The sequence below is a fragment of the Stenotrophomonas sp. STEN038 genome, assembly GCF_056759895.1.
This window is the reverse complement of the sequence record NZ_JBRRDW010000011.1, coordinates 1-57,671: the sequence shown is the minus strand read 5'-3', so window position 1 is coordinate 57,671 and position 57,671 is coordinate 1. Positions and strand designations below refer to the sequence as shown.

Here is a 57,671-nt window from a genome sequence, read left to right as displayed (position 1 = left end):
GGCTTCGGCATCAGCCAGCTGAACGAAAAGATAGGCAGCGGTATTGACGATCATGCGCATAGTTTAAACGACCGGCCCCACGGCCGTTGTGGGAGTGGCGTAAGCCGCGAAGCTGATAATGCTCGAAGGCCCCAAAAGCCAACCCCTCCCCAACCCTCCCCTTGCCTTCGGCAAAGGGAGGGGGGTGTAGTGCCGAGCCATGCTCGACAGGGGTGTTCCCGGTCAAGTCTCAGCCGACCATGGGTCGGCACTACAGGTGAAGCTTCCGCCGACACGTGAACGGGATTTGTAGGAGCGGCGTAAGCCGGGAAGCTGGCAATGCCCGAAAGACCCAAAAACCAACCCCTCCCCTGCTCCAACGGAGCAAGGGAGGGAGCTGAGAGCCATCACCCCCGCAGCAGGAAGTACGGCAGCAACACCAAGGCCGAAACAACCACCATGCCCAACAGCACCGCCACCACGAACAACGGCCGGCTCCGCAACATCGAACCGAACGTTTCAGCACTACCGTCCCGCAACGCCGCCTCGCGCTCTTCACGCACCCGTTGCCCGCGTTCAGCCTGATAGCGCGCCATCAAGTCTTTCGCGCGCGGCAGATCATCGTTCTCGCGCAGCCAGATGCCGCCATTGGAAATACCCCAGGGACTGGGCTCGGTGCGGTACCAGGCGATGCCGTTGCGGTCGAGCAGTTCGCCGACCTCGGTGCTTTCGTCGTCGCCGACATTACGTAGATTGAGCAGCAGTTTGGCCATGCCGCCATGATACCCGGCGGCGATGCGCTACCCTGCACGCCCCTTTCCAACGGAGCGCGCCATGCGCCGTCTGTTCATCCCGCTGCTGCTGTCCCTGTTGGCCGCCGGCTGCACCCCGCCAGGCCCTCCGCCGGGCGGTACGATCGCCAAGTTCGAGCAGATCGACACCGTGCCCGGCACCGGCGCTGAAGCAGTTGCAGGCAGCAAGGTCAGTGTGCATTACACCGGCTGGATCTACGACGAGCGTAAGCCCGACAAGCATGGCGAGAAGTTCGACAGCTCGGTGGATCGCGGCGAATCGTTCAGCTTCAACCTTGGCGACAAGCAGGTCATCCGCGGCTGGGATGAAGGCGTCGCAGGCATGAAGGTCGGCGGCAAGCGCACCCTGATGATTCCGGCCGAGTACGGCTATGGCAACCGCGGCGTTGGCCCGATCCCGGCCGGCTCCTCATTGGTCTTCGATGTAGAACTGCTTGATGTCAAACCTCGCTGATAAAACCGTTGCCGTGATCGGCGGAGGCCCGGCCGGCCTGTTTGCCGCCGAGCGCCTGCGCGCGGCCGGCCTGGCGATCAACCTGTACGAAGCCAAGGGCTCGCCCGGGCGCAAATTCCTGATCGCCGGCAAGGGTGGGCTAAACCTCACCCATTCCGACCTGCGCCCACTGTTCGACAGCCGTTACCGCGAACGCCAGGCCGAAGTAGCAACCTGGCTGGACGGCTTCGATGCCGATGCCCTGCGCCGTTGGGCGCAGGGTTTTGGCGTGGAAACCTATGTCGGCAGTTCCGGCCGCGTGTTCCCGGTGGACCGCAAGGCAGCACCGCTGCTGCGCGGCTGGGTACGCCGACTGAAGGAACAAGGCGTGCGCTTCCACGTGCAACATCGCTGGCTGGGCTGGAACCCGGACGGCAGCCTGCGTATGGCAACCGCTGAAGGCGAAGTCAGCGTCAAGGCCGATGCCACCGTGCTGGCACTGGGCGGCGGCAGCTGGCCGGAGCTGGGTTCCGATGGCAGCTGGATGCCGGTCTTGCAGGAGCGCGGCGTTGATACGGCGCCCCTGCAATCGGCCAACTGCGGCTTCGATATCGATTGGACTGCCCACTTCCGCGGCCGTCATGCCGGCGCGCCGATCAAACCGGTGATCGCGCATTGGACTGACTTGCAGGGACACGCACAGTCGCTGCAGGGCGAGTGCGTGGTCAGCGAATACGGCATTGAAGGCAGCCTGATCTATGCACTCGCCGCCGACCTGCGCGAAACCCTCAATCGCAATGGCGCGGTGACGCTGGAGTTGGACCTGGTACCCGGCCGCGATGAAACGCGCCTGCTCGCCGACCTGGGCCGCTCACGCAAGGGCCGCAGCTTCGGTGAACACCTGCGTCGCGCAGCTGGTCTGGATGCCGCCAAGGCAGGACTGCTGTTCGAAGTACTGGGCAAGGATGCAGGCAACGACCTGGACGCCGTCGTACGCACGCTCAAACGCCTGCCGTTGCAGCTGCTGCGGCCGCGCCCGATGGCCGAAACCATCAGCACCGCTGGCGGTGTAAAGCTGGAAGCGATGGATGACGGGCTGATGCTCACCGCGCAACCGGGCGTGTTCTGCGCTGGCGAGATGCTGGACTGGGAAGCCCCAACCGGCGGTTACCTGCTGACCGCCTGCTATGCCAGCGGCAAGCGCGCCGCAGAAGGCGTGATCCGCTGGTTGTAGTGCGGACCCAGGGTCGGCAGGGGCTTTACCGGAAACACCGCCCCGTAGTGCCGACCCATGGTCGGCAGGGGGCCTTGCCAATATCGCAGCAACTTGAAGGAACGGCGTAAGCCGCGAAGCTGAAAATCAATCCGAGCACAAAAAAGCCCGCAGTTCCATCGCTGCGGGCTTCGCGGCTCACACCGCTGCTACAAGCTGTCAATGATCAGCGCATCTTGCTGGTACGCAAGGCCGCAATGCGGGCCGGCGGGGTGAACGAATCACTGCGCGCCTCCGCCCAATACTCGCGGAACACCGTGTGCTCGGGCACCTTGTTCAACAATTCGCCCGGTCCAAGATAGCGATACAAGCTGGCCAGCGAGCGGATCTCCACCGGCGATACGCGGCGCAGGATGTGCTCCGGGCCCAACTCGGACGTATCGTGCAGGCCAGCAGCGCCGAGCAGGTCACGCAGCGCGCGCATGGTGTTCTGGTGGTAATTGAACACGCGCTGGCCCTTGTCAACCGGCTCAAGATGACGCCAGCGGCTCGGGTCCTGGGTGGCAATGCCGGTTGGGCATTTGTCGTTGTGGCAGCTCAACGATTGGATGCAGCCCAGCGCGAACATGTAACCGCGCCCGGCATTGCACCAGTCAGCGCCCAAGGCGATGGTGCGGGCAATATCGAAGGCCGTGGTCACCTTGCCGGCCGCACCCAATCGAATGCGATCACGCAGGCCAAGCCCCACCAAGGTGTTGTGCACCAGGATCAGCGCTTCGTTCATCGGCACGCCAACGTGATCGATGAATTCGGCCGGCGCCGCGCCAGTACCGCCTTCGGCGCCGTCGACCACGATGTAGTCCGGCAGCATCCCGGTTTCCAACATCGCCTTGGCGATGCCGAACCATTCCCACGGATGGCCGATGGCCAACTTGAAACCAACCGGCTTGCCGCCTGAAAGTTCACGCAGGCGCGCAACAAACTGCAGCAGTTCGATTGGTGTGGAGAATGCCGAATGCTTGGACGGCGATACGCAATCCACACCCATCGGCACGCCACGCGTCGCGGAAATTTCGGCACTGACCTTGGCCGCCGGCAACACACCGCCATGGCCCGGCTTGGCACCTTGCGACAGCTTGATCTCGATCATCTTGACCTGATCGGAGCTCGCGTTCTCGACAAAGCGCGCTTCACTGAAGCGGCCGTTTTCATCGCGGCAACCGAAGTAGCCCGAGCCGATTTCCCAAACCAGATCACCGCCGTTCTCACGGTGATACGGCGAGATCGAACCTTCACCGGTGTCGTGGCAGAAGCCACCAAGTTTGGCCCCCTTGTTCAACGCGCGGATCGCATTGGCCGACAAGGAACCAAAGCTCATCGCCGAGATGTTGAACACACTGGCGGAATAAGGTTTGGCGCAATCGGGCCCGATCAGCACACGAAAATCGTGGTGCGCAATGCTGGTGGGCGACAGCGAATGGTTGATCCATTCGTAGTCCACTGCATAGGCACTGCGCAGCGTGCCGAACGGCACCACATCCATTTCATTGCGTGAACGCTGGTAGATCAGCTGACGTTGCTGGCGTGAGAACGGCACGTCCTCCAGATCGCTCTGCACGAAATACTGGCGGATTTCCGGACCGATGGATTCGAAGCCATAGCGAAAATGCGCCAACACCGGGTAGTTGCGACGCAGCACGCTGCGTCGCTGCAATACATCCCAGGTGCCGAGCACCGCCATCAGGCCAAACAGGCCAACGCCCCAGTACCAAGCCGGCCAGTGGCTGGCCAGTGCCAGAGATACTGGCAGCAGGATCAGCGCCAGCACATAAACCAGATAACGATGCATTACCGTCCTCAACCTACACGGATGGCGGATTCTACAACCGGTCGTCCACTACTTGCCTCGGCCAGGCCGATTTCACATCGTAGACCACCATGTCCGGCACACCCAGGGCACGGATCTGCGCCTCGTCGAAGGCACGGAACTGCTGGTGTGCCACGGCAAGGACCACGGCATCGTATGCGCCTTGCTGCGGCGCTTTCACAAGCTCTACACCGCCCATGTCGTGCGCGTTGCGTGGATCGGCCCATGGATCAAAAGCATCGACCTTTGCGCCTGCTGCCGCGAGCATCTGCACCAGGTCCAGGGCACGGCTGTTGCGCAGGTCCGGGCAATCTTCCTTGAAGGTCACACCCAGCACCAGCACGCGCGCGCTCTGCAACGGCTTGTTCCGGTCTTCCAGCAAGCCGCGCACGCGGGTGACTACATGCGCAACCACACGGTTGTTGACCTGCCGTGCGGTGTGGATCAGGTCCGGGTGATAACCAACGCTCTCGGACTTGTGCAGCAGGTAGTAAGGATCAATGCCTATGCAGTGGCCGCCGACCATGCCCGGCCGGAACGGCAGGAAGTTCCACTTGGTGCCTGCCGCTTCCAATACATCCAGAGTGTCGATACCGAGCTTGTCAAAGATCAACGCCAACTCGTTGACCAGGGCGATGTTCACATCACGCTGGATGTTCTCCACCACCTTGGCCGCCTCGGCCACGCGCAGCGAAGACGCCGGCCAGGTGCCGGCACTGATGATGCGCCGGTATAGGGCATCCACCACCTCGGCAGCCTCGGGCGTGGAGCCTGAGGTGATCTTCTTGATATCCGGCAAACGCCGCTGGCGATCACCTGGATTGATCCGCTCCGGGCTATAACCGCAGTAGAAGTCCTGGTTGAAACGCAGCCCCGAGCCCTGCTCCAGCAACGGCACGCAGACCTCTTCGGTAGTGCCCGGATACACGGTGGACTCGTAGATCACCAGATCGCCGCGTTTGAGCACCGCAGCGATCAACGTGCTCGCACTGCGCAGGGGGCCAAGATCCGGTTGCTCATACGCATCGATCGGCGTCGGCACGGTGACGATGAAAACATTGCGCGCGGCCAGATCGGCCTTGTCGGCGGTGTAGCGTGCCAGCCCGCCAGCGGCGAGCTCGGCGTCATACAGTTCCAGCGTATGGTCGTGCCCTGCCTGCAACTCGGCAACGCGGGCAGTATCGATGTCATACCCCAGAGTATCGAGCGTCTTACCGAACTCAACGGCCAATGGCAGGCCAACATAGCCCAAGCCGATGATGGCGATCTGCGGCGCTACCGCGGCGGTGATCTCGGCGCTCATGCCATCCCCTGAGGTTGCAAACTGGTGCCCGGAGCCGGAATCGAACCGGCATGGCCTTGCGGCCGGCGGATTTTAAGTCCGATGCGTCTACCAGTTTCGCCATCCGGGCATCGCAATAGCCTGCCTGATTGCGGCCCAATTGTGAATCGCGAATATTGGCGGCGGCGCTGAATCCGCCGCCTATGTGGCCTCAACCGATGGCGCGCGAATAGCGTGCAGGCTGCTGTGCGGCCTTCAGGTAGCGGTCAAAGCACATTGCGATCAAGCGCAGCAGGGGCCGCCCCTGCTCGGTGGCAGCAACCACGCCATCGCTGTAGCTGACCAAGCCGTCATCCTGCAGATGCTGCAGGGCAATCAGCTCTTCGGCGAAATAGATATCGAAATCCACGTCATGCTGGCGCGCCAGCGCGCGGCCATCCACGCTGCCATGGCACATCAGCTGCTGGATCAGTTCCGCACGCAGCAGGTCGTCGCCATCCAACTCCAGCCCGCGCCAGACCGGCAAACCGCCCTCGGCAATCCTGGCCTCCCAGTCCTTGAGATCACGCGGATTCTGGCTGTAGCTGTTGTCGATATGGCTGATCGCACTGACGCCAAGCCCCAGCAGGTCGCTGTCGGCATGGGTGGTATAGCCCATGAAATTGCGATGCAGGCTGCCGGCACGCTGCGCGCGCGACAGGTCTTCCTCGGGCAAGGCGAAATGATCCATGCCGATGTACTGATAACCGGCAGCCGACAGCCGTTCGACAGCCAGCCCCAGCAGCGCCAGCTTCTGCTCGGGATCTGGCAGATCGCGATCCTGGATCTGCCGCTGCGCCTTGAACATATGCGGCAGGTGCGCGTAGCCGTAGATCGCCAGACGATCCGGACGCGCACTGATCACCGTGTCCAAGGTCTTGCCGAAACCAGCAAGGGTCTGCAGCGGCAGGCCGTAGATCAGGTCCACGTTGACCGAACGCATGCCGTTGTTGCGGCAGGCCTGGATGATAGCCATCGTCTCATCCACGTCCTGCACGCGATTGATCGCCTGCTGCACTTTCGGGTCGAAATCCTGGATGCCGAGGCTTGCGCGATTGAAGCCCAACTCCGCCAGCACGGCGATGTCGTCCACACTGACCGAGCGCGGGTCCAGCTCAATCGAAAAATCACGCGCACTGCTCTGGCTGAAATTGAACAGCTTCTGCAGCCCGGCAATCAGCCGACGCAGCTGCGCGGGCTCGAGGAAATTCGGCGTACCACCGCCCAGGTGCAACTGCACCACTTCGCGTTCGCGCGCGAACAACGGCGCCAGCCAATCCGCTTCCACCAGCAACTGGTCGACGTAATGCTCACCCTTGCTACGGTCGCGACTAATGACGCGGTTACAGCCACAGTAGAAACAGGGGCTGCTGCAATACGGAACATGCACGTACAACGACATCGGCCTGCCCGCCGCATTGCTGCGCGCTACCGCCGCACAGAACTGGGCCTGCCCGTAACCGTCGTGGAAATGCGGCGCGGTTGGGTAGGACGTGTAGCGCGGGCCAGGCCGATCGTGCCGGCGTAGCAGGTCCGCATCGAAAGTCCAGCCCAGGGCATTTGAGGTCGTCAGCAGCGGCGTGTTCATGCGCGCAGCTTGCCTGCGCCACGGCCAGCTCGCCTTGAGTTAGATCAATTGGCCCCATTCATGAATGGGGCCAACTAGCGAAGCATTCAGAGTATCGGGAACGATGGCGCGTGGTAACGACGCCAGATGGAGCCGGCAACCCGCCCGGCCGCCTCGTCGGCCAACGCCTGCATCGCGGGGTTGTCCAGCTCGGCGGTGGTCTGCGCGAACAGCGCCAGCCAGCGCTCGAACATCGGCGATTCCAGCCCGGGAATAGCCAGGTGCTTGGGCATCGGTGCGCCACTGAAACGCGAGGTGCCGCGCAGCAAGGCGGACCAGAAATCCACCAGTTGCAGCAGATGCGCCTCCCAGTCGTGCACCCGCGCCTCGAATATCGGCCCCAGCACCTCGTCCTCGCGCACCCGCGCGTAGAAGCGCCGCACCAACTGCGCCACCTCTTCTTCACTGCATACATCCGGCCCTGCCCGCACAACACACCTCCTGTCGTCTGACCAGAACCTACTACGCCCAGCCGTGGCCTGCTTGATCAGGATCAAAGACGGCCGTCTGCACAACCCCTAGCCTCGCACACTGGGTCATCAGCTACTGCCAGAACGCAGCGCTGCAGAACCCGATTCCATTCCTTCGCAACGAGGTCCCCGGGAACCCTCAATGACCGCTCCAGCCGACTCCAGCAGCAGCCGCTCGCTACCGATGATCCAACGCCTGGGCGCGGTGGTGTGGCCCAGTTTCTTTGCCGCCGCAGTGATGTCTGCGGCTTTCTTCGCGTTCATCGACCCGCTGGAGCTGCAGCAGATCAGCTTCCCGCAGCATGCCATCAGCCGTGAGCTGGGCTATTCGCTGGGGTTCTTCATGTTCTGGGCCGGCACCTTGTGCGCCTGCACGGTAACCGCATTGCTGATGCGCCCTGCACGCGAGCAGGAGGAATCCTTCGAATGAGGCCTGTGCGCAGCATCGGCGAAGCCAGCGTTGGCACCGTCCGCAAGCGCGATACGCTGCGCCAGCTCACCACCACGGCAATGCAGGCCGCGTTCTACGGCCTGCCGTGGCTGCACTGGGGCGGTGCACCATGGTTGTTGTTTGACATCGATGCCCGCCAATTCCAGATCGCCGGCATCTCAATGCAACCGGAGCAGTCGCTGCCACTGCTATGGCTTGCCATCGCGGCGCTGGCCCTGCTCTGCCTGGTCACCAGCCTGCATGGGCGCCTGTGGTGCACCTATACCTGCCCACAGACGGTATTGACCCGCCTGTTCCGCAGGTTGACCCGCCTCACCGATTTCCGCGGCCCGGCAAAACCGCTGGGAGCGCCGCTACGGCATGCGCTCTGGGCGCTGATCGCGCTGTGGACCGGCATCAGCTTTGTTGGCTACTTCAGCCCTATCGGCGAGCTCGTGCACGGGGCACTCACGTTCTCGCTCAGCGGCTGGGAATGCTTCTGGATCAGCTTCTACGGGCTGGCGACCTGGGCAAACGTGGTCTACCTGCACGAACAGGTCTGCAGCTATCTCTGCCCCTATAGCCGCGTGCAGGGCCTGATCGCCGATGCGCGCACGCCCTGCATCCAATACAACGCTCCCCGCGGCGAGCCGCGCGGTCCCCGTGATCGCGACAACGCCAGCGTGCTGCACCGTTCACGCGGCCTGCTCGACGCAACCACGGCCGCCGACTACGTATTCCGCGCTGCTCACCCAGCGATCGCCGGGGCCATGCCCAACTTCAGTCCGGTCCATCTGGGTGACTGCATCGACTGTGGCGCCTGCGCAGCGGCCTGCCCGATCGGGCTGGATATCCGCAATGGCAGCGCGATCAGTTGCATTGCATGCGGCAACTGCATGGACGCCTGCGACGATGCCATGGCCACCAGCCATTACCCGCTGGACCTGATCCATCGCGCCCGCCCGGCCAGTGATGGCGATGGCGCCCCATCTGGATTGCGCATCAAGCCGCTGGCGTTCGCCTGCATTACGCTGCTGTGCTTGGTCCTGGCGGCATTTACCGCTGCAAGCATTTAACAAGACGCGCGCTGTGGGAGCTGTGGGAGCGGCATAAGCCGCGAAGCTGACATTGCTTGAGCCATGGGCGTCCATGCCATCTGATGATCTACCGGCTTCGCGGCTCACGCCGCTCCTACAAGAGCCTGTGCTGATGACCTGCCGGCTTCGCGGCTTACGCCGCTCCTACAAAAGCCTTGTGTGCGGGCGGTGCCAGTACACTCGCACGGCATGCATACCCTTGAAGATCTCAAAAACGGCGCCCTCAACGGCGCCCAGACTGTTCGCCTGGTCAATCTGGGCCTGACCGAATTCCCGCAGGCGCTGTTCGCCCTGGCCGAAACACTGGAAGTGCTGGATCTGTCCGGCAACCAACTCAACTCGCTACCGGATGACCTGCGTCGGCTGCACAAGCTGCGCATCCTGTTCTGCTCCAACAACCCTTTTACGCAATTGCCAGCTGCGCTTGGCGACTGCGAGCAGCTGGAGATGATCGGCTTCAAGGCTTGCGCGATTACGCGTGTACCCGAGCGCAGCCTGCCAGCCCGGCTGCGCTGGTTGATCCTCACTGACAACCAGCTTCGCGAACTGCCGTCAGCGCTTGGCCAGCGGCCGCGACTGCAGAAGTTGATGCTTTCCTGCAACCAACTCACTGCCCTGCCCGATCTGAGCACCTGCAAGGCACTGGAACTGCTGCGGGTTGCCAGCAATCAGTTCGAGGAGGTTCCGGCAACATTACTCGCACTGCCGAACCTGGCGTGGCCGGCGCTGGCCGGCAATCCGCTGACCGCAGCAGCCGAACATGCTGCGCTGGCAGATGCGCATCACCATGCCATCCGCTACGACGAGCTCGATATGGGCGAGCTGCTGGGAGAAGGCGCCAGCGGCCATATCCATCGCGCAGCATTCAAGAACAGCGGCGAAACGATTGCCGTCAAAGTGTTCAAGGCGGCATTTACCAGCGATGGCACACCGCAGTCGGAGCTCGCTGCAGGTCTGGCCGCCAGCGGCCACCCGAACCTGCTTGTACCGCTGGCGGTGGTTGAAGGCCACCCCGAAGGTCGCTTGGCAGTAGCGATGCCCTTGCTCCCACCGGTTTACGTCAACCTGGCCAGCCCACCCAGCCTTGCCAGTTGCACACGCGATGTCTATGCAGCGGACGCGCGCTTAACGCCTGCCATTGCCGAACGCCTGCTTGGCTGCATCCACTCAGCACTCACCCACCTGCATGCGCAGGGCGTGCTGCATGGCGACCTGTATGCCCACAACATCCTGTGGAACCCGGCCAGTGGCGAAGCGGTATTGAGCGACTTCGGCGCAGCAATGTTGAGCAGCAACCTGCCACCAGCAGATCGCGCGCATCTGCAGGCAGTCGAGTGGCGTGCGTTCGCGCACCTTGAAGATGAGATCAGAGTACGTACTGACAACTGACTGCAGACCTTTACTACTACTTGCGCGCATCCGCAACGCGCGTCTGGGCCCGCGCACACGCACTCAGTGCGTGCTGACGCCAGTTGGCCACTCGCAAACGCGTGTCAACCGCGCCTTTTGCACTCGCCAGTCTGGGATCGCGCAGATCAAAGAGAAATCGCAGAAAACAAAAAAGCCCTGATTTCTCAGGGCTTTTTGCTTACTACTTGGAGGCCTGGGTCGGAATCGAACCGGCGTACGCGGATTTGCAATCCGCTGCATAACCACTCTGCTACCAGGCCAAACTATTGCACCGCCGAAGCACTACACCGCCTCGACATGAAAAGACCCCGCTGCGGGGGCCCTTTCCGATTTGGAGCGGGAAACGAGACTCGAACTCGCGACCTCAACCTTGGCAAGGTTGCGCTCTACCAACTGAGCTATTCCCGCGGTGTGGGCGAATCATACAGACTTCGGCAGGGGCGCGCCAGCGCTTTTTAACAATTCCTTTCACATAGGCTGGATGGCTGTCTGCGTCGGCTCTGCAATCCCTGTAGAGCCGAGCCATGCTCGGCTGGGGCTTTACCGGGAAGGCCCCAGCCGAGCATGGCTCGGCACTACAGTTTTAGCCCCTCTCCCGCTTGTGGGAGAGGGGTTGGGGTGAGGGGAGCTTTACGCTGGTAAAGCCCTTGCCGAGCATGGCTCGGCACTACATGTGTGTGCTGCCTGCAGCTTGGGCGGAGCTGGCGTACCATCGCGCCTCCGCCGCATCACCTGCTCCAGCCTGTTCCGATGACCCAGCAATCACACCGCGTGCAAGGCCTCAACAATGATGAAGTGGCCGCCGACTGGCCCGCCATCGAAGTGGCTGAACTTGCATGGCTACGTGATCACTACCCGCAGCTGAATGCCGGCAGTGCCCTGCTTTGGCACAGTCCGCGACCGATGTCGGCCGCCGCGATTGTCACCGGCCCGTACGGCAATGTCTTCATCAAACGGCATCACCAACTGGTGCGTAGTGCTGCCTGTCTGCAGGAGGAGCACCGGTTCATCACCCATCTCGCCAATGCAGGGGTTCCGGTTGTCCAGCTCCTGCGCAACCATCACGGCGAAACCGTCATCGAACATGGCGACTGGACCTACGAGCTGTACGCCGTGGCCGATGGACAGGACCTGTACCGGGATGACCCATCGTGGACGCTGCTGACCGAAGTCGAACGCGCGCGCGCTGCCGGCCGCATGCTGGCCACCCTGCACCACGCCTCCTCCAGCTATGACGCGCCCCAGCGCAGCACCCACCTGCTGGTCGCACGTGATGAGCTGATCCGTGCGGAAGACCCGATCGCGGCCCTCAAAGCCGATCTCTGCAACCGACCCGGTCTGGCCCGCTACTTGTCGCGCATTCCTTGGGAGCAACAACTGCAGCGCAGCGTCATGCCTTGGCACATCGGCCTGGCAGCACGCCTACAGGCCGAACCTCGGCTCTGGGCACACAACGACTGGCATGTCTCCAACCTGCTGTGGGGCCATGGTGAGAATGCGATGGAAGTCAGCAGCGTGCTCGACTTCGGCCTGGCCTCCCCTACCAGCGCGCTGTTCGATCTGGCGACGGCCATCGAACGCAACGCCATCGCATGGCTGGAACTGGAGCGCGGCGCCGAGGCGGTACGCATCGATATCGCATTGGCCGTGCTCGACGGCTACCGCGAAGTACTGCCGCTGTCGGCCGAACGGGTACACCTGCTGGCCGACCTGTTGCCCATGGTGCATTTCGACTTTGCACTGTCCGAAGTCGATTATTTCGAAGGTGTCACCGGCTCTACCGCCAATGCCGATGTCGCCTGGCAGCCATTCATGCTTGGCCACCCCGAGTGGTTCGCCAGCCAGCAAGGCCAGACCTTGTTGCAGGCCCTGCACGCCGCCGCCTGAAGCGGCTCGACTCGCAAATCATTCGCATTTGTAGTGAAATGGCGCCCTGAAGCGGGGGTGCCTGGATTTGCCAGGCTGAGAGAGTCCCTTGGAACCTGATCCGGTTTGCACCGGCGTAGGGAGCTTTGAGCAGCAGCCGTCGCGCCGTCATTGGCGCTGCGCATGCGCGCCTTCGCTTCGTCTCCCTTGTTGCCTGAAGACGAATCGAATGAACCGCTGCCTGCGCCCCACGCTGTTGTCTCTCGCCCTGAGCACCGCCCTGCCGCTGTACGCCAGCGACACCGGCCTCGATGCGGCTGCCGAACACTCCCCCACCGAACTGGCCGCCGTACGTGTGCAGGCCCGCCAGCCGGACGCGGACAACTCCCGCGCCAACAGCTTTGGCAGCGGCGACTGGAAAAGCACGCCGGCATCGATGAACGTGCTGGACCGCGACTTCCTCGACCACCAGCAGGTGCGCTCGCTGTCCGAACTGGCCAGCAATGACGCCTCGCTGGGCGATGCCTATGCTCCGGTCGGCTACTACCAGAACGTCGCCATCCGTGGCTTCGCGCTGGATACGGCCACCGGTTATCGCTTCAACGGCATGTCGATTGCCGGCGAACAGCGCCTGGCACTGGAGAACCTGCAGTCAGTGGAAGTCCTCAAGGGCGAAGCCGGCCTGGCCGCTGGCGTCATGGCACCCGGCGGCATCATCAACTACGTCGGCAAGCGGCCGGCGGAAGTACGCACCGTCACCCTCGGCACCGACAACGAAGGCTCGCGCTATGCCGCCATCGACGTCGGCCATTGGCTGACCCCGCGCATCGGCCTGCGCTTCAACGCAGCGTGGGACGACAGCGCGTCCTATATCGAACATGCCGATGGCCGCCGCAACTTCTACTCGCTTGCAACCGACTGGCTGATCGGCGAGCGCGGCAAGCTCGAAGTGGATGCCAACTACCAGACCAGCGCGCAGCGCTCGGCTTCCGGCTACCAGCTGCTGGGCGGAAGCGAACTGCCGACCGGCGTGGACCGCGAGCAGTTGCTCGGCTACCAGCCGTGGCAGAAGCCGGTAGGCATCGCCAGCACCAATATCACCGCATTGCATACCTACGACTTCAATGCGAACTGGCAGTCGCGGGTGGCCGTCAGCCACAGCCGCACGGTGATCGACGACAACGTCGCCTTCGCCTATGGCTGCTACTACGCCGCCGAGTGTGCCGATGGCAGCGTGCCCGGCAATTACTTCGCCCCCAACGGCGACTACGACATCTATGACTACCGCAGCCCGGACGACACCCGTCGCAACCAGGAACTGCGCGCCGAGCTGCGCGGCAGCTTCGACACCGGCAGCATCGGCCATCAACTGACCATCGGTGCCGACCAGTTCCGCCGCACCGTGGACAAGCGCCGTAACGTCAACGAATACGTCGGCACCGTCAACATCCACGACAAGCAGCTGCCAGTATTCGATCCCTCGCCGCTGATGCCCGGCGCCTCCGCACGTCGCCTGGACAGCCGCCAGACCGCCGTCTTCGCACTGGACCGCATCCAGCTCAATGACGACTGGCAATGGCTGGCCGGCGGCCGCTACGTGCGCCTGGACGAACGCGCCTACGACAAGCGCGGCAACCCGCAACGTCGCAGTCGCCTGTCGCGCTTTCTGCCGCAGACCGCGCTGATGTGGAAAGCCAGCGACAACATCAATGCCTACGCCAGCTATGTCGAAGGCATCTCGCTCGGCCAGGAAGCACCGTTCTGGACCGCCAACGCCGATACCTTCCTGCCGGCAGTGCAGTCGCGCCAGCTCGAAGTCGGCGTGAAGTACGCCAGCAGTGACCAACTGACCCTGGGCGCGGCACTGTTCCGCACCACCCAGCCCTACCAGTACGCAAAGCCCGACGACAGCGATGTCGGCTACACCTTCGTCGAGGAAGGCAAGCAGGCGCACATCGGCCTGGAGCTGACCGCCAACGGCCAGCTCACCGATGCACTGCAGATCACCGCCAGCGCCAGCGTGTTGCAGGCGCGCGCGCGCGACACCGGCACGCCAAGCTACGAAGGCCATCAGCTGGTCAACGTTCCCAAGCTGCGCACCAGCGTGCACCTGAGCTATGCACTGCCCTTCGTTGAAGGGATGGACCTGACCGGTGGCTGGCGTTACGCCTCGGCCAACACCGCACGCGCTGATGGTGCGGTACGTGCACCGAGCTACAACGTGTTCGACGCCGGGCTGCGCCTCAAGCACCAGCTGCAAGGTCACGCCGTCAGCTGGAACCTGTCGGTGGACAATGTATTCAACCGCTTCTACTGGCGCGATACCGGCAGCAGCATGGGCGATTACTACCTGTTCCCGGGCGCACCGCGACAGGCTCGCGTGTCGGTGAGCTTCGCGCTGTGAACAGCGCAACGCTCGAATGGTCGGCCGCGCTATGCAGCATTCTCGGCGTCTGGTTGATGGCGCAACGGCGAATGGTTGCATGGCCGGTCGGCCTGTTGTCGGTTGCACTGTATGCATTGGTGTTCGCCGAGGCCAAGTTGTACTCGGACACCTTGCTGCAGCTCGCCTTCGCCGTTTTCCTGGTCTACGGCTGGATCAACTGGCGGCGCCACGCCGCCGACGAAGGCAGCGTGCGCATCGTGCCCTTGTCGCGCAGCAAGATGCTGCGTGACCTGGGTATTGGCTTGCTTGGCGGCATCGCACTCGGCGCCGGCATGCACAACTTCACCGACGCATCACTGCCGTGGCTGGATGCGATGCTGACCGGATTGAGCCTGGTCGCGCAGTGGTGGCAGGCACGCCGTCACACCGCCACCTGGTGGCTGTGGATCGCAGTCGACGTGGTCTACGTGGGCGCGTATCTGTTCAAGTCACTGCATGTGACTGCGGCGCTGTACGTGTTCTTCCTCGGCCTTGCCGTGGTCGGGCTGCGTGCATGGACTGCAGCGGCCCATACTCCGACCGCGGAACCCGCTGCGCACGGCGCGCACTGAGCGCTCCGTCGCATCGCCACTGCTGCCGGCACCGGCAGCGGTGGCTGCAGGCAAAAACACTGGACAATAAAAAAGCCCCGTCAGGGGCTTTTCTTTACCTGCAGATATCACATGGAATCTGCTGGTCATTATCTGGAGCGGGAAACGAGACTCGAACTCGCGACCTCAACCTTGGCAAGGTTGCGCTCTACCAACTGAGCTATTCCCGCGGATTGAATGCAGCACCTGCCGAGCAGAGCACCAACATTCGAGATGTATCGCAAGACTGGAGCGGGAAACGAGACTCGAACTCGCGACCTCAACCTTGGCAAGGTTGCGCTCTACCAACTGAGCTATTCCCGCAGGCTTGCTACATCTATTTACTCATCAAGCCACGAATGAACACGGATCGATGTTTGAAACTGGAGCGGGAAACGAGACTCGAACTCGCGACCTCAACCTTGGCAAGGTTGCGCTCTACCAACTGAGCTATTCCCGCTTGGGAGGCGAAATTCTACATGCATTGGGCGCAGTGTCAACAGCCTGTTCACTTTTTAACTGCGCCATTCCTTGCGGCTTTTTCATCTTCACGCAGGCTCGGCCAAGCCGCACGCAGGTACTGCAAGGCAGACACCAGAGTCAGCAAAGCGGCGATGGCCAACATCCAGTCACCAATATGGAAAACCGGCTCGCCCATCCAGATGGTCTTGTACGAGGTATTGGGCGACACGGAGTACAACAGACACAGCAACGCCACCATCTGCGCGGTGGTCTTGACCTTGCCGATCATCGCCACCCGCACCTTGGCGCGCTGGCCGATCTCGGCCATCCACTCGCGCAATGCCGAAACCGCGATTTCACGGCCCACGATCACCGCCGCCCAGAACGCCATCCACGGCGTCGGGTGCCCCTGCACGATCAGGAACAAGGCCACCGCCACCATCAACTTGTCCGCCACCGGGTCCAGGAACGCGCCGAACGCCGAATGCTGCTCGTACTTGCGCGCCACCCAGCCGTCCAGCCAATCGGTGATCGCCGCCAGGCCGAAAATCGCCGCCGAGGCGAAATTGGTCCAGGCGTAGGGCAGGTAGAACACCAGCACCAGCACCGGGATCATCAGGATCCGCAGCAGCGTCAGCCAGGTGGGGATGGTCAATTTCATTACAACATTACTCCGCTGCCGAATCGGGTACCGACAGACCATGAAGGTTAGCGTAGATACGCGCAGCGAGGGCGGCATTGATGCCTTCCACGCGGGCGATTTCAGCCTCGCCCGCGGCTTTCAGGCCGGCAATGCCGCCGAAATGCTTGAGCAGACTGGCGCGCCGACGCGGGCCGATACCGGGAATATCCTCGAGCTTGCTGGTCATGCGTGTCTTCTGACGACGCCCGCGGTGGCCGGTAATGGCAAAGCGATGGGCCTCGTCACGCACCTGCTGGATGAACTGCAGGGCCGGTGACGCCGCGCCGGGGCGCAGCTCACGACCATCGGGCAGCACCAGTGCTTCATGGCCGGCACGGCGCTCCACGCCCTTGGCCACGCCCACCAGCATCACCCCTTCCACGCCCAGGTCAGCCAGCGCCGCCTGTGCCTGTGCCAACTGTCCAGCGCCACCATCGATCAGCAACACGTCCGGCAACACCCCGCCCTCTTCCACCGCACGGCGGAAGCGCCGGTCGATGGCCTGTCGCATGGCGGCGTAATCGTCGCCCGGCTCGATGCCGCTGATGTTGTAGCGCCGGTACTGCGCACGCACCGGCCCGGCCGCATCAAACACGACGCAGGAGGCCACCGTGGCCTCACCCATTGTGTGACTGATATCGAAACACTCCACGCGCCTGACCGGCTCAGCCAGCCCTAGCATCTCGCGCACCGCTTCACTGCGTGCCTGCTGCGCACCTGCGCTGTCCATCTCGGCGACCAGGGTGATCTGCGCATTGCGACTGGCCAGTTCCACGTAGCCGGCGCGTTCACCACGCACGTTCCACTTCAAGGCCACTTTCCGCTCGGCCGACGCGCTCAGCGCGGCCTCGATCATCTCCGCATCCGGAATCTGCCGATCCAGCAGCACTTCAGCCGGCGGCTCATGTTCGACGTAATACTGCGAGACAAACGCCGCCAACACTTCTTCGGCGCTGTCCTCGCCATTGGTGCGCGGGAAGAACGCACGCGTGCCCAGGTTGCGGCCATCGCGGAATGCGAGCAGCATCACGCAGGCGCTGGCACCCTGGGTTGCACAGGCCAGCACGTCCAGATCGGCGGCGCGTCCATCCACGTATTGGCGGTTCTGCATGCTGCGCAACGAAGCCACCAGATCACGCAACCGCGCAGCTCGCTCGAACTCCAGCGTATCGCTGGCCTGCTGCATCGCCTGCATCAGTTCTTCGGCGAGCTGATCGCTCTTGCCTTCCAGGAACATCGCCGCGCGTCGCACCGATTCATCGTATTCGGCCTGCGGCACCAGCTCCACGCAGGGCGCACTGCAACGACCAATCTGGTACTGCAGGCAGGGCCGTGAGCGGTTGCGGAACACGCTGTCCTCGCAGCTGCGCAGCTTGAACAGCTTGTGCATCAGGTTCAACGTTTCGCGCACCGCGCCAACGCCCGGATACGGACCGTAGTAGCGGCCCGGCACCGCTCGCGGGCCACGATGCAGGGCGATCCGTGGCCATTGCTCGCGGGTCAGCAGCACCTGCGGATAGGTTTTGTCGTCACGCAGCGAAACGTTGTAACGCGGGTTCAGCGACTTGATCAGCTGGTTTTCCAGCAGCAGCGCTTCAGCCTCGGTGCGGGTCACGGTGACATCCATCCGCGCCACCTGCGACAGCATCATCATGATGCGACGGCTCTTCGGCGAGCCATTGAAGTAGCTGCCCACGCGCTTGCGCAGCGCACCGGCCTTGCCCACGTACAGCAAGCTGTCATCGGCGGCGTACATCCGGTACACACCTGGCGCGGTACTCAGTGCCGCAGCGAAGGCCTTGCCATCGAATTCATTGGCAACTACGTCGGTCATCCTTCAATCGGTACTTCACTCAGTTCACCGCTGAGCGGATCAAAACGCAGCACCGCATGCGCATCGGTTTCGGCAATCCAGATGGCGCCCGCAGCTACTGCCAACGCAGCCGGGCCATGCAGACGGCGCGGCAGATTGACCGTGGACAGATCACCTCCGCCCAGGCGGAGGGTACGCAGCGAGCCATTGCCGGCATCGGCAATCCACAGCAGTGGCGAATCCGGCCCCATCGCCAGCGCCAACGGGTACTGCAGGCGCGCACGCAGGCGTGGGCCATCAACATTGCCCGACTCCCATGGCCCCTGCCCAACCAGGGTCTGCACCAGGTCGCCACGCAGCTGCACCGAACGGATCGCCGAACCCAGCGCATCGCACACGTACAGAGTCTGCTGGACCGCAACCAGGCTGCTGGGCTGCGCAAATGCGGCCAGATGACCACTGCCGTCACGCACTTCCATCGCACCGGCACCCGCCCGCCAACGCAGCTCGCGCGTGCCCAGGTCATAACTCCAGATGTGGTTGTCACCGGCCATCGCGATGTGGACCTGGTTGTCCGCCACAGCCACTGCCGCGGGGTGATTGAGCGGGCTGTCCCAGGGCTGGGCCAGCACGCCGGCACGCGGATCACCGGCACGGCCATTCCCGCACAAGGTCCCCACCTGTCCGCTGATCAGGTTGATGCTGCGCAGGGCGTGGTTGCCGGTGTCGGCCACATAAAGGCTCTCGCGCACCAGAGCCAAGCCCTGCGGGCGATTGAAGGCAGCTTCGCCGGTGCCGCCATTGATCAGGTCGGCGCTCCCCAGGCCGAACTGACGCAGAACGCGGCCGTCGTGGTTGCACTCGATAATTCGATGGTGGCCGGTGTCGGCCACGTACAGGCGATCTGCCGTTGCAACCAGTCCGCCCGGGAACAGCAGCGGCAGGCGCGGTTCGGCGTTGATCTCACGGATGCCGTAGGCATCGTCGTCCAGCGGACGCATCACGCCTTCGCCCAAGCCGTTCAAGGCCCGCTCCAAGTCGCCAGTCGCGCCCACCAGCCGCTCCTGCTCCTGCCCGTAAGCATCGAGCATCAGCAAGGTTGGCCAGGACTGCACCTCGAACCGGCGCCAGGCATCCCACTGCGCGTCCAGCACGATGGGGGCGCTGATGCCCTGCCTGCGCAGCAGCTTCAAGGCTTGCTGCGGCTCGCGTTCGAACTCGAAGCGCGGCACCTGCACCACCAGCAACTGTACCTTGCCAGGGTTGCGCGCCTGCCAGCGCACGACCTCGGCCAGCCGCTGCATGCACCACACCGAGGCGCCGTTGACGAACGCCAGCACCAGCGGACGGCCGCGCATGTCCTGCAGGGTCGCCGGCGCTGCGTTCAGCCATATCCCGGACGTGGGCAGTTCCGTTACGCGGTTTTCGTTCATGCAGGGATTATGCCGGAGTCGTCGCGCCGCGACAGGCGGCGCACTGTGGCCTGGGCCGCAGTATCGAGCAGTGCCCAGCTGTGCTCGAAATCTCTCACGCCGCCGTAATAGGGGTCAGGGACCTCATCGGTGCCGTCGATACCCGCCCATGGCAACCACAGTACCGCTCGCGTCTCCAGCCCGGTCGGCGCCAGCGCCTGTGCATCGCGCAGGTTGGCGCGGTCAGCACACAGGATAAGGTCGTATTCGTCGAAATCCTCGGCCCGCAGCTGGCGCGCGCGCTGGGCTGCGATCTCCACCCCGTGCTGGCGCGCACAGGCAACCGCGCGCGGGTCAGGCCCGCGCCCTGCATGCCAATGGCCCGAGGTCCCAGCTGAATCGACCTCGATCCAGCCGTCCAGCCCTGCCCCGGCAATCTTCGCGCGCAGAACACCCTCGCCCATTGGAGAGCGGCAGATATTGCCCAGGCAGACCACCAGCAGTTTCACCGTGAAGCCCTCATCTGCGCTTCGGCGCGATGCAGGTCTTCCCTGGTGTCGATCCCCGGCGGGAACGGCGCCGGTGACAAGCCCACTGCGATACGGAAGCCGGCCTCCAGCACCCGCAGTTGCTCCAGCGATTCGATCTGCTCCAGGTTACCGGGCGGCATGGCCGCGAACTGCTGCAGGAAACCTGCCCGGTAGCCGTAGATGCCGATATGCCGCAGCCACCGCCGCCCGGGCGGCAGCGCATCACGGCTGAGCGCAAAGCCATCGCGATGCCACGGAATCGGTGCCCGGCTGAAGTACAGGGCGTCGCCCTGCGCGTTGCTGACCAGCTTGACCACATTGGGATCAAACAGGGTCGGAGCATCTTCCACCAGCGTCGCCAGCGTCGACATCGGCGCGCCGCTGCCGGCAAGAATCGTCGCCACCGCCTGGATTCCCTCGGCCGGAGCGAACGGCTCATCGCCCTGCAGGTTCACCACGATCACATCATCGGCCCAGCCGGCCTGGCGCGCGCACTCAGCCAGACGATCCGTGCCGGAGGCATGCGCGGGATCGGTCATCGCGACGTGGATGCCGGGCAATCCCGCCACCGCCTCCGCGATACGCGCGTCATCGGTAGCCACCCAGACCTCGCGGGCACCTGCAGCCAGGGCGCGGCGCGCTACGTGCAGCACCATCGGCTCCCCGGCGATCAGCGCCAAGGGCTTGCCGGGCAAGCGGGTGGAGGCATAGCGGGCCGGAATGGCCACCACGAATTCGGGAACGTTACTCATCTCAACTCCTTCCAACACGCGCAACAACGGCATGCATCAACCGCGGGACAGCTTGCCCAGACGGTCGAGCAGGGCCACCCAGAACGCTGCCGGCAATTCGGCCTGCAGCGGCACAGCGTAATGCCACGCAGTGGCGAAACCCTGGCATTTGACTGCGTCTTTCTCGGTCATCAATACCGGCAGCTCGCTGCCGAAGGACAGATCTTGCGCTGTATAGCGATGGTGGTCGGCAAAGGCATGCGGCACCACGCCGATATCGCGGGTACGCAGCATCTGGAAAAACCGCTGCGGATTGGCGATACCGGCCACCGCGTGCACGCGCAGCCCAGCGAATGATTTCAACGGCTTGTCGCGACCACCCTTCAACGGACGCGCGACATCGATCGACAGGCGCATCGCCCATTCGCCAAAGCCGGAGTCGGCCGCCTGCTCGGCAGCATCACTGGTCTGGCCAAGATTGACCACGCGGAAGTCACAATGCGCGGCGCGTGCGACCGGCTCGCGCAGCGGCCCGGCCGGCAGCAACCGTCCGTTGCCATAGCGGCGCACTGCGTCCACCACTTCGATTTCGATATCGCGCGCCAACCGATAGTGCTGCAAGCCGTCATCGCAGACCACCACATCGCAACCGGCTTCCAGCAAGGCCTTGGCCGCCGCAACCCGGTCCTTGTCCACCCGCACCGGCACCCCGGTTTTCCAGGCGATCAGCACCGGTTCGTCGCCGCCCAATCCCACGTCCATGTCCGCGGTAACCCAGCGCGCCGTATCGGCCTCATCACGACCGTAGCCGCGACTGGCAACACCGGGCTTCCAGCCGGCTTCACGCAGGCGATTGACCAGCGCGATGGTCAGCGGCGTCTTGCCGGTACCTCCGGCGGTGATGTTGCCAACCACGATCACCGGCAACGGCACCTGCCGGGCACGCAGCCAGCCGCGCCGGTACAAGCCGCGCCGCAGAGCGGTTACCGCGCCATACAGTGGCGCCACCAGCCGTGCCGGCAGCGGCACCGGCGCATCGCCATACCAGTAGGCCGGCGTTTGCGGTCCTTGCTTGGCCATCATTCGGGCCTATCGCGGAACTGCATGCTATGCAGGTGCTCATACAAACCGCCCAGTGCCAGCAACTCAGCGTGGGTACCACGCTCGACGATGCGCCCCTGGTCCATCACCAGCACCTGATCGGCGTGTTCAATGGTGGACAGACGATGGGCAATGACCAGCGTGGTGCGGTCGGGCATCAGCTTCTGCAGTGCGTCCTGCACCAACCGCTCGGATTCGTTGTCCAGCGCAGCGGTGGCTTCGTCCAGGATCAGGATGGGCGCATCCTTTAGCATTGCGCGGGCAATCGCCAGGCGCTGGCGCTGGCCGCCGGACAGGCGACTGCCCTTGGCCCCTACCGGCGCATCCACGCCCTGCGGCAACTGCTCGACGAACTCACTGGCGTTGGCACCATCAATGGCCTGCTGCAGCTGCGCGTCGCTGCGCTCCTGCAACTCACCATAGGCGACGTTCTCGGCGATGCTGCCATTGAACAAGGTCACCTGTTGGCCCACCAGCGCAATCTGCCGACGCAGATCGGCCAGCTTGTAGTCCTGCAACGGATGACCATCCAGCAGGATCTGTCCGGCCTCGATTTCGTAGAAGCGCGGGATCAGCTTGATCAAGGTCGACTTGCCACTGCCGGAGCGGCCAACAATGGCCGTCACAGTGCCCGGCTTGGCAATGAAGCTGATGTCTTCCAGCGCAGGCTTGGTCTGCCCCGCATAACGGGCAGTAACGTGGCGGAACTCCAGCAGGCCGCTGGCGCGCTGCAGTGGCAGGCTGCCGCGGTCCACTTCGTCCTGCGCATCCAGGACATGGAACAGACGCTGCGCCGAAGCGATGCCACGTTGGGTCATGTTCTGCACATTGGTCAGCTGCTTCAGTGCCGGAATGATCGCCAGCATCGCCATCAGCAGGCCGACGAAGTCGCCCACCGTCAAACGCCCGGCAGCGGCCTCGTGCCCAGCGATAAGCAGCAGGGCAGCCAACCCGACCGCACCGATCAACTGCACCATGCTGGAAGAAATGCTGCGCGTCGCTTCGACCTTCATCGCCAGCCGCAGGTTGGTATTGGCCAACCCCTTATAGCGATCCAGTTCAGCCGGCTGCGCACCGTAGATCTTCACTTCCTGGTGGCTGGACAGGGCTTGATCGGCGGCCTGCAGCAGATCCGCGCCGCTTTCCTGGATGCGGTGACTGATGCGCCGGTAACGCTTGGCCACGATGTTCATTACCCAGGCCAGTGGCGGTGCCAGCACGAAGATCGCAAGCGTCACCTGCCAGCTGTAATACAGCATCACCGCCAGCGAACCCAACGCCTGCAGTGATTGCTGCAGCACGACCTTCATTGCATCGATGGCAGCCTGCGCCACCTGATCGCTATCCGAGCCCAGCCTTACCAACATGGAGGGCACTGGCTCGGAGTCGAAACGCTGCCCTGGCAGCCGCAGATACTTGCCCAGCACCAGCACCCGGAAATCACGGGCGATGCTGCGTGCAGCCTTGCCCATGCCGATATCGGTCAGATAACCAGCCACACCACGCAACAGGAACAAACCAATGACCGCCAAAGGCATCCATTGGTTGATGTCTTTCGGGTTCACCAGACTATTGGTGATCGGGCTCATCAGGACCAGGAAACCACTGCCTGCGGCCGCCTCGATCAGCATGCCAAGGCCCGCCATCAACAACAGCGGCCGATAGGGTTTGGCGGAGGCAAGCAAGCGCCTGTAGATCTTCCAGGCCGAGTCGTTGTCACTCATTGTTTGGCTTCCGGTGCGGTTGCAATCGCGATCCGGCGGAAACCGAGCTGACCGAGGGCATCCTGCGCGGTGACCACGGCCTGGTACGGCGTACGTGCGTCAGCGCGCAGCAACACGCTCTGCTCGCGGTCAGTGCCGGCCAGCTGGGCAATGATCTGCTTCAGCGATTCGATATCGGTGCGCAGCACTTCCTGATCATTGACGAAGTAGCGGCCGTCGGCATTGACCAGCACGCTCAGCGAAGTCTGCGGCGCGCTCGTCTTCTGGTCGCTGGCCGTGGGCAGCTGCACCTGCAGCGTCGAGCGCGCATCAAAGGTGGTGGTGACCACGAAGAAAATGATCAGCACCAGAATCACATCGATCAGGGGCACCAGATCGATATGCGGCTCGTCTTGTGTGCGATTGTTACCAATCCGCATGGAGTCAGGCCTTCTCGGTTGCCGTCGGACGCGGCGCAGCAGCCTTGCTGGCAGCCATGACCGCCGGGCGACCATCAAGTGCATCCAGCAGCGCGCTGGCTTCCTGCTCCATCTCGATCACGTAGCCATCGATCAGGCCACGGAAATAACGATGGAACATCAAGGCCGGGATCGCGACCATCATGCCGGTCGCGGTACACACCAGCGCCTTGCCGATACCGCCAGCGAGCTGGCCCACATCGCCCACACCGTGATCGAGGATGCCGAGGAACATCTGGATCATGCCGACTACCGTACCCAGCAGGCCCAACAACGGACCAGCCGAGGCGATGGTGCCCAGCGCATTGAGGAAACGGCCCATCCGGTGCACCAGGTGGCGACCGGTGTCTTCGATGCGCTCGCGGATCTGGTCGCGCGGGCGGTTGCGCGCCTCGAGCGCCGCAGCCAACAACGCACCCAGCGGCGAGTTTGCCCGCAGGGAGTCGATATGCGAAGCATCCAGCTTGCCGCGCGCAGCCCAGTTGCGGACTTCCTGCCCCAGTCCCGGCGGCAACACCTCGTTACGCCGCAGGCTCCAGAAACGCTCCAGGACGATTGCCAAGGCCAGCACGCCCAACAGCAGCAACGGCACCATCGGCCATCCGCCGGCTTTGACCAATTCCCACACGTTTCAACCCTCCGGCGCCGCGGCCGCGTATTTGATGTCAGATAGGATAGCAGCCGCCCGCGCCCGCTCAGCGGCGTCCCACGACCTTGAGCGCCAGATTCTGCGCTCACGCAGCTGCAAGCCCCGCTTGCCCAGCCAGACATGCAGCGCCCCGCTCCCCGCCGTGGTCAGCACCTCGGCCCCGGAGCGCTGCCAGCGGGCCACCACGTCACCGCGCGGGTGGCCGAAGCGATTGCCATGGCCACTGGAGATCAGCGCCAGCCGCGCGTCGGTTGCCGCGACGAAACGATGGCTGGAGGACCCGCCGCTGCCGTGGTGGCCAACCAGCACAACATCCGCCCGCAACTTTGCCGGTATGTGCTTGAGCAGGCGCTGCTCAATCACCTCACCGATATCGCCAGTCAACAACGCGGCCCCGTGCGCGCCCTGCACCCGCAGCACGCAACTGGACTCGTTCCCCAGATACGGGAAGGCCGGCGTGGGGTGCAGGAATTCAAACGTCACGCCGTCCCAGCGCCAGACCTGGCCTGCCGCGCAGGCCATTCCCGCCCCGCCCGCGTCCAACGCCAGGCCAGGCGGCATCAGGACCGCTGCCGGCGGCAGTGCGGCCTGCACCGCCGGCAATCCCCCCGCGTGATCATGATCGCCGTGGCTGATCACCAGCCGATCAAGACGCCGTACACCCAAGGCACGCAGCGCTGGCACCACCACGCGTTCACCGGCATCGAAACCATCGGCTACCGCGGGTCCGCTATCAAACAGCAAGGTGTGGTGACGGGTACGCACTACCACCGCCAAGCCCTGCCCCACATCCAAGGTGACCAGCTCGAACTCGCCCGGCCCAGGCCTGTCCCACGACGGCACGCACAGCGGCAGCCAAAGCAAGGCGGCAACGCACTTGCCGGGAGTCCCGACTGGCAACAACAGCCAGACCGCGCCGAGCAACGCCAACGGCACTGCAAACCACGCCGACTCCGGCAACCACCACAGTGAATAGCGACTACTACCCAACACCTCGAACAGCGGCCAACTCAGATCGAAACACCACGCCGACGCACGCCAGGCCAAACTTCCCGCTCCTGCAAAGATCGCTTCCAGCGCGGTACCCACCAACGCCAAGGGCACCACCACCAGACTCCACCAGGGAATCGCCACGAGATTGGCCGCGGGCCCGATTGCCGAAGCCTGGCCAAACAGCATCACCGTCAGCGGCAACAACCCCAGTGTTGCCACACGCTGCGCCGACAGGAAGCCCCAGAACCAATGCGCGCGCTCAGGCAGGCACCACAACAACCACGCCACCCCGGCAAAGCTGAGCCAGAACCCCGCCGTCAACACCGACAGCGGCGCCGGGATCAACACCGCCAAGGCTGCCAGCGCCAGCGCACCTGCCACATCCACCGGCCTGCGCCCGAGCCGCGCCAGCACCACCACCGCAACCATCAGCACGGTGCGAACCGTCGGCAAGCCGAATCCGGCCACCGCCGCGTAGACTGTTGCGCCGGCCAGTGCGCCAATGGCGACTGCCTGCGGACGCGGACAATACCGGCCAAACCACGGCAGCAGCCGCCAAACCCCAGCCACCAGCCATGCCGTGCATAGCGCCACCATTCCGACGTGGAACCCCGAAATCGCGATGAGATGGGTCAGCCCGGTCGCCCGCAGCACCTGCCAGTCCGCCTCACCCAGCCCACGGGTATCGCCCAGCGCCAAGGCCTGCACGTAACGCGACGATGTAGCCGGCACCTGCGTAGCAATACGTGCGGCCATGCGTTCACGCCATGCAACCAGACCCGTGGCAGTCGACAGCCGTTGCGGTATTGACGACTGGCGGACGACGCCACTGGCGGCAACGCTTTGCGCCAGGGCATGTTTCTCTGCATCGAAGCCACCGGGGTTGGCCAAGCCGCGCGGGGCGCGCAGCCGTAGGTTCATCCGCCAACGCTCGCCCGCGTGCACCTGCATGCGCGCGCCTGGCTCTTTCGCGCCGAAGTCGTCGTACCAGGACACCTGCAGCAATCGTCCGCGCAGGTCTACAGGCAAGTCATTGCTGGTATCCAGACGCAGCTGGAATCGGGTGCGGCGGACTTCGTGCTGGGGAAGCGCGCTTACAACACCAGTCAGGGTGAGTTCCTGCCCTTCCCTTGCCGCTGCCAACTGTTGATCCAGACCCCAGCCTGCATGAAGGCAGGTCCAGCCCAACCCGGCCAGCAATGCCCCCAGCCAGCGCCAGCGCGGGCTTGCGAGCCATAGCAGGATTCCCGCCAGTAAGGCGATCCAGCGCAGGGCTGCCGGAGGTAAAGCAGGCGCAAGGATCGCGGTGCAGATGCCGGCCAGAAAGAAGGTCGCCACGGCCTTGCCCGCGACAGCGATGTTTCGCCGGCTGGGTAGCGGGCAAACCGTGTCTGGTTGAACTGCCATATTCGTATCCGTTTACGCCGTGATCAATGCTGGCAGACGGATGCCAGCGCTCCATCGGCGGAAGCGGGTAATGACGGCTCAGGATTGGCAGGCGGCGACTGTAGAACGTAGCCATGCTGCGCTTGGGCATTGCCGGGAAAGCTCCACCTGTAGTGCCGAGCCATGCTCGGCAGGGGCATCGCCGGGAAAGCTCCACCTGTTGGTGCCGAGCCATGCTCGGCAGGGGCATTATTCGAAAAGCTCCTGCCGAGCGTGGCTCGGCACTACATGGCATTGCTGGGGAAGCCCCTGCCGAGCACGGCTCGGCACTACATGGCATTGCTGGGGAAGCCCCTGCCGAGCGTGGCTCGGCACTACTAGGCATTGCTGGGGAAGCCCCTGCCGAGCACGGCTCGGCACTACAAGGCATTGCTGGGGAAGCCCCTGCCGAGCGCGGCTCGGCACTACTAGGCATTGCTGGGGAAGCTCCTGCCGAGCATGGCTCGGCACTACATCGGCGTTTTTCAGGCAAAAGAAAAGCGGGCACGAGGCCCGCTTTTCTTCTCAGCGATACAACACCGCAGCCTTATTCGGCCGAGGTGCCCTCGCCTTCTTCAACGGCCTTCATCGACAGGCGGATACGGCCCTGCTTGTCGACTTCCAGCACCTTGACCTTGACCAGATCGCCTTCCTTCAACACGTCGCCAACCTTCTCGACGCGGTCGCTGGAAATCTGCGACACGTGGACCAGACCGTCCTTGCCCGGCAGGATGGTGACGAATGCACCGAAGTCCATGATCTTGGCGACCTTGCCTTCGTAGATGCGGCCCGGTTCGACGTCCGAGGTGATCTGCTCGATGCGTGCCTTGGCGGCCTGGGCAGCGGCGTTGTTCACCGAAGCGATGGTGATGGTGCCATCGTCCTGGATGTCGATCTGGGTGCCGGTTTCCTTGGTGATTGCCTGGATGGTGGAACCACCCTTGCCGATCACTTCGCGGATCTTGTCCGGGTGGATCTTGATGGTCAGCAGACGCGGCGCGTAGTCCGACAGCTCGGCACGCGGGGTGGTCAGGCCGTGGGCCATTTCACCCAGGATGTGCAGACGGCCAGCCTTGGCCTGCTGCAGTGCCTGCTTCATGATCTCTTCGGTGATGCCTTCGATCTTGATATCCATCTGCAGGGCGGAGATGCCCTCGGCGGTACCAGCGACCTTGAAGTCCATGTCGCCCAGGTGATCTTCGTCACCCAGGATGTCGGACAGGACGACGAAACGCTCGCCTTCCTTGACCAGGCCCATGGCAATACCGGCAACCGGCGACTTGATCGGCACGCCGGCGTCCATCAGGGCCAGCGAGGAACCGCAGACCGAAGCCATCGACGAGGAGCCGTTGGATTCAGTGATTTCCGACACCACGCGAATGGTGTACGGGAAGGCTTCCAGCGACGGCATCACAGCCAGCACACCGCGCTTGGCCAGACGGCCGTGGCCGATTTCACGACGCTTCGGCGCACCGAAACGACCGCACTCACCGACCGAGTAGGGCGGGAAGTTGTAATGGAACAGGAAGTTTTCCTTGTACTCACCGGCAACGGCGTCGATCACCTGGCCATCACGGGCGGTGCCCAAGGTGATGGTCACGATGGCCTGGGTCTCACCACGGGTGAACAGCGCCGAGCCGTGGGTACGCGGCAGCACGCTGGTCTTCACGGCGATCGGGCGGACGGTGTCCAGCGCACGGCCGTCGATGCGGACCTTGGTGTCCAGCACCGAGTTACGCATGGTGCTGTATTCCAGCTCGCCGAACTCCTTCGACAGCTCGGCCGAGTTCCAACCTTCAGCGGCAACGCGGCCAGCCAGGGTCTCGACCACGTCCTTCTTGATCGCCGAGATGGCGTCACGACGCTGCAGCTTGTCACGCACCTGGAAGGCTTCGCCGAGCTTGCCGCCGACGGCTTCCTGCAGCGCGCTGATCAGCGCGGTGTTCTTGGCCGGGGCAACCCAATCGCTCGGCTTGGTGCCGGCTTCAACGGTCAGTTCGTTGATCGCGTTGATGACCTTCTGCATTTCGCGGTGACCGAAGGTCACGGCGCCCAGCATCACGTCTTCGGACAGCAGCGCGGCTTCGGATTCCACCATCAGCACGGCATTGGCGGTACCAGCGACCACCAGCTCCAGCTGCGATTCCTTCAGCTCCGACACGGTCGGGTTGAGGATGTACTGGCCGTCCTTGTAACCGACCTTGGCAGCGCCGATCGGGCCCTTGAACGGGGTGCCGGCCAACGACAGTGCGGCCGAAGCACCGATCAGGGCAGCGATGTCGCCGTCCACTTCCGGGTTCAGCGACATCACCGTGGCGATGATCTGAACTTCGTTCTTGTAGTCTTCCGGGAACAGCGGACGGATCGGGCGATCGATCAGACGCGAGATCAGCGTCTCCTTCTCGGTCGCACGGCCTTCACGCTTGAAGAAGCCACCCGGGATACGGCCACCGGCGTAGAACTTTTCCTGGTAATCAACGGTCAGCGGGAAGAAGTCCTGGCCTTCGCGCGCGCTCTTGGCGGCGACGGCAGTGACCAGCAACACGGTGTCGTCCATCTTGACGATGACTGCGCCGCCGGCCTGACGGGCGACTTCGCCGGTTTCAAGCGTGACGGTGTGTTTGCCGTACTGGAAGGTTTTGGTGATTTTTGCCACGGGGGATCCTTGAAATGCTTTCTTCGATTGGTCCGTTGCCAACCCATGCCGGCAGCGGCTGGCCGGGCGGTTCCGGCCGGTCTACTACGATTTTGAAGCTCTAAAAACAAAGCCGCGGCGCATCGCTGCGCCGCGGCGGGTATCGATTAGCGGCGCAGGCCGAGCTTTTCGATCAATGCTTTATAGCGTGCGACATCCTTGTTCTTCAGGTAGTCGAGCAGGCTACGGCGGCGGTTGACCATCTGCAGCAGACCACGGCGGCTGTGGTGATCCTTCTTGTGTTCCTTGAAGTGGCCGGTCAGCAGTTCAATGCGAGCGGTCAGCAGGGCGACCTGGACTTCCGGTGAGCCGGTGTCAGCAGCGCCGCGCTTGTTTTCTTCAATGACTTTCTGGGTGTCGATCGACATGGTTTTTCTCTTCAGATGCGGGGCCGGCAGGAACGTCTCATGACGCACCGCACAGCTCGCCGATTAATAGGCTGCCCACCGGGGCGGACAGTTGCCCTTTCTAGGGCCGCAAAATTGTAACGGTCACAACCATCCGGGACAAGGCGGGAATGGTCTTGAAGGCACTGCCCGCCGCTGCCCGTTCAGAGATTGAAGCGGCGCTGCGGGCCAAGCCGCCCACCCTCTTCCACCTGCCCCAGGCCCAGCGGCTGCCCGCTTTCGCCGTAAACCACCACCAGGCCCACCGGCCAAGCCGAATTGCGCAAGCGCTGGCCGAGGCAGAACCGGGCCGCCTGGGCAGCATCCAGCTCAACCCTGGCGAACTGACTCAAGCCCTGCTCGATAGGCAACAGCCAATCCAACAGCGCGGCTTCGTCACCGGATTCAGCTACTGCGCGCAGCGCATCCAGGCCAATCATCTTCGGCGTCATGAATGGCTCCACCCACAGCCGCCGCAGCGCGGTGACATGCGCGCCACAGCCCAGCAGTTCGCCCAGGTCGCGGGCGATGCTGCGGATATAGGTCCCCGAACCGCAGGTCACGCGCAGCGACAGGCACTCGCCTTCACGCGCCAGCACCTCTATGGCCTGAACATGCACTTCACGTTCGGGCGCCTCGATGGTCTCGCCGCGGCGAGCCTTGGCGTACAACGGCTCGCCCCCCTGCTTCAGCGCTGAATAGATCGGCGCCCGCTGCAAGATGGTGCCAGTCAGGCTAGCCAGGGCCGCCTGCAACTGCGCATCGCTGAAATCAGGTACCGGCCGCTCGCGCAGCACCGCGCCATCGGCATCATCGGTATCGGTGGTGCTGCCCAGCCGGATTTCAGCGTCATAGGCCTTGGCCGAACCCAGCAGCAGACCGGCGATCTTGGTCGCCTCGCCAAAGCACAACGGCAGCAAGCCCGTGGCCAGCGGATCGAGGCTGCCGGTATGACCACCCTTTTCGGCGCGGAACAGACGACGCGCAACCTGCAGCGCCGTGTTGGAGCTCATGCCAGCCGGCTTGTCGAGCAGAACGATGCCATCCAGGCGGCGGAATTGGATTCGGGGACGCATGCAACACCATAGGGAGGCCGGCGCGAACTCAGCGCACCTGGCAGGAAACGGGAAAGCTGCCTGCGCCATCGTGCACAGGCCAGACATGACAACAGCCCTTTCGGGCTGCTGCGATTACGCTTTATCGGGGTCTTTGTTGGCGTCGGACTCAGGTTCCGGCGGCGGCACAAGATCACGCAGCAGATTGTCGATGCGCTCGCCACGGTCGACCGAGTCGTCGTAGTGGAAATGCAGCTCCGGCACATGCCGCAACTTCATCGCCTTGGCCAGCGACATACGCAGCTCAACCGTCAGCTCGCGCAACCCTTTCATCGCCTCATCCGCACGTTCCGGCATCAGCGCGGTCACGAAGATCTTGGCGTGGGCCATGTCACGGGTGACTTCCACGTCCGACACACTGACCGAAGGCAGGCCGAATTCACGCACGGCGGCATGCACCAGCGTGCCCAGATCACGGCGGATCTGCGCAGAAACACGGTCGGTACGATGGAAAGTCTTAGGCATCAGGCAAGTATCAGCAATAAAGAGTGAATTTCAATGAAACCGTACAACCGATCCGGGAACCGCGAGCGATTCCCGAACCGTGCATCCATGCCGCGAAGGGGCTGCCTGGTGGCCGGGAATCCGCCTCAACGAATTCCGGCTACCGCCGCCCCGATCCCGGCACTTAGAGCGTGCGCGGCACTTCGATACGCTCGAAGCACTCGATCTGGTCGCCCGGCTTGACGTCGTTGTAAGCCTTCACGCCGATACCGCACTCGGTACCGTTGCGAACTTCTTCGACGTTTTCCTTGAAGCGACGCAGCGATTCCAATTCGCCTTCGAACACCACCACGCTGTCGCGCAGCACGCGGATCGGCTTGTTCCGCTTCACCACGCCTTCGATGATCATGCAGCCTGCAACCGCGCCGAACTTGGAGCTGCGGAACACGTCGCGGACCTGGGCGATACCGATGATCTCTTCGCGGATTTCCACGCCGAGCAGACCGGAAGCTACCTGCTTCACCTGGTCGATCACGTCATAGATGATCGAGAAGTAACGCAGATCAACGCCGTTGGACTCAATGATGCGACGGGCCGAAGCATCCGCACGCACGTTGAAGCCGATGACGGTGGCCTTGGAAGCCACGGCCGAGTTGGCGTCGGACTCGGTGATGCCGCCCACGCCGGAGTGGATCACGTTGATGCGGATGTCGTCGTTGGACAGTGCAACCAGCGCCTGGCTCAGCGCCTGCACCGAACCCTGGACGTCGGCCTTGATCAACAGGTTCAACACCTGCTGGCCTTCGCCCTTGCCCAGCTGCGACATGATGTCTTCCATGCGGCTGCCGGCAGTTGCGACCAGACGCGACTCGCGACGCTTGGTTTCACGGGTCTGTGCAACGTCCTTGGCCAGACGCTCGTCTTCAACCACGACGAAGTCGTCACCGGCTTCCGGCACGCCCGACAGACCCAGCACCTGCACCGGAATCGAGGGACCAGCCTCGGAGACCTGGGCACCAGTTTCGTCAAACAGTGCACGCACGCGACCGTACTGGATACCGCACACCAGGTAGTCGCCCTTCTTCAGCAGACCCTGTTGCACCAGCACCGTCGCGATCGGGCCACGGCCCTTGTCCAGCGAGGATTCGATGACCACACCGTTGGCGCGGCCATCGGCCACCGCCTTCAGTTCCAGCACTTCGGCCTGCAGCGAAATCGCATCCAGCAAATCGTCGATACCCAGACCGGTCTTGGCAGAGATTTCCACCATCTGCACGTCACCACCGAAGTCTTCGGCCACGACCTGCTCAGCAAGCAGTTCGTTCTTGACGCGCATCGGGTCGGCCGAGGCCTTGTCGATCTTGTTGATTGCCACCACGATCGGCGCGTTTGCGGCACGGGCGTGCTGGATGGCTTCCTTGGTCTGCGGCATCACGCCATCGTCGGCGGCGACAACCACCACCACGATATCGGTCAGCTGCGCACCACGGGCACGCATCGAGGTGAACGCGGCGTGGCCCGGGGTATCAAGGAAGCTGATCACGCCCTTCGGCGTGGTCACATGGTAAGCACCGATGTGCTGGGTGATACCACCAGCTTCACCGTTGGCAACCTTGGTGCGGCGCATGTAGTCCAGCAGCGAGGTCTTGCCGTGATCGACGTGGCCCATGATGGTCACGACCGGTGCACGCGGCACGGCTACGCGCTCATCGGCACCAGTGATGGCCAGCAGTGCATCTTCGGCATCGTTGGCATTGGCGCGCACCACGTTGTGGCCGAGTTCTTCGACAACCAGTGCGGCGGTGTCATGGTCGATGGTTTGGGTGATGGTCGCCATCACGCCCATCTTGAACAGCGCTTTCACCACCTCGCCGCCCTTGAGTGCGAGCTTCTGCGCCAGATCGGCGACGGTGATGGTGTCGCCAACGGCGACTTCACGCACCACCGGTGCGGTCGGACGTTCGAAGGCATGGCTGCCGCCACCGCTACGTGCTGCGTCATTGCCACGGCGACCCTGCGGTGCACGCGCACCCGGACGACCGCGCGAATTATTGTTGTTGCTGTTGCCACGACGGGCACGGTCAGACGCCGACAGGTGCAGCTGGCCACCGAAACGGTTGCCATCGCCACCTTCGTTGCGCTTGCCCGGCTTTGCATTGGCATTGGCGTTTGCGTTGTTGCCACGCTCTTCGCGGGCCGGTGCGCGGGCCGGTGCAGCAGCAGCCGGACGCGCGGCGCGCGGCGCCGAAGCTTCGACCTCGGGTGCCGGCTTGGCAGCAGCAGCCTTGGCAGCCGCTTCAGCAGCGGCCTTCTCAGCCTCGATGCGTGCGGCTTCGGCCTCTTCGGCGGCCTTCTTGGCAGCGATGCTTTCGTCGCGGGCGCGATCCTTCTCGGCCAGCATGCGCTGTTCATCGAGATTGCGCTGGCGCGATTCCTCGAGCTTGCGCAGGATATCCGCGCGCTCTTCGTCCGGCGTCATCGCAGGCTTGCCACCTTCCGGCTTGGTGTAGGTACGCTTCTGGCGCACTTCCACATTGACGGTGGTCTTGCTGCGGCCAGCGTTGACGGTCACTTCCTGATGCTTGCGGCGATTCAGGGTGATCTTCTTGGCTGCGGCCTCGGCGTCTTCGACCGGCTGCTCTTCCTTGCCATGCGAACGGCGGAGGAAGCCAAGCAGCTTCACTTTCTCGGTACTGGTCACGACCTGATCGGGACCGCTGAACTTCATCCCGGCCTGGGACAGCTGTTCAAGCAGTTTCTCGACCGGCGTGTTGACCAGTTCGGCGAGCTTGCGGATGGTGGTTTGCTGCGACATTCGGATCCTATGATCTTGTTTGCGCCCCCTCGTCACGAACGAAGGCAGCGCGGAGTCTACGCCCTGAGCGGCTCAGGGCACTGTTCATCGCTGGCTCATTCGCCGCGCTCCAGGCGGGCGATCTCCTCGGCGCGGGCTGCCAGGACCAACGCCGCGGCGCGCTCCAGATCCATGCCCTCGATGCCGAACTCCAGAACCTCGTCGGCAGCCAGATCCGACAGATCCTCACTTGTGCGCACGCCGTGGCCAGCCAGCGCGTACGCCGTAGCCTCATCCATGCCCTTCAGTGCCAGCAGATCTGCTGCCGGCACATCGCCGTCAGCACCCTCTTCCACCGCCAGCGCTTCATTGAGCAGCGCATCGCGGGCGCGGGCGCGGAGTTCCTCAACGATATCTTCGTCGAAGCCTTCCACTGCCAGCAACTCACCAACCGGCACGTAGGCGATTTCTTCCACCGTACCAAAACCTTCAGACACCAGGATGCCGGCGATTTCTTCGTCCACTTCCAGCTTGTCCATGAACAGCTGACGGGCGACGCCCTGCTCGGCTTCCGACTTGGCGGTCACCTGGTCCTGGGTCATCACATTCAGCTGCCAACCGGTCAGGCGGCTGGCCAGACGCACGTTCTGGCCGCCCTTGCCGATCGCTTGGGCCAGGCGGTCTTCCGCCACGGCCAGGTCCATCGAATGCTTTTCTTCGTCAACGATGATCGACTGGACTTCAGCCGGTGCCATCGCATTGATGACGAAGTTGGCCGGATTTTCGTTCCACAACACGATATCCACGCGCTCGCCATTGAGCTCGTTGGACACCGCCTGCACGCGCGAACCGCGCATGCCGATGCAGGCACCGATCGGATCGGTGCGGCTGTCATGGGCCAGCACGGCGATCTTGGCACGGTCGCCCGGGTCACGTGCACAGGCCTTGATCTCAACCAGGCCCTGGCCGACTTCCGGCACTTCCAGCTTGAACAGCTCGATCATGAATTCGGGTGCAGCGCGACTGATGAACAGCTGCGGGCCGCGCGGTTCCGAACGCACTTCAGCCAGGTAGCCGCGCACGCGGTCGCCGGCACGCAGCACGTCACGCGGAATGCCCTTGTCCTTCGGAATGAAGGCTTCGGCATTGCCGCCCAGATCGACATAGATGTTGCCGCGCTCGGCGCGCTTGACCACACCTGTGACCAGTTCGCCAACGCGGTCCTTCCATGCATCCACCACCTGCTGGCGCTCGGCTTCGCGCACACGCTGGACGATGACCTGCTTGGCAGCCTGCGCTGCGATACGGCCGAAATCGGGGTTTTCAATCTGCTCTTCAATGTAGTCGCCGACTTCAACGCCGTCGGCTTCATCGATAGCATCCATCAAACGGATCTGGCGGTCCGGCGACTCCATCACGACGTCATCAGCGACCACTTCCCAGCGACGGAAAGTTTCGTAGGTGCCATCCTTGTGATTGATCGAAACGCGCGCCAGAACTTCTTCCTCGGCGTAGCGCTTCTTCGCGGCAGAAGCCAGTGCGGCCTCGATCGCATCAAAAATAACTTCACGCGGCACGCCCTTCTCGTTGGCGACTGCGTCAACTACCAGCAAAAGTTCCTTGCTCATCGGCTCACTCCGCGCGCGGCTTTTTGGCCGCCGTTTCGTTATTGGAATTATTCTTGGTCTTGCCCTGCTTGGGGGCCGGACCCGTCGGTTTGGTCGGTGCCAGGCCCAAAGCGGCCCAGTCCGGAATGATGCGTGCCTTGTCGATGTTGTCGAACGAAGCCACGAACGGCTTGTTGTCGACGACAAACGTCACCGTGCCCTGCTCCTGGTCAACCGCGACGATCTCCCCTTGCAGGCGACGGCGGTTTTCCTGCGGCAGCTTCAGGCCGACCTTGGCGGATTCACCAATGGCGCGCTCGAACTGCTCCAGCGAGAACAACGGACGGTCCACGCCCGGCGAAGACACCTCCAGCGTGTAATTGCCGCTGATCGGGTCTTCAACGTCCAGCTGCGCGGAGACCTCGCGACTCACGCGCTCGCAGTCTTCAACATTGACCATGCGCTCAGGCTGCTCAGCCAGCGGCACGTCGATATACAGGCGCAACGTTGCGCCGCCCGGGGCCGGCAGATATTCGGCACCAAGCAACTCGAGCCCCAACGCCTGCACGGTGGGGCTCAGCAGGTTCGCGATTTCAGTAGCCTTGTCGCTCACAGCCAGCCTTGATTCGTAAGTTAGAGAACGGTTGTCACCCAACCGGGGTTTCTGATTTCCAGAAACAGCAAAGGGCCCACATGGGCCCTTTGTCCGTTTGGATCCAATGAGCGGATCCCGGTTGCAAGAACGGAAGCAGCCGTTCTTGCGAGCCCAACTTTTGCCTCATCAACACATCGTGTTGCAAAGACCGAAGCTGGTAGCGGGGGCAGGATTTGAACCTGCGACCTTCGGGTTATGAGCCCGACGAGCTGCCAGACTGCTCCACCCCGCATCAGAAGCGGAATTATGAAGTAACCAAGCCAATAATGCAAGACTTATTTACTTCGCGTTTCTCTCAACAAGCTGGAGAAACCCGGAAAAACCCTTCCGGTTGAATCACTTATCAGGCGATTCCGACCTTTCCGCTGGGCGGTGAGGTCGTCAACTCAGGAGATGAATAATACACACTTCGCGCAGCTTTGTAACGTTCTTTATTACAAATGTGCAAAAGAATTGCGCATCCACTCCATGATCGGGCCCAAACCGAGCGGCAGGAACAGCAGCAGCACGGAATTCACGCCCAGCACGATGCCCAGGATGCGGTCGTTGTTGCGCGGCAGCGGCTCACCTACCGGCTCATCGAAGTACATGACCTTGATGACACGCAGGTAGTAGAAGCAACCGATCACCGCACACAACACGCCAACCATGGCCAGCCACAGCAGGCCACCATTGACTGCCGCGCTCAGCACCGACAGCTTGGTCCAGAAGCCCAGGAACGGCGGGATGCCGGCCAGCGACGCCATGATGCACAGGACCAGGCCTGCCATCCACGGGCTGCGGGCGTTCAGGCCCTTGAAGTCTTCGATGTTCTCGGCCTCAAAACCAGCACGCGACATCGCGATGATCGCGCCGAATGCCGCGGTCGACATGATGGCGTAGGCAATGGCGTAGAACAGCGCGGCCGAATAGCCCGCCTCGCCGCCACCTGCGATGCCCATCAGCAGGAAGCCGATGTGCGACACCGTCGAGTACGCCAGCATGCGCTTCAGGTTGGTCTGGGCGATAGCCATCAGGTTACCGATGACCAGCGACAACGCGGCCAGGCCGGCCAGCACGTACTGCAGCTCGGTCGACAGTGGGCCAACACCCATTTCCAGCAGGCGGTAAGCCATGCCGAAAGCCGCCAGCTTCGGTGCCGAGCTGATGAACAGCGCGATCGGCGCCGGCGCACCCTGGTAGACGTCGGGCAGCCACATATGGAACGGCGCAGCGCCCAGCTTGAACGCTACACCGGCAACCATGAACACCGCGCCGGTCAACAGCAGCAGGCGCTCATCGGAATGGGCGATGGAAGCGTGGATCACGTCCAGGTGCAGCGAACCGGTGGCGCCGTAGACCAGCGACATGCCGTACAGCAGCAGGCCCGAAGCCAAGGAACCCAGCACGATGTACTTCATGCCGGCTTCGGCAGCGAGCTTGTTCTCACGGTTGCTGGCAACCAGCGCATAGGAACACAGCGCCAGCAGTTCCAGGCCCAGGTAGACCATCAGCAGGCTGCCGGCCGACACCAGGATCATCATGCCGGCGGTGGCGAACAGGATCAGCACCGGGATCTCGCCCTGGTACAGGTTGCGCTCGCGCAGGTAGCTCCAGCCGTAGATCAGGCTCAAGCCACTGACCAGCACTACGACGGTCTTCATGACATCGGCAGCGTTGTCACGGATGAACATCCCGTGGAATACCTCGCCCTGCCCGCCCACGCCGTTCAACAGCATGATGAAGGCGACAGCGAGAATCGCCACCGAAATGAAGTGGGTCCAGACCTTGTGCTTGGTGCTGATGAACAGATCAAGGATCAGCAGGGCGAAGGCACCGCCAATCACTACCAGTTCGGGCAGCAACGGCAGCAGGTCGGTCATGGTCAACGGCAGGGGCGTCGGCGTGGTCATCATCAAATCCTGGAATCAATACTCTCGACGAGCCGCTTACAGCAGCTTGCTAGAAGCGATCTGCATCGCCAGATGGGCGATGGACGGCTCCATCAGATCGGTCAGCGGCTTGGGGTAGAAGCCCAGCACCAACGTACCGACCGCAAACACGGTCATTACCAGCCACTCACGACCATTCATGTCCTTCAGCTCGGCGACGTGGGCGTTGCCCACCTCACCGAAGAACACGCGCTTGTACAGCCACAGCGAATACGCCGCACTGATGATCAGCGTGGTCGCAGCGCCCAGGGCAACCAGCGGGTTCCACTGGAATGCAGCCAGCACGATCATGAACTCACCAACGAAGCCGCTGGTGCCCGGCAGGCCGGAGTTGGCCATGAAGAACAGCAATGCAAAGGCAGCAAACCACGGCATCACGTTGACCACGCCGCCGTAATCGGCGATGCGGCGGCTGTGCATGCGGTCATACAGCACGCCCACGCAGGAGAACATCGCGCCGGACACAAAGCCGTGCGAAATCATCTGCACCATGGCGCCCTGCAGGCCCAGACGGGCGGCATCGGCGTTGCCGGCGTCACGCACCAGCCACAGCGCCGTGAAGGTACCCAGGGTGACGAAACCCATATGCGCGACCGACGAATAAGCAATCAGCTTCTTCATGTCGTCCTGCACCATTGCCACCAGGCCGACGTAGATCACCGCCACCAGCGACAGCGCGATCACCAGCCATGCCCACTCGTGGCTTGCATCGGGGACGATCGGCAGGTTGAAGCGCAGGAAACCGTAGCCACCAATCTTCAGTGCGATTGCGGCCAGGATCACCGAACCCGCGGTCGGCGCTTCAACGTGCGCGTCCGGCAGCCAGGTGTGCACCGGGAACATCGGCACCTTGACCGCGAAGGCGATCAGGAAGGCGAAGAATATCCACGTCTGTTCCTTGCCCGACAGCTGCAGCTGATACAGGTCAACCAACTGGAAGCTGCCGCCCTTCAGGTACAGATAGATCAGTGCCACCAGCATCAGCACCGAGCCGAGGAAGGTGTACAAGAAGAACTTCATGGCCGCGTAGATACGACGCGGACCGCCCCAGACGCCGATGATCAGGAACATCGGGATCAGCATGGCTTCGAAGAACACGTAGAACAGCATCGCGTCGGTGGCGGCGAAGATGCCGACCGTCACGCCTTCCAGGATCAGGAAGGCAGCCACGTACTGGTTGACGCGCTTGTCGACCACGCCCCAGGCGCCGATCAGTGCCAGCACGCCAATCAGCGTGGTCAGCAGGATCAAGGCGATGGCGATGCCGTCGACGGCCAGGTTGTAGCCAATGTCGAACGCCGGGATCCACGGATGCTGTTCGACGAACTGCATCACATCGGCAGCGCCGCGGTCGTAGCCGCTGAGCAAGCCAAGGCTGAGCAGGAAGGTGAGCAATGCCACCGCCAAGGATGCCCAACGGGCAGCCTGGGCGTTACGCAAGGCGAGGATCAAGGCACCGCCGATGATCGGCAGCCAGATGAGAATGCTAAGTAGAGGCCAGTTCGACACGTCTTCTATTCCGTACAGGTCAACGCCAGAAATGCATCAGCACGCCCAACAGGGCAATCAGGCCGATGATCATCGCGAACGCGTAGTGGTAGAGGAAACCGGATTGGGTGCGGCGCAACAGGTTGGCAGCCAGGTCGACCAGACGCGCCGAACCATTGACCATCACCCCATCAACGACCGTGCTATCAACGGCACGGGCGGCCTTGCCGAGCTGCACACCACCGCCGGCAAAGCCGTCGATCCAGAGCTTGTCGAAGCCGTACTTGTTTTCCAGCACCGAAACCACCGGCGCCAGGGTCTTGCGAGCCTGTCCTGCCAGTTCCGGCTTCCAGATGTAGAACACCCAGGCCAGCGCGAAACCTGCAACCGTCAGCCAGAACGCCGGCATCTGCATGCCGTGTACCGCATAGGCCACCGAACCGTGCCAGAACTCCTTGCCCACTTCGGCAATGGTGTCACGTGCCGGGTCGTAGAAGTCGACGATGCCGGTGAAGAACGACATGGTCTGGCCAGGAATACCGGCGGCGGCGGCGTGGCCGTCCCAGCCGGTACCAAACAGCATCGGGCCGATGGTGAAGAAGCCGATGAGGATGGACGGGATGGCAAGCAGGATCAGCGGGATGGTCACCACCAACGGCGACTCATGTGGCACGTGCGGGCCATGACCGTGGTGATCATCGTGGCCGTGGCCATGATCAGCGTGGTGATCATCGTGCGCATCGCGGAAGCGTTCCTTGCCGAAGAAGGTCAGGAACAGCAGACGGAAGCTGTAGAAGCTGGTGACGATTACGCCACCCAGCACCGCCCAGTAGCCGTACAGCGCGACCCAGCCAGCATCGGCAGCATGCGCGTGCATCGCGGCCGCTTCGATGATGGTGTCCTTGGAGTAGAAACCCGAGAAGAACGGGGTACCGACCAGGGCTAGCGTACCGATCCACATGGTGATGTGGGTGGTCGGCATGTACTTGCGCAGGCCGCCCATCTTCATCATGTTCTGCTCATGGTGCATGCCCATGATCACCGAACCGGCACCGAGGAACAGCAGCGCCTTGAAGAAGGCGTGGGTCATCAGGTGGAACACAGCGCCCGAGTAAGCCGACACGCCCAGCGCAACCGTCATGTAGCCCAGCTGCGACAAGGTCGAGTACGCAACCACGCGCTTGATGTCGGTCTGCACAATGCCGATCAGGCCGGTGAAGAACGCGGTGGTGGCGCCGATGAACAGGATGAAGTCCAGCGCGGTCTGCGACAGCTCGAACAGCGGCGACATGCGGGTCACCATGAAGATACCCGCGGTGACCATGGTCGCGGCGTGGATCAGTGCCGAGATCGGGGTCGGGCCTTCCATCGAGTCCGGCAGCCACACGTGCAACGGCACCTGGGCGGACTTGCCCATTGCACCGATGAACAGACAGATGCAGATGATGGTTGCCACGCTCCACTGGTGATCGCCGATCAGCTGCACCATCGCGTGACCGGTGGTCTCAGTGCCGAGCACGGTGCTGGCATTGGCGAACACGGTGGCGTAGTCCAGCGAACCGAAGGCCCACAGGATGCCGGCGATGCCGAGCAGGAAACCGAAGTCACCGACGCGATTGACCAGGAAGGCCTTCATGTTGGCGAAGATGGCCGTGGGCTTCTTGAAGTAGAAGCCGATCAGCAGGTACGACACCAGGCCCACCGCTTCCCAGCCGAAGAACAGCTGCAGGAAGTTGTTGCTCATCACCAGGGTGAGCATCGAGAAGGTGAACAGCGAGATGTAGCTGAAGAAACGCTGGTAGCCGTCGTCTTCGGACATGTAGCCGATCGAGTAGATGTGGACCAGCAGCGACACGAAGGTCACCACCACCATCATCATCGCGGTCAAACGGTCGATCATGAAACCGACGTGAGCCGCGTACTGGCCAACTTCAAAGAAGGTGTAGACGTTCTGGTTGTACGGCTGCGCCCCACCCCACAACAGCTGGGAGAAGATGTAGGCCGACAGCCCGCAGCTGATGGCCACGCCCAGGATGGTGATGTACTGGGCGCCCTTGCGCCCCACCTGACGACCGAACAGGCCGGCGATCATGCTGCCGAACAGCGGTGCAAGCACCACTGCAATCAACAGACTCTTGGAGAGAGTGATTTCCATCTTCGGATCAGCCCTTCAGCGAATCGACTTCGCCCACGTTGATGGTGTGGCGAGTACGGAACAAGGTCACCAGGATCGCGAGGCCGATTGCAGCTTCGGCCGCGGCCACGGTCAGGATGAAGAACACGAACAGCTGACCGGCGGTGTCGCCCAGCTCACGCGAGAAGGCGATGAAGTTGATGTTCACCGACAACAGCATCAGTTCGATCGACATCAACAACACGATGATGTTCTTGCGGTTGAGGAAGATGCCGGCAACGCTGATGCAGAACATCACCGCGCCCAGCGCAAGCATATGGCCCAGGGAAATCATGGCTTGGCCTCCTCGCCACCGTCATGTTGCGTATCGACCTGCACCACCGGCTTTTCGGCGGCCATCTTGACCATGCGCAGGCGGTCTTTTGCCTTGGTCATGGTCTGCTCGGTCGGGTTCTGCGTCTTCAGGCCCTCGCGACGGCGCAGGGTCAGCATCACGGCTGCCACCACGGCGACGGTCAGGATCACGGCCGCGAACTCGAACGGCAGCAGGTATTCAGTGAACAGGCTGCGTGCCAGCCAGGTGATGTTGGACGTATCGGCGGCCACCGCAGCGGCGTTGTCCACCGGGAACGGCGCGGTGCGTGCCTTGATGCCGATCAGGGTCAGCATCTGCACCAGCATCACCACCGCGACCACCAGGCCGACCGGCAGGTAACGCACCCAGCCTTCACGCAGGTTGGTGGTGTCGATGTCCAGCATCATCACCACGAACAGGAACAACACCATCACCGCGCCGACGTAGACCAGCACCAGGGTGACGCCGAGGAACTCGGCCCCCACCAGCAACCAGACGCAGGCAATGGAGAAGAACGTCAGGATCAAGCACAGCACGGCGTACACCGGGTTGCGCACACTGATCACCGCTGCCGCGGAAATGCCGGCAATGATGGAGAAGAACCAGAAACAAATATTTACCCAATCCATCTCAAGACCTCAGCGGAAGGCAGCGTCGGCGGCGCGGCGCTCGGCGATTTCGGCTTCAAGCCGGTCGCCAATTGCCAGCAGCTGCGGCTTGGTGATGATGTTCTCGCCACGCTTCTCGAAGTGGTACTCGAGAATGTGGGTCTCGACGATCGAGTCCACCGGGCAGCTTTCTTCGCAGAAGCCGCAGAAGATGCACTTGAACAGGTCGATTTCGTAACGCGTGGTACGGCGGGTGCCGTCTTCGCGTTTGGCCGAGTCGATGGTGATCGCCAATGCGGGGCACACCGCTTCGCACAGTTTGCAGGCGATGCAGCGCTCTTCACCGTTGGGATAACGGCGCAGGGCGTGCAGGCCACGGAAACGCGGCGACTGCGGGAACTTCTCCATCGGGTACATAACGGTGTACTTGGGCTTGAACGTGTATTTCAACGTCAGCCACAAGCCGCCGAGCAACTCCAGGAGCAGCAGGCTTTTGAAATAGTGGGTGATCTTATTCATGAATCAAACGCCCTTCTGGATCACGCCGTAGAACACCATCAGTGCCGTCACCGCGATCCAGAAAATGGTCAGCGGGATGAACACCTTCCAGCCCAGACGCATGATCTGGTCATAACGGAAGCGCGGGAAGCTGGCACGGAACCAGATGTACGCACTGGCGAAGAACAGCACCTTGAGCAGCAACCACGGCCAACCGCCGGTCCAGATCCAGTTGATCCACGGCGAGATGTCTGCCGTGATCCAACCCTGGAGCGGGCTCAGCCAGCCGCCGAGGAAGAAGATCGAGATCAGGAAGCTGACCAGGATCATGTTGGCGTACTCGGCCAGGAAGAACAGTGCGAACGCCCCGCCGGAGTACTCCACCATGTGGCCGGCAACGATTTCCGACTCGCCTTCCACCACGTCGAACGGCGCGCGGTTGGTTTCGGCAACGCCGGACACCCAGTACACGACGAACAGCGGGAACAGCGGCAGCAGGAACCAGTCGAACAGACCCGAATTGCCCTGCTGCGCCAGCACGATGTCGGTCAGGTTCAAGCTACCGGCGGCAATCATCACGCCGACCAGAGCGAAGCCCATCGCGATTTCGTAGCTGACCACCTGAGCGGCCGAACGCATCGCACCGAGGAAGGCGTACTTGGAGTTGGAAGCCCAACCAGCGAGGATCACGCCGTACACGCCCAGCGAGGTCATCGCCAGCAGGTACAACAGACCAACGTTGGCGTTGGACAGCACCAGCTTGTAGTCGAACGGAACCACCGCCCACGCCGCGAACGACGGTGCCAGCACGATCAGCGGCGCGATGATGTACATCGCCTTGTGTGCGCTGGCCGGGGCAATGATTTCCTTGAACAGCAGCTTGGTGACGTCGGCGAAGGCCTGCAGCAGGCCACCCAGACCGACATACATCGGCCCGTGGCGCACGTGCATCCAGCCGATCAGCTTGCGCTCCCACAACACGTAGAAGGCAACCGAAATGATCACCGGCATGGCGATCAAGAGGATCTTGATCACCGTCCACAGCACGATGCCGATGTCACCCAGGGACATGAACCACTGGAACAAGGGCTCGATCGCGTTTAACAGCAACTCGTTCATGCAGCCACCACCGTTACCCGAGCGGCACCCAGCGGCGCGGTTGCGCCGTGGCCCGATTCAATCCACACCGTACCGGCAGCAACGCGGGCGTCGACCACGACCGACAGCGTGGCGCGACCAGCGTCGGTACCGACCTTGGCCATCTGGCCCTCGCTCAGCTGCAGACGTGCGGCGTCATCGGCGTTGAGCACGATGCGCGGATCATTGTTGAGCGGATGCGACTGCAGCGCCTGCGCACGACGCACGACGGCATCGGTGCGGTAGATCGCCGGGGTCGAAGCCACTTCAAAGCCCTCGCCTGCCAGCTGCGGCTGCGCCGAAGCGGCAACCTTGACCGTGACCGGCTGCAGGCCGGCACGCAGGCCTGCCAGATCGGTGAAACCGAAGCCAGCCAACTGCATGTCACCACCCAGCGCACGCAGCACGCGCCAGCCCTCGCGGGCCTCGCCCTGCAGCTTGCCGCCAGCACGGGCGACCTGGTTGCGGCCGTCCAGATTGGTCAGCGTTGCGTCGATTTCCGGCAGCGCGCCAATCGGCAGGATCACATCGGCCACATCGCGGGTCGAGGTGCAGGCGAAGTGGCTGAAGGCCACGACCTTGGCACCGGCCAGGGCCTTGCGGGCAGCGGCGGTATCGGCGAAGTCCAGGCCCGGCTCGATGCCGTACAGGGCATAGGCCTTGCGCGGCTGCGCCAGCATTGCATTGACGTCCTTGCCGGCCGGCAGCACGCCAACCTTGGCCAGACCCACGGCATTCGCACCCTGCGGGATGCGGCACAGCTTGGCGCCGGTGGCAGCGGCAAACGCACTGGCAGCAGCACGGATGGCAGCGGCCTGCGGGTGATTCTCGGCAATCGCACCGACGATGATGACGGTGTTGTTGCCGCCCTTCACCGCGTCGACCAGCTGCGCATTGCCCAGCGTCTCGACGAAGCGCGACGGTGCAACGATGTGCTTGCCAGCCAGCTTGAACGCGAAGTCGAAATCGACCGGGTTGATCGAATGGATCTTGGCGCCGTTCGTGGTCTGCGCCTTGCGCAGGCGAGCGTGCAGCAGCGGCAGTTCGTGGCGGATATTGCTACCCAGCACAACGATCTGATCAGCGTGCTCGATGTCGGCCAGCGACATGCCGAACGCTTCGGCAACCGGCGCATCGGAGAAGTCGCGGTTGTTGATGCGGTGGTCGATGTTGTTCGAACCCAGGCCAGCGGCCAGGCGGGCCAGCAATGCGCCCTCCTCGTTCGACGTCGCCGGGTGCACCAGCACGCCGAGCTCGTCGCCACGGTTGGCTTCGAAGATTTCGCGGGCAGCGGCCAGACCTTCGGCCCAGCTCACTTCCTTCCACTCGCCATTGACCTTCTGCAGCGGCTTGACCGCGCGGTCGGCTGCATACAGGCCCTGATGCGAATAACGATCGCGGTCGGACAGCCAGCATTCGTTGACCAGCTCGTTGTCACGCGGCACCGCGCGCAGCACTTCGCCGCGACGGGTGTGCAGGAACAGGTTCGAGCCCATCGCATCGTGGTAACCCAGCGATTCGCGAGCGGTCAGTTCCCACGGGCGTGCCTTGAACTGGAACACCTTGTTGGTCAGCGCGCCGACCGGGCATACGTCGATGACGTTGCCGGACAGCTCGGTGGTCAACGGCTTGCCGTCGTAGGTACCGATCTGCAGGTTTTCACCACGCGACATGCCACCCAGCTCGTAGGTGCCAGCAACTTCAGCGGTGAAGCGCACGCAACGGGTGCACTGGATGCAGCGGGTCATCTCGGTGGCGACCAGCGGCCCCATGTCCTCGTCGACCACAACGCGCTTGCGCTCGTTGAAGCGGCTGACCGAACGGCCGTAGCCCAGCGACACGTCCTGCAGTTCGCACTCGCCGCCCTGATCGCAGATCGGGCAGTCCAGCGGGTGGTTGATGAGCAGGAACTCCATCACCGAACGCTGGTACTTGAGCGCCTTTTCGTTTCGGGTCTGGATCTTCATGCCATCCATGACCGGGGTTGCGCAGGCCGGCGACGGCTTGGGCGACTTTTCAACGTCGACCAGGCACATGCGGCAGTTTGCGGCGATCGGCAGCTTCTCGTGGTAGCAGAAGCGCGGAATCGGGATGCCAGCCTTGTCGGCGGCCTGGATGATCATCGAACCCTTGGGTACGACCAGGGACTGGCCATCGATATCGATGGTCACGTGATCCGGCGGTACGTTGGGATTTACCGGTTGCGCGCTCATGCGGCAGCAGTCTCCACCTTCTTGCCGTCAACCATCGAATGACCGTTGACGATGTAGTACTCGAATTCGTTCCAGAACTGGCGCAGGAAGCCTTGAATCGGCCACGCTGCCGCCTCACCGAACGCACAGATGGTGTGGCCTTCAATCTGGCCGGCAACCGTCTTCAGCTGATGCAGGTCTTCCATCGTGGCCTGGCCGGCGACGATGCGCTCCAGCACACGGTGCATCCAGCCGGTACCTTCACGGCACGGGGTGCACTGGCCACAGGATTCCTTGTGGAAGAACTGGCTGATACGGCAAGCGAACTTGACGCAGCAAACGCTGTCATCCAGCACCACGATGGCACCCGAACCCAGGCCCGAGCCCAGTGCACGGATGGTGTCGTAATCCATCGCCAGCCCGTTGAGCTGCTCGGCGGTCAGCACCGGCATCGACACGCCGCCCGGAATTGCGCCCTTCAGCTTGCGACCCGGACGCAGGCCACCGGCCATCGCCAGCAGGTCGTCGAAGGTGGTGCCCAAGGGAACTTCAAAGTTGCCGCCCTTGGTCACGCAGCCGGAGACCGAGAAGCACTTCGGGCCGCCGTTGTTGGTCAGGCTCAGGTTCTTGAACCACTCCGCGCCGTTGCGGATGATCGCCGGCACCGAAGCATAGGTCTCGGTGTTGTTGATCGTGGTCGGCTTGCCGTACAGGCCGAAGTTGGCCGGGAACGGCGGCTTGTAACGCGGCTGGCCCTTCTTGCCTTCCAGCGATTCCATCAGTGCGGTTTCTTCGCCGCAGATGTAGGCGCCGGCGCCCAGCGCGCCATAGATGTCGATGTCGCAACCGCTGCCCAGCACGTTCTTGCCCAGCCAGCCGTGCTTGTAGGCATCGGCCAGGGCCTGCTCGAAGTGCTCGAACGGCTCGTGGTGGAATTCACCACGCAGGTAGTTGTACGCCGCGGTCGAGCCGGTGGCGTAGCAGGCGATCGCCATGCCTTCCACGACCGAATGCGGGTTGTAGCGCAGGATGTCGCGGTCCTTGCAGGTGCCCGGCTCGGATTCATCCGAGTTGCAGAGGATGTACTTCTGCACATCACCCTTGGGCATGAAGGACCACTTCAGGCCGGTCGGGAAGCCTGCACCGCCACGGCCACGCAGGCCGGACTGCTTGACCATCTCGATGACGTCGGCCGGCGGGATCTTCTCTTCGAGGATCTTGCGCAGCGCGGCGTAACCACCTGTCTTCAGATAGCTTTCGTACGACCACGGGGTGTCGTAATGCAGCGTGGTGTAGACCACGTTGTGCGGAAGCGGCGCCGGTCCGACCGGGCCCTTGGATTCGTGGTGTGCCATGCCTTACTCCAGCCCGTCCAGCAGCGCATCGACCTGGTCCAGCGTCAGGCGCTCGTGGTAATGGCCATTGATGACCATCATCGGCGCACCGGCACAGCCAGCCAGGCACTCTTCCTCTTTCTTGAGGTAGACGCGGCCGTCAGCAGTCGATTCACCGTGCTTGATGCCCAGCTTCTTCTCGCAATGGCGGACGATGTCGTCGGCGCCATTGAGCCAGCAGCTGACGTTGGTGCAGATGGCGACGTTGTTGCGGCCAACCTTCTCGGTCTCGAACATCGAGTAGAAGGTTGCAACTTCGTACGCCCACACGAACGGCAGGTCCAGGTACTTGGCCACGCCGGCGATCAGCTCGTCGCTCAGCCAGCCCTGGTTCTGCTCCTGTGCGGCATGCAGCCCCTGCAGCACCGCCGAACGCTTGCGATCCGGCGGGAACTTGGACAGCCAGTGATCGATGTGAGCGCGCGTCTTGTCGCTCAACACCACCATCGGGTCGACGTTGCGCGCCGCCTCGAAATTACCCGTCGCCTTCATAGGCCGACCTCAACGAATACCAAAAGCTGAAAAACCGATGCCCGCGGCGGCAGGACCGCCCAGGCAACGGACGATGTCTGATCCGCCGGCATTACCGGTCAACCTCACCGAACACGAGGTCGTAGGTGCCGATCATTGCCACGACGTCGGCCAGCATGTGGCCGCGCACGACCGAGTCGATCGAGGACAGATGAGCGAAGCCCGGCGCGCGCAGGTGGGCGCGGAACGGCTTGTTGGCACCGTCGGAAACCAGGTAGCAGCCGAACTCGCCCTTGGGCGCTTCAACCGCCGCATAGGTTTCGCCGGCCGGCACGCAGTAGCCTTCACTGAACAGCTTGAAGTGATGGATCAGCGCTTCCATGTCGTCCTTCATCTCGGCGCGAGCCGGCGGGGCGACCTTGAAGTTCTTGACCATCACCGGGCCCGGATTGGCCTTCAGCCACGCCACGCACTGCTTGATGATGCGGTTGGATTCGCGCATTTCGGCAATGCGCACCAGGTAACGGTCGTAGCAGTCGCCCTTGGTGCCCAGCGGCAGGTCGAAATCGACCGCGTCGTACTTGGCGTACGGCTGCTTCTTGCGCAGATCCCAGGCAATACCCGAGCCACGCAGCATCACGCCGGTCATGCCCCAGGCCATTGCATGCTCCGGGGTGATCACGCCGATGCCAACGGTACGCTGTTTCCAGATACGGTTGTCGGTCAGCAGGGTTTCGTATTCGTCAACGCGACCCGGGAACTCCTTGGTGAAGTTCTCCAGGAAGTCGAGCAGCGAGCCCTCGCGCGAAGCGTTCAGACGCTTCAGCGCATTGCCCTTGTGCCAACGCGATTCCTTGTACTTCGGCATGGTGTCCGGCAGATCGCGGTACACGCCACCCGGACGGTAGTACGCCGCGTGCATGCGCGCGCCGGAGACTGCTTCGTAGCAGTCCATCAGCTCTTCGCGCTCACGGAAGGCGTACAGCATCACCGCCATCGCGCCTAGATCGAGCGCGTTGGAGCCCAGCCACATCAAGTGGTTCAGGATGCGGGTGACTTCATCGAACATGGTGCGGATGTACTGCGCACGCTCCGGCACTTCGATACCAACCAGGGTTTCGATGGCACGGACATAGGCGTGCTCGTTGCACATCATCGAGCAGTAATCCAGGCGATCCATGTAACCGATCGACTGGTTGAACGGCTTGGATTCGGCCAGCTTCTCGGTCGCGCGGTGCAGCAGGCCGATATGCGGATCGGCGCGCATGATGGTCTCGCCGTCCATTTCCAGGATCAGGCGCAGCACACCATGCGCGGCCGGATGCTGTGGGCCGAAATTCATGGTGTAGTTGCGGATCTCCTGCTTGGCTTCAGCAGGATTGCTCGCAAAGGCCTGCGAGGCCTGGTGGAATTCCTTCTTTACGTCCGCACTCACTTGCTTGCCTCCGTCTGCGCGCGCTCGCCTTCAGCGGTCTGGAAACGGGCATCGTCGCGGATAACACGCGGCACGCCTACGCGCGGCTCGACCGAAGTCACCGGCTCGTAGACCACGCGCTTCTTTTCTTCGTCGTAACGCACTTCGACGTTGCCGATCAGCGGGAAATCCTTGCGGAACGGATGGCCCACGAAACCGTAGTCGGTCAGGATGCGACGCAGGTCCGGGTGGCCTTCGAAGATCACGCCATACAGGTCGAATGCTTCGCGCTCGAACCAGTTAAGGCCCGGATGGATATCGGTCAGCGAGGCCACCACCGGCAGCGATTCGCTCGGTGCGTAGCAACGGATGCGCAGCAGCTGGTTGTGCTGGTAGGAACGCAGCTGGCAGACCACCGCGAAGCGCTGCTTCGGCAGTGCATCCGGCTGCGCACCTTCGGCGGTTTCGTGGCTGGGGAATTCACCCCAGGCGAAACGACCGGCGCCACTGCCTTCCACGCCACGGCTGAAGCCGTGCGAGGAAACGTCCGAGGTATCCCACTCGTCGCTGCCGTAACCGAGGTAATCGACGCCACACAGGTCGGTGGCGTGCTCGAAGCCGAACTCGTCACGCAGCGCCAGAGCGGTTGCGTGCCAATCGGCAACAGCCACTTCCAGCGTTACTTCGCCGCGCGGTTCGACCACCACAACCTGCGCACCGGCAAAACGGGCGCGAAGTTTATCGATGAGAGAAGGTGCTTGCTGGGCCATGGGGGCTGGCGTGCTCTTGATTTGAAAGGGGGTCAGCGTGCGATGGTCTGGGTACGCCAGATCTTCTTCTGCAGCTGCAAAATGCCGTACACCAGCGCCTCGGCCGTCGGCGGGCAGCCCGGGACGTAGACGTCCACCGGCACCACACGATCGCAACCGCGCACCACTGCATAGGAATAATGGTAGTAACCACCGCCGTTGGCGCAGCTACCCATTGAGATGACCCACTTCGGGTCCGGCATCTGGTCGTAGACCTTGCGCAGCGCCGGGGCCATCTTGTTGACCAGGGTACCGGCCACGATCATCACGTCGGACTGTCGCGGCGAGGGACGGAACACCACGCCATAACGGTCAAGGTCCAGACGCGCCGCACCAGCGTGCATCATTTCCACCGCGCAGCAGGCCAGACCGAAGGTCATGGGCCACATCGAGCCGGTACGTGCCCAGTTCAACAGCGCATCAACGCTGGTGGTCACATAACCCTTCTCGAGCAGGGGGTTATCGCCTTCAGGCCGCAGAATGTCATCAACCCGCCCTTCCGGAACGGGGTTGTTCATCAGGCCGTCGAGAGTTTGGATCACTCCCATTCCAGCGCTCCCTTCTTCCACACGTAGATAAAGCCGAGGAACAGCATGCCCACGAACAAGCCCATGGTGACCAGCGAACGCGCGCCGAGCTCCATGAACACCTGGGTCCAGGGCACAATAAAGATGATTTCCAGATCAAAGACGATGAACTGGATGGCGATGAGGTAGTAGCGCACATCGAACTTCATGCGCGCGTTCTCGAACGCCTCGAAGCCACACTCATAGGCGGAGAGCTTCTCGGTGTCCGGCGAACGCGGAGCGAGGAACCGACCGATCAACATCAGCGCAACGCCGATGCCGGTGGCGACGATCAGAAACAGCAGAGACGGCAAATATTCGGCCAGCACAGCGATTCTCTCTTGCCTCTGCCCGGGACACCTGCAGGTGCCAAGGCATGGGGGATGAACGGGACTTGCCACGACGGGAAGCTGCTGCAACCCGTGTACCCGCATAAAACAATGGTGCCCAAGAGGGGACTCGAACCCCTACGACTCTCGTCGCTACCACCTCAAGGTAGTGCGTCTACCAATTCCGCCACCTGGGCTTACGTCAGCGCAGCTGCTTCGCAGTGCGCCGCGTATTGTAACCGTCTTCAGTCTTTCTGTGCGGGTTCAGCGGGCTTTTCTTCGCTCTTGGCGGGAATATTTTCCGCCGGAGCCGTTGCCTGCGGCACTTCACCCACGGCCGCGGTAGCCGGAGCCGCCGGAACAGCCTGCAACTCACCTGCCGGAACCGCCGGCGCAGCGGCCGGGGCCGCCGCTTCAACCGCACCCATCAGACCCACACCCTGGTCCGACGGACGCGAACCGTGGCTGGCGTACCACGCCATGAACAAGCTGATGCCGAAAAACACCACGGCCAGCCATTTGGTGCTCTTGGACAGGAAGTTGGACGCGCCACGCGCGCCAAACACCGTACCCGACGCGCCGGCACCGAAGCCCGAACCAGCGGCAGCACCCGAGCCACGCTGCATCAGGATCAGCGCGATCATCGCGAGCGCCACCAGCACATAGACCACATTGAGGATCAACATCAGCATTTTAGAAATCCGTCCCGGACAATTACCCGTTAGCGACTGGCCGCTGCTCTCGCGATGGCCAGAAAATCAGCCGCCACCAGCGAAGCGCCACCTACCAGCCCGCCATCTACGTCAGGCTGTGAAAACAGCTCTTCAGCGTTGTCGGGCTTGACGCTGCCGCCATAAAGGATCGACAACGAATCCGCAATTCTAGCATCGCGCTCGGCGACTACGCCACGAATGAACGCATGCACCGCCTGCGCCTGCTCCGGCGTGGCGGTACGGCCGGTGCCAATTGCCCAGACCGGCTCATAGGCGACAACAGCCTTGGCGAAGGCCTGCACCCCAGCCAGGTCCAGCACCGGCGCCAGCTGCGAAGCAATCACGGCCTCGGTCTGCGCGGCCTCACGCTGCTCCAGCGTCTCACCCACACATAAGACTGGAATCAGACCAGCATTGATGGCAGCCACGAACTTGCGTGCGACCAGTTCACTGCTCTCGTGATGGTACTGGCGGCGCTCGGAGTGCCCGACCAGGCCATGGCTGGCGCCGACGTCCACCAGCATGCTGGCCGAAACCTCACCCGTGTAGGCGCCCTTTTCGTTGCTGCTGACATCCTGCGAGCCAAAAGCCAGCTCCGTCTCCTCGAAGTCCTCGACCAGATCCCCCAGATAGGGCAATGGCGGCAGGATCACCAGGCGCACCCCCGGCAACGGCAGGCCAGCGGCCACCTGCCCCACCAGATCAGTGGCGAATTGACGGCTGCCATGCAGCTTCCAGTTACCCGCAACGATTTTTTGGCGCATTCAGGCATAACTCCGCGGTAAAAAGTATCGGCAAAGGATAGCCGATATGCAGACATCGGCAGGACAAACTGCGGACAACGGAAGACAAGATGCAGAAACGCCGCCGGGCCAAGGCCACGGCGGCGTCGATGCGACTGCTGCTGGAACCAGCGCCGGCTTACTTCAACTTGATCTCGCGCAGGCGCTCTTCAAGGAAGCCGTGGGCGGTGATCGCCTCCGGGTAGCGGCTCGGGTTTTCCGCAGTGATGCACGAGGGCAGCACGTCGATCAGGAAATCCGGGTTCGGGTGCAGGAAGAACGGCACCGAATAGCGCGGCTTGCGTGCCAGCTCACCCGGAGGATTGACCACGCGGTGGATGGTGGACGGGTACACATGGTTGGTCAGGCGCTGCAGCATGTCACCGATGTTGACCACGATGGTGTCGGCGTCGGAGGTGAACGGCACCCACTCACCCTCATGCGACTGCACTTCCAGACCAGCCGCACTGGCACCGACCAGCAAGGTGATGAAATTGATGTCGCCATGGGCGCCAGCGCGCACATTGGGGATATCGTCGGTGGTGATCGGCGGGTAGTGGATCGGGCGCAGGATCGAGTTGCCGTTGTTGGTCTTGTCGGCGAAATAGTCCTCCGGCAGGCCGATGTGCAGGGCCAGCGCCGACAGCACGCGTGAGCCCAGCTGATCGAGCTTCTGGTACAGGCCATAACCATGCTCCTTGAAGCCCGGCACTTCGCTCGGCCACAGGTTCGGCGGCATCACCTCGCGATACTTGGAGTCGTCGGCGATCTCGCGGCCGATGTGCCAGAACTCCTTCAGGTCGAAGTGCTTGGAGCCCTTGGCGGTTTCCACGCCAAACTGGGTATAGCCACGCGCACCGCCACCGCCAGCGATGTGGTACTGCTTCTTCACATCTTCAGGCAGCGCGAAGAATGCCTTGAACACGTCATACGCGGCGTCGATTTCCGCCTGCGGAATGCCGTGGTTGCGAATACCCGCAAAACCCCACTGCCGATACGCCGCGCCAAGTTCGGCCACGAAGGCGTCACGGTCGGTATCGAAACGGGTGATGTCGAGGGTGGGAATGCGGGAACTCATACAAAACTCCAAGAAAGGGAACGGGACGCCGGCTATTGGAACCGACATCCCGGCAACACCACTATGATCCAGCTCAAACCTGTGCGGCAGCCGAACGAACCGCGTCAGCCAGCGCCTCAAGCGTAGCGCTCATCAGCCCGGCTTCGTCGGCCTCGACCGTGACCCGCACCACCGGCTCGGTACCCGACGGCCGCAGGAACGCCCTGCCCCGCCCGGCCACCGCGGCCTGCGCCGCCGCCAGCGCAGCCTGCACCGGCGCACTTGCAACCACTTCGCGCGCACCCGTCTCCAGGCGCACATTGATCGTCTTCTGCGGCACCATCGCCAGCCCCTGCAGCGCCTGCCGCAGGTTCACGCCGGCACCACCGAGCACTTCCAGCACCTGCAAGGCACTGACAATGGCGTCACCGGTGGTCGCCCGGTCCAGGCATAGGATGTGGCCAGAGGCTTCACCACCGAGCACACCATTGCCCTCAACCAGGGCCTGGTGGACGTAGCGGTCGCCAACATTGGCGCGGACGAAGGGAATACCCAGACGCTCCAGCGCTTGCTCCATCCCGTAGTTGGTCATCAAGGTGCCGACTACCGGCCCACGCAGCCGGCCATTGGCCTGCCATGCCTTGGCCAGCACGTACAGCAAACCATCGCCGTCCACGGCAGCACCGGTGTGATCGACCATCAACACGCGGTCGCCATCGCCATCGAAGGCGATACCGATATCGGCACCGACCTCGGTCACCTTGCGCGCCAGGCTGTCGATATGCATCGAGCCCACGCCATCATTGATGTTGATGCCATTCGGCTCGGCACCGATGGCGGTCACTTCCGCACCCAGCTCGCGGAACAGCAACGGCGCGACATGATAGGTAGCGCCATGGGCGCAATCGAGCACGACCTTGAGCCCGCGCAGATAGAAATTACGCGGCACACTGGCCTTGCAGAACTCGATGTAACGGCCGACCGCATCACGCGCGCGTACCGCCTTGCCCAGCTGCTCGGACTCCACCGTCGAGAACGGCTGATCCATCGCCGCTTCCAGCGCCAGCTCGGTGGCGTCATCGAGCTTCTCGCCTTCGGCGGAGAAGAACTTGATGCCATTGTCGTAGTGCGGGTTGTGCGAGGCACTGATGACGATGCCGGCATCGGCGCCCAGTGTATGTGCCAGGAATGCGACGGCCGGCGTCGGCATCGGCCCGATCAGCTGCACGTTGGCGCCTGCGGCAACCAGACCCGCCTCCAACGCCGACTCGAACATATAGCCGGAGATGCGCGTGTCCTTGCCGATCACCACGGTCGGCTGCTGACCACCACTGCGGGCGACCAGCACACGACCCAGCGCATTGCCAACACGCAGCACGAAATCAGCGGAAATGACGCCCTTGCCGACCCGGCCGCGGATGCCGTCGGTGCCAAAATACTTGCGCGCACTCATCAGGCAGCGACTTCCTCGTGCTGCGGCTGACGGCCCAGCATGGCCAACAGCTCGGCCAAGCGGTCACGCATCTCGCGGCGATCACAGATCTGGTCGATCGCGCCGTGCTCCAGCAGGAACTCCGAACGCTGGAAACCTTCCGGCAGCTTTTCGCGCACGGTCTGTTCAATCACGCGCGGACCGGCAAAGCCGATCAGCGCCTGCGGTTCGGCGATATTGATGTCGCCGAGCATTGCGAACGAGGCCGACACGCCACCAGTGGTGGGATGGGTCAGCACCGAGATGTACGGCAGGCCGGCTTCGCGCAGCTTGGCCAGTGCCGCCGAGGTCTTGGCCATCTGCATCAGCGAGAACAGGCCTTCCTGCATGCGCGCGCCGCCAGAGGCGGAGAAGCACACGTAGGGGCAGCCGATTTCCAGCGCCGTCTCAGCCGCCAGCGTGAAACGCTCGCCGACCACCGAGCCCATCGAACCGCCCATGAAGGCGAAGTCGAACGACGAGGCTACCAGCGGGCGGCCCTTCAGCAGGCCGCGCATGGCGACCAGCGCGTCGTACTCACCGGTGTTCTTCTGGCTGGCCTTGATGCGCTCGATGTATTTTTTCTGGTCCTTGAACTTGAGCACGTCGGTCGGCCCAAGGCGGGCGGCGATCTCGCTGGTGCTGTCAGCATCAAACAACGAGGCCAGGCGAGCGCGCGCGCGAATAGCCATGTGGTGCCCGCACTTCGGGCAGACCTCCAGGTTTTCTTCCAGCTCCGGGCGGTACAGGGCCGCGCCGCAGCTGCTGCATTTTTCCCACAGCCCCTCGGGGACGCTGCGTTTTTTGGAGGGCGTGTTGTCGGTACGGATGCCGGACGGCATCAACTTGCTGAGCCAACTCATGCGGGATGACAATTCCGTTCAGGGTGGCCTCGCGGCCACGACAGGGCCCACAGTCTAGCTCACCACTGCGACCAAGTCGCAGCACCGGATCTGGCGCAATCCCTACTGGTACGTATGTTTGGCGGCAGTCCTGGGTCCTGTAGTGCCGAGCCATGCTCGGCAAGGGGCCTTGCCGGGGAAAGCCCATGCCTGTCTCTTATACACATCAGACTCTGACGACGACGGAGAGAGTGTAGATCTCGG

General features: G+C 63.0%; 49 protein-coding genes, 8 tRNA genes, 1 pseudogene and 1 riboswitch (1 of these 59 running past the window's edge). Of the genes and pseudogenes, 8 read left to right on the top strand and 50 right to left on the bottom strand.

Annotation, left to right across the window (positions count from 1 at the left end; genetic code table 11):
• On the bottom strand, window positions 1-54 hold the 5' end (the start) of the coding sequence (locus tag ACVOLS_RS06710; RefSeq protein ID WP_481545007.1) for a sulfurtransferase. The gene continues 702 nt to the left of window position 1, outside the view; only the first 54 of its 756 coding nucleotides appear in the window; the start codon lies at window positions 52-54; its stop codon lies off the left edge, out of view.
• Window positions 55-386: 332 nt separating this feature from the next.
• Entirely contained in the window at window positions 387-752 is a 366-nt protein-coding gene (locus tag ACVOLS_RS06705; RefSeq protein ID WP_481544962.1) for a DUF6164 family protein, read from the bottom strand.
• 61 nt (window positions 753-813) lie between these two features.
• Between ACVOLS_RS06705 and ACVOLS_RS06700 the strand changes: the two genes are divergently transcribed.
• Together ACVOLS_RS06700 and ACVOLS_RS06695 are read left to right on the top strand one after the other, a co-directional pair.
• Complete coding sequence (locus ACVOLS_RS06700) at window positions 814-1,245, top strand: FKBP-type peptidyl-prolyl cis-trans isomerase (RefSeq protein ID WP_481544961.1); 432 nt, start codon at window positions 814-816, stop codon at window positions 1,243-1,245.
• Entirely contained in the window at window positions 1,229-2,458 is a 1,230-nt protein-coding gene (locus tag ACVOLS_RS06695; protein WP_481544960.1) for a TIGR03862 family flavoprotein, read from the top strand. The genes ACVOLS_RS06700 and ACVOLS_RS06695 overlap by 17 nt, the downstream gene beginning before the upstream one ends.
• Window positions 2,459-2,663: 205 nt before the next feature.
• On the opposite strand, the gene ACVOLS_RS06690 is transcribed toward ACVOLS_RS06695, so the two are convergent.
• From ACVOLS_RS06690 to ACVOLS_RS06670, 5 genes are all read right to left on the bottom strand, one after another.
• On the bottom strand, window positions 2,664-4,286 hold the full coding sequence (locus ACVOLS_RS06690) for an FMN-binding glutamate synthase family protein (protein ID WP_481544959.1): 1,623 nt from the start codon (window positions 4,284-4,286) through the stop codon (window positions 2,664-2,666).
• Window positions 4,287-4,317: 31 nt separating this feature from the next.
• Entirely contained in the window at window positions 4,318-5,607 is a 1,290-nt protein-coding gene (locus tag ACVOLS_RS06685; RefSeq protein WP_481544958.1) for a nucleotide sugar dehydrogenase, read from the bottom strand.
• 22 nt (window positions 5,608-5,629) lie between these two features.
• Window positions 5,630-5,716 (bottom strand) — tRNA-Leu (locus tag ACVOLS_RS06680).
• Between the two features lie 81 nt (window positions 5,717-5,797).
• On the bottom strand, window positions 5,798-7,213 hold the full coding sequence (hemN, locus tag ACVOLS_RS06675; RefSeq protein ID WP_481544957.1) for an oxygen-independent coproporphyrinogen III oxidase: 1,416 nt from the start codon (window positions 7,211-7,213) through the stop codon (window positions 5,798-5,800).
• 86 nt (window positions 7,214-7,299) lie between these two features.
• On the bottom strand, window positions 7,300-7,683 hold the full coding sequence (locus tag ACVOLS_RS06670) for a group III truncated hemoglobin (RefSeq protein ID WP_481544956.1): 384 nt from the start codon (window positions 7,681-7,683) through the stop codon (window positions 7,300-7,302).
• A gap of 181 nt (window positions 7,684-7,864) precedes the next feature.
• Between ACVOLS_RS06670 and ACVOLS_RS06665 the strand changes: the two genes are divergently transcribed.
• The 3 genes from ACVOLS_RS06665 (at window position 7,865) to ACVOLS_RS06655 (ending at window position 10,638) form a co-directional block, all read left to right on the top strand.
• Complete coding sequence (locus ACVOLS_RS06665) at window positions 7,865-8,152, top strand: hypothetical protein (protein ID WP_481544955.1); 288 nt, start codon at window positions 7,865-7,867, stop codon at window positions 8,150-8,152.
• Window positions 8,149-9,228, top strand: a complete 1,080-nt coding sequence (locus tag ACVOLS_RS06660) for a 4Fe-4S dicluster domain-containing protein (RefSeq protein ID WP_481544954.1) — start codon at window positions 8,149-8,151, stop codon at window positions 9,226-9,228. The genes ACVOLS_RS06665 and ACVOLS_RS06660 overlap by 4 nt, the downstream gene beginning before the upstream one ends.
• A gap of 210 nt (window positions 9,229-9,438) precedes the next feature.
• Entirely contained in the window at window positions 9,439-10,638 is a 1,200-nt protein-coding gene (locus tag ACVOLS_RS06655) for a leucine-rich repeat-containing protein kinase family protein (RefSeq protein ID WP_481544953.1), read from the top strand.
• A 207-nt stretch (window positions 10,639-10,845) separates the two neighbouring features.
• Here ACVOLS_RS06655 and ACVOLS_RS06650 read toward each other — a convergent pair.
• Both ACVOLS_RS06650 and ACVOLS_RS06645 read right to left on the bottom strand, forming a co-directional pair.
• Window positions 10,846-10,919 (bottom strand) — tRNA-Cys (locus tag ACVOLS_RS06650).
• A gap of 72 nt (window positions 10,920-10,991) precedes the next feature.
• A tRNA-Gly gene (locus ACVOLS_RS06645) sits at window positions 10,992-11,067 on the bottom strand.
• Between the two features lie 342 nt (window positions 11,068-11,409).
• Between ACVOLS_RS06645 and ACVOLS_RS06640 the strand changes: the two genes are divergently transcribed.
• From ACVOLS_RS06640 to pnuC, 3 genes are all read left to right on the top strand, one after another.
• Entirely contained in the window at window positions 11,410-12,546 is a 1,137-nt protein-coding gene (locus ACVOLS_RS06640; RefSeq protein ID WP_481544952.1) for a phosphotransferase enzyme family protein, read from the top strand.
• A gap of 43 nt (window positions 12,547-12,589) precedes the next feature.
• A riboswitch (TPP riboswitch) is annotated at window positions 12,590-12,685 on the top strand.
• 69 nt (window positions 12,686-12,754) lie between these two features.
• Entirely contained in the window at window positions 12,755-14,929 is a 2,175-nt protein-coding gene (locus tag ACVOLS_RS06635; RefSeq protein ID WP_481544951.1) for a TonB-dependent receptor, read from the top strand.
• A complete protein-coding gene (gene pnuC / locus ACVOLS_RS06630) occupies window positions 14,926-15,522 on the top strand; it encodes a nicotinamide riboside transporter PnuC (RefSeq protein ID WP_481544950.1) in 597 nt (198 codons plus the stop codon). Before ACVOLS_RS06635 ends, pnuC begins: the two co-directional genes overlap by 4 nt.
• 133 nt (window positions 15,523-15,655) lie before the next feature.
• On the opposite strand, the gene ACVOLS_RS06625 is transcribed toward pnuC, so the two are convergent.
• The 41 genes and pseudogenes from ACVOLS_RS06625 to accD all read right to left on the bottom strand — a co-directional run bounded on the left by ACVOLS_RS06625 (window position 15,656) and on the right by accD (window position 57,428).
• Window positions 15,656-15,731 (bottom strand) — tRNA-Gly (locus ACVOLS_RS06625).
• A 57-nt stretch (window positions 15,732-15,788) separates the two neighbouring features.
• A tRNA-Gly gene (locus ACVOLS_RS06620) sits at window positions 15,789-15,864 on the bottom strand.
• Window positions 15,865-15,924: 60 nt separating this feature from the next.
• Window positions 15,925-16,000 (bottom strand) — tRNA-Gly (locus ACVOLS_RS06615).
• A 48-nt stretch (window positions 16,001-16,048) separates the two neighbouring features.
• Entirely contained in the window at window positions 16,049-16,663 is a 615-nt protein-coding gene (pgsA, locus tag ACVOLS_RS06610) for a CDP-diacylglycerol--glycerol-3-phosphate 3-phosphatidyltransferase (protein WP_481534132.1), read from the bottom strand.
• Window positions 16,664-16,670: 7 nt separating this feature from the next.
• The gene (gene uvrC / locus ACVOLS_RS06605) at window positions 16,671-18,518 is read right to left on the bottom strand and encodes an excinuclease ABC subunit UvrC (RefSeq protein ID WP_481544949.1); all 1,848 of its coding nucleotides are present in this window, start codon (window positions 18,516-18,518) and stop codon (window positions 16,671-16,673) included.
• On the bottom strand, window positions 18,515-19,930 hold the full coding sequence (locus tag ACVOLS_RS06600) for a hypothetical protein (protein WP_481544948.1): 1,416 nt from the start codon (window positions 19,928-19,930) through the stop codon (window positions 18,515-18,517). Before ACVOLS_RS06600 ends, uvrC begins: the two co-directional genes overlap by 4 nt.
• The gene (locus tag ACVOLS_RS06595; protein WP_481544947.1) at window positions 19,927-20,418 is read right to left on the bottom strand and encodes a low molecular weight protein-tyrosine-phosphatase; all 492 of its coding nucleotides are present in this window, start codon (window positions 20,416-20,418) and stop codon (window positions 19,927-19,929) included. The genes ACVOLS_RS06600 and ACVOLS_RS06595 overlap by 4 nt, the downstream gene beginning before the upstream one ends.
• Complete coding sequence (gene kdsB, locus ACVOLS_RS06590; protein WP_481544946.1) at window positions 20,415-21,191, bottom strand: 3-deoxy-manno-octulosonate cytidylyltransferase; 777 nt, start codon at window positions 21,189-21,191, stop codon at window positions 20,415-20,417. The genes ACVOLS_RS06595 and kdsB overlap by 4 nt, the downstream gene beginning before the upstream one ends.
• Window positions 21,192-21,227: 36 nt before the next feature.
• Entirely contained in the window at window positions 21,228-22,250 is a 1,023-nt protein-coding gene (lpxK, locus tag ACVOLS_RS06585) for a tetraacyldisaccharide 4'-kinase (RefSeq protein WP_481544945.1), read from the bottom strand.
• Window positions 22,250-23,995, bottom strand: coding sequence for a lipid A export permease/ATP-binding protein MsbA (msbA, locus tag ACVOLS_RS06580; protein ID WP_481544944.1), 1,746 nt, complete (start codon window positions 23,993-23,995; stop codon window positions 22,250-22,252). The genes lpxK and msbA overlap by 1 nt, the downstream gene beginning before the upstream one ends.
• Window positions 23,992-24,414 carry an ExbD/TolR family protein gene (locus tag ACVOLS_RS06575; RefSeq protein ID WP_481544943.1) on the bottom strand — a complete coding sequence of 141 codons (423 nt, stop codon included), beginning with the start codon at window positions 24,412-24,414 and terminating at the stop codon, window positions 23,992-23,994. The genes msbA and ACVOLS_RS06575 overlap by 4 nt, the downstream gene beginning before the upstream one ends.
• A 4-nt stretch (window positions 24,415-24,418) precedes the next feature.
• Window positions 24,419-25,081 (bottom strand): MotA/TolQ/ExbB proton channel family protein, encoded by a 663-nt coding sequence (locus tag ACVOLS_RS06570; protein WP_481544942.1) that lies wholly within the window; start codon window positions 25,079-25,081, stop codon window positions 24,419-24,421.
• Window positions 24,975-27,502, bottom strand: a pseudogene (locus tag ACVOLS_RS06565) (DNA internalization-related competence protein ComEC/Rec2). The gene ACVOLS_RS06570 and the pseudogene ACVOLS_RS06565 overlap by 107 nt, the downstream one beginning before the upstream one ends.
• Before the next feature lie 565 nt (window positions 27,503-28,067).
• Window positions 28,068-30,176, bottom strand: coding sequence for a polyribonucleotide nucleotidyltransferase (pnp, locus tag ACVOLS_RS06560; protein WP_481544941.1), 2,109 nt, complete (start codon window positions 30,174-30,176; stop codon window positions 28,068-28,070).
• Window positions 30,177-30,322: 146 nt separating this feature from the next.
• Window positions 30,323-30,583, bottom strand: coding sequence for a 30S ribosomal protein S15 (rpsO, locus tag ACVOLS_RS06555; protein ID WP_057626688.1), 261 nt, complete (start codon window positions 30,581-30,583; stop codon window positions 30,323-30,325).
• Window positions 30,584-30,765: 182 nt separating this feature from the next.
• Window positions 30,766-31,677, bottom strand: a complete 912-nt coding sequence (gene truB / locus ACVOLS_RS06550; protein ID WP_481544940.1) for a tRNA pseudouridine(55) synthase TruB — start codon at window positions 31,675-31,677, stop codon at window positions 30,766-30,768.
• 114 nt (window positions 31,678-31,791) lie between these two features.
• A complete protein-coding gene (gene rbfA, locus ACVOLS_RS06545) occupies window positions 31,792-32,181 on the bottom strand; it encodes a 30S ribosome-binding factor RbfA (RefSeq protein WP_481544939.1) in 390 nt (129 codons plus the stop codon).
• 163 nt (window positions 32,182-32,344) lie between these two features.
• Entirely contained in the window at window positions 32,345-34,975 is a 2,631-nt protein-coding gene (gene infB / locus ACVOLS_RS06540) for a translation initiation factor IF-2 (RefSeq protein ID WP_481544938.1), read from the bottom strand.
• A 95-nt stretch (window positions 34,976-35,070) separates the two neighbouring features.
• Window positions 35,071-36,582, bottom strand: a complete 1,512-nt coding sequence (gene nusA, locus ACVOLS_RS06535; RefSeq protein WP_481544937.1) for a transcription termination factor NusA — start codon at window positions 36,580-36,582, stop codon at window positions 35,071-35,073.
• A gap of 4 nt (window positions 36,583-36,586) precedes the next feature.
• The gene (rimP, locus tag ACVOLS_RS06530; RefSeq protein ID WP_481544936.1) at window positions 36,587-37,174 is read right to left on the bottom strand and encodes a ribosome maturation factor RimP; all 588 of its coding nucleotides are present in this window, start codon (window positions 37,172-37,174) and stop codon (window positions 36,587-36,589) included.
• A 197-nt stretch (window positions 37,175-37,371) separates the two neighbouring features.
• A tRNA-Met gene (locus ACVOLS_RS06525) sits at window positions 37,372-37,448 on the bottom strand.
• 202 nt (window positions 37,449-37,650) lie between these two features.
• Window positions 37,651-39,108, bottom strand: coding sequence for an NADH-quinone oxidoreductase subunit NuoN (nuoN, locus tag ACVOLS_RS06520; protein WP_481544935.1), 1,458 nt, complete (start codon window positions 39,106-39,108; stop codon window positions 37,651-37,653).
• Window positions 39,109-39,144: 36 nt separating this feature from the next.
• The gene (locus ACVOLS_RS06515) at window positions 39,145-40,656 is read right to left on the bottom strand and encodes an NADH-quinone oxidoreductase subunit M (protein WP_481515245.1); all 1,512 of its coding nucleotides are present in this window, start codon (window positions 40,654-40,656) and stop codon (window positions 39,145-39,147) included.
• A 19-nt stretch (window positions 40,657-40,675) separates the two neighbouring features.
• Window positions 40,676-42,790, bottom strand: a complete 2,115-nt coding sequence (nuoL, locus tag ACVOLS_RS06510; RefSeq protein ID WP_481544934.1) for an NADH-quinone oxidoreductase subunit L — start codon at window positions 42,788-42,790, stop codon at window positions 40,676-40,678.
• Window positions 42,791-42,797: 7 nt separating this feature from the next.
• Complete coding sequence (gene nuoK / locus ACVOLS_RS06505) at window positions 42,798-43,103, bottom strand: NADH-quinone oxidoreductase subunit NuoK (RefSeq protein ID WP_054656949.1); 306 nt, start codon at window positions 43,101-43,103, stop codon at window positions 42,798-42,800.
• Entirely contained in the window at window positions 43,100-43,753 is a 654-nt protein-coding gene (locus ACVOLS_RS06500; protein ID WP_296246080.1) for an NADH-quinone oxidoreductase subunit J, read from the bottom strand. Before ACVOLS_RS06500 ends, nuoK begins: the two co-directional genes overlap by 4 nt.
• Window positions 43,754-43,762: 9 nt before the next feature.
• Window positions 43,763-44,251 carry an NADH-quinone oxidoreductase subunit NuoI gene (gene nuoI, locus ACVOLS_RS06495; RefSeq protein ID WP_296246079.1) on the bottom strand — a complete coding sequence of 163 codons (489 nt, stop codon included), beginning with the start codon at window positions 44,249-44,251 and terminating at the stop codon, window positions 43,763-43,765.
• Window positions 44,252-44,254: 3 nt separating this feature from the next.
• Window positions 44,255-45,349, bottom strand: coding sequence for an NADH-quinone oxidoreductase subunit NuoH (nuoH, locus tag ACVOLS_RS06490; RefSeq protein ID WP_481544933.1), 1,095 nt, complete (start codon window positions 45,347-45,349; stop codon window positions 44,255-44,257).
• On the bottom strand, window positions 45,346-47,580 hold the full coding sequence (gene nuoG / locus ACVOLS_RS06485) for an NADH-quinone oxidoreductase subunit NuoG (protein WP_481544932.1): 2,235 nt from the start codon (window positions 47,578-47,580) through the stop codon (window positions 45,346-45,348). Before nuoG ends, nuoH begins: the two co-directional genes overlap by 4 nt.
• Window positions 47,577-48,914, bottom strand: coding sequence for an NADH-quinone oxidoreductase subunit NuoF (gene nuoF, locus ACVOLS_RS06480; protein ID WP_282268405.1), 1,338 nt, complete (start codon window positions 48,912-48,914; stop codon window positions 47,577-47,579). The genes nuoG and nuoF overlap by 4 nt, the downstream gene beginning before the upstream one ends.
• Window positions 48,915-48,917: 3 nt before the next feature.
• A complete protein-coding gene (gene nuoE / locus ACVOLS_RS06475) occupies window positions 48,918-49,445 on the bottom strand; it encodes an NADH-quinone oxidoreductase subunit NuoE (protein WP_282268404.1) in 528 nt (175 codons plus the stop codon).
• Between the two features lie 91 nt (window positions 49,446-49,536).
• Window positions 49,537-50,766, bottom strand: a complete 1,230-nt coding sequence (locus tag ACVOLS_RS06470) for an NADH-quinone oxidoreductase subunit D (RefSeq protein WP_481545006.1) — start codon at window positions 50,764-50,766, stop codon at window positions 49,537-49,539.
• 89 nt (window positions 50,767-50,855) lie between these two features.
• A complete protein-coding gene (locus tag ACVOLS_RS06465) occupies window positions 50,856-51,608 on the bottom strand; it encodes an NADH-quinone oxidoreductase subunit C (protein ID WP_481544931.1) in 753 nt (250 codons plus the stop codon).
• Window positions 51,609-51,640: 32 nt separating this feature from the next.
• A complete protein-coding gene (locus ACVOLS_RS06460; protein ID WP_017354657.1) occupies window positions 51,641-52,195 on the bottom strand; it encodes a NuoB/complex I 20 kDa subunit family protein in 555 nt (184 codons plus the stop codon).
• Window positions 52,186-52,542 carry an NADH-quinone oxidoreductase subunit A gene (locus ACVOLS_RS06455; RefSeq protein ID WP_282268401.1) on the bottom strand — a complete coding sequence of 119 codons (357 nt, stop codon included), beginning with the start codon at window positions 52,540-52,542 and terminating at the stop codon, window positions 52,186-52,188. Before ACVOLS_RS06455 ends, ACVOLS_RS06460 begins: the two co-directional genes overlap by 10 nt.
• A 112-nt stretch (window positions 52,543-52,654) precedes the next feature.
• Window positions 52,655-52,739, bottom strand: a tRNA-Leu gene (locus ACVOLS_RS06450).
• A gap of 48 nt (window positions 52,740-52,787) precedes the next feature.
• Window positions 52,788-53,234: a preprotein translocase subunit SecG gene (gene secG / locus ACVOLS_RS06445; protein WP_481544930.1), complete on the bottom strand. Its 447-nt coding sequence runs from the start codon at window positions 53,232-53,234 to the stop codon at window positions 52,788-52,790.
• 29 nt (window positions 53,235-53,263) lie between these two features.
• Window positions 53,264-54,019 carry a triose-phosphate isomerase gene (gene tpiA, locus ACVOLS_RS06440; protein ID WP_481544929.1) on the bottom strand — a complete coding sequence of 252 codons (756 nt, stop codon included), beginning with the start codon at window positions 54,017-54,019 and terminating at the stop codon, window positions 53,264-53,266.
• A gap of 157 nt (window positions 54,020-54,176) precedes the next feature.
• Window positions 54,177-55,115 (bottom strand): isopenicillin N synthase family dioxygenase, encoded by a 939-nt coding sequence (locus tag ACVOLS_RS06435; RefSeq protein ID WP_481544928.1) that lies wholly within the window; start codon window positions 55,113-55,115, stop codon window positions 54,177-54,179.
• Between the two features lie 73 nt (window positions 55,116-55,188).
• Window positions 55,189-56,547 (bottom strand): phosphoglucosamine mutase, encoded by a 1,359-nt coding sequence (gene glmM, locus ACVOLS_RS06430; protein WP_481544927.1) that lies wholly within the window; start codon window positions 56,545-56,547, stop codon window positions 55,189-55,191.
• Window positions 56,547-57,428 carry an acetyl-CoA carboxylase, carboxyltransferase subunit beta gene (accD, locus tag ACVOLS_RS06425; protein WP_481544926.1) on the bottom strand — a complete coding sequence of 294 codons (882 nt, stop codon included), beginning with the start codon at window positions 57,426-57,428 and terminating at the stop codon, window positions 56,547-56,549. The genes glmM and accD overlap by 1 nt, the downstream gene beginning before the upstream one ends.
• Between the last annotated feature and the right edge of the window lie 243 nt (window positions 57,429-57,671).

What these genes read in the sequence shown, in the direction of transcription:
- infB (WP_481544938.1), bottom strand. Translation starts at nt 34,975, where the DNA reads ATGTCGCAGCAAACCACCATCCGCAAGCTCGCCGAACTGGTCAACACG.
- hemN (WP_481544957.1), bottom strand. Translation starts at nt 7,213, where the DNA reads ATGAACACGCCGCTGCTGACGACCTCAAATGCCCTGGGCTGGACTTTC.
- nuoI (WP_296246079.1), bottom strand. Translation starts at nt 44,251, where the DNA reads ATGAATAAGATCACCCACTATTTCAAAAGCCTGCTGCTCCTGGAGTTG.
- ACVOLS_RS06470 (WP_481545006.1), bottom strand. Translation starts at nt 50,766, where the DNA reads ATGAATTTCGGCCCACAGCATCCGGCCGCGCATGGTGTGCTGCGCCTG.
- ACVOLS_RS06635 (WP_481544951.1), top strand. Translation starts at nt 12,755, where the DNA reads ATGAACCGCTGCCTGCGCCCCACGCTGTTGTCTCTCGCCCTGAGCACC.
- pgsA (WP_481534132.1), bottom strand. Translation starts at nt 16,663, where the DNA reads ATGAAATTGACCATCCCCACCTGGCTGACGCTGCTGCGGATCCTGATG.
- nuoH (WP_481544933.1), bottom strand. Translation starts at nt 45,349, where the DNA reads ATGAACGAGTTGCTGTTAAACGCGATCGAGCCCTTGTTCCAGTGGTTC.
- lpxK (WP_481544945.1), bottom strand. Translation starts at nt 22,250, where the DNA reads ATGGCCAAGCAAGGACCGCAAACGCCGGCCTACTGGTATGGCGATGCG.
- ACVOLS_RS06685 (WP_481544958.1), bottom strand. Translation starts at nt 5,607, where the DNA reads ATGAGCGCCGAGATCACCGCCGCGGTAGCGCCGCAGATCGCCATCATC.
- ACVOLS_RS06705 (WP_481544962.1), bottom strand. Translation starts at nt 752, where the DNA reads ATGGCCAAACTGCTGCTCAATCTACGTAATGTCGGCGACGACGAAAGC.
- ACVOLS_RS06695 (WP_481544960.1), top strand. Translation starts at nt 1,229, where the DNA reads ATGTCAAACCTCGCTGATAAAACCGTTGCCGTGATCGGCGGAGGCCCG.
- ACVOLS_RS06655 (WP_481544953.1), top strand. Translation starts at nt 9,439, where the DNA reads ATGCATACCCTTGAAGATCTCAAAAACGGCGCCCTCAACGGCGCCCAG.
- rbfA (WP_481544939.1), bottom strand. Translation starts at nt 32,181, where the DNA reads ATGCCTAAGACTTTCCATCGTACCGACCGTGTTTCTGCGCAGATCCGC.
- ACVOLS_RS06465 (WP_481544931.1), bottom strand. Translation starts at nt 51,608, where the DNA reads ATGGCCCAGCAAGCACCTTCTCTCATCGATAAACTTCGCGCCCGTTTT.
- ACVOLS_RS06665 (WP_481544955.1), top strand. Translation starts at nt 7,865, where the DNA reads ATGACCGCTCCAGCCGACTCCAGCAGCAGCCGCTCGCTACCGATGATC.
- ACVOLS_RS06690 (WP_481544959.1), bottom strand. Translation starts at nt 4,286, where the DNA reads ATGCATCGTTATCTGGTTTATGTGCTGGCGCTGATCCTGCTGCCAGTA.
- ACVOLS_RS06660 (WP_481544954.1), top strand. Translation starts at nt 8,149, where the DNA reads ATGAGGCCTGTGCGCAGCATCGGCGAAGCCAGCGTTGGCACCGTCCGC.
- msbA (WP_481544944.1), bottom strand. Translation starts at nt 23,995, where the DNA reads ATGAGTGACAACGACTCGGCCTGGAAGATCTACAGGCGCTTGCTTGCC.
- ACVOLS_RS06640 (WP_481544952.1), top strand. Translation starts at nt 11,410, where the DNA reads ATGACCCAGCAATCACACCGCGTGCAAGGCCTCAACAATGATGAAGTG.
- rpsO (WP_057626688.1), bottom strand. Translation starts at nt 30,583, where the DNA reads ATGTCGATCGACACCCAGAAAGTCATTGAAGAAAACAAGCGCGGCGCT.
- accD (WP_481544926.1), bottom strand. Translation starts at nt 57,428, where the DNA reads ATGAGTTGGCTCAGCAAGTTGATGCCGTCCGGCATCCGTACCGACAAC.
- nuoE (WP_282268404.1), bottom strand. Translation starts at nt 49,445, where the DNA reads ATGAAGGCGACGGGTAATTTCGAGGCGGCGCGCAACGTCGACCCGATG.
- glmM (WP_481544927.1), bottom strand. Translation starts at nt 56,547, where the DNA reads ATGAGTGCGCGCAAGTATTTTGGCACCGACGGCATCCGCGGCCGGGTC.
- truB (WP_481544940.1), bottom strand. Translation starts at nt 31,677, where the DNA reads ATGCGTCCCCGAATCCAATTCCGCCGCCTGGATGGCATCGTTCTGCTC.
- nuoN (WP_481544935.1), bottom strand. Translation starts at nt 39,108, where the DNA reads ATGACCACGCCGACGCCCCTGCCGTTGACCATGACCGACCTGCTGCCG.
- ACVOLS_RS06460 (WP_017354657.1), bottom strand. Translation starts at nt 52,195, where the DNA reads ATGGGAGTGATCCAAACTCTCGACGGCCTGATGAACAACCCCGTTCCG.
- nuoG (WP_481544932.1), bottom strand. Translation starts at nt 47,580, where the DNA reads ATGAGCGCGCAACCGGTAAATCCCAACGTACCGCCGGATCACGTGACC.
- tpiA (WP_481544929.1), bottom strand. Translation starts at nt 54,019, where the DNA reads ATGCGCCAAAAAATCGTTGCGGGTAACTGGAAGCTGCATGGCAGCCGT.
- nuoL (WP_481544934.1), bottom strand. Translation starts at nt 42,790, where the DNA reads ATGGAAATCACTCTCTCCAAGAGTCTGTTGATTGCAGTGGTGCTTGCA.
- nusA (WP_481544937.1), bottom strand. Translation starts at nt 36,582, where the DNA reads ATGAGCAAGGAACTTTTGCTGGTAGTTGACGCAGTCGCCAACGAGAAG.
- secG (WP_481544930.1), bottom strand. Translation starts at nt 53,234, where the DNA reads ATGCTGATGTTGATCCTCAATGTGGTCTATGTGCTGGTGGCGCTCGCG.
- ACVOLS_RS06575 (WP_481544943.1), bottom strand. Translation starts at nt 24,414, where the DNA reads ATGCGGATTGGTAACAATCGCACACAAGACGAGCCGCATATCGATCTG.
- ACVOLS_RS06700 (WP_481544961.1), top strand. Translation starts at nt 814, where the DNA reads ATGCGCCGTCTGTTCATCCCGCTGCTGCTGTCCCTGTTGGCCGCCGGC.
- kdsB (WP_481544946.1), bottom strand. Translation starts at nt 21,191, where the DNA reads ATGAGTAACGTTCCCGAATTCGTGGTGGCCATTCCGGCCCGCTATGCC.
- uvrC (WP_481544949.1), bottom strand. Translation starts at nt 18,518, where the DNA reads ATGACCGACGTAGTTGCCAATGAATTCGATGGCAAGGCCTTCGCTGCG.
- ACVOLS_RS06600 (WP_481544948.1), bottom strand. Translation starts at nt 19,930, where the DNA reads ATGAACGAAAACCGCGTAACGGAACTGCCCACGTCCGGGATATGGCTG.
- ACVOLS_RS06500 (WP_296246080.1), bottom strand. Translation starts at nt 43,753, where the DNA reads ATGGATTGGGTAAATATTTGTTTCTGGTTCTTCTCCATCATTGCCGGC.
- ACVOLS_RS06435 (WP_481544928.1), bottom strand. Translation starts at nt 55,115, where the DNA reads ATGAGTTCCCGCATTCCCACCCTCGACATCACCCGTTTCGATACCGAC.
- nuoF (WP_282268405.1), bottom strand. Translation starts at nt 48,914, where the DNA reads ATGGCACACCACGAATCCAAGGGCCCGGTCGGACCGGCGCCGCTTCCG.
- nuoK (WP_054656949.1), bottom strand. Translation starts at nt 43,103, where the DNA reads ATGATTTCCCTGGGCCATATGCTTGCGCTGGGCGCGGTGATGTTCTGC.